This window comes from Massilia sp. UYP11 (assembly GCF_050434805.1).
Classification (GTDB): domain Bacteria; phylum Pseudomonadota; class Gammaproteobacteria; order Burkholderiales; family Burkholderiaceae_D; genus Telluria.
The window spans coordinates 1-41,752 of record NZ_JBNDJE010000028.1 but is presented as its reverse complement, the minus strand read 5'-3'; the positions used below and the strand labels follow the sequence as shown (position 1 = coordinate 41,752).

Genomic DNA, 41,752 nt, shown 5'->3' with positions numbered 1-41,752 from the left:
AAGATGAAGCTAAAAGGGCTGAGTCCTGTTCAATACAGAACCCAGCCCTCGGCACTTCACTGAGACCAACCGTCCAACTTTACGGGGTCAGTTCATTGCGGTCCCGTCGAAAGAGGCGCCGCGCTTCGCCGGCGACAGGGCAGCGAAGCGGCGGCGAAAACGAAAAATCAGGCGGCCTTGTTCAGCGCCGGGTAGTCGGTATAGCCGACCGCGCCCGGATGGTAGAAGGTCTCGGTATTCGGTTCGTTGAGCGGCGCCTTCAGTTGCAGGCGCTTGGGCAGGTCCGGGTTGGCGATGAACAGCTGGCCCCACGCCACCGCGTCGGCGGTGCCGCTGGCGACCAGTTCCTCGGCCTTTTCGCGGGTGAGCTGCTGGTTGGCGATCCAGACGCCGCCGAACTGCTTCTTGATCATCGGGCCCAGCGCGTCCGGTCCTTGCCCTTCGCGGGTGAAGATGAAGGCGATCTTGCGCTTGCCCAGCTCGCGCGCCACGTAGCCGAAGGTCTCCGCCGGCGTCGAATCGCCCATGTCGTGCGAATCGCGCGCCGGGGCCAGGTGCATGCCGACGCGGTCGGCGCCCCAGACCTCGATGCAGGCGTCGGTCACTTCCAGCATCAGGCGCGCGCGGTTCTCGATCGGGCCGCCATAGGCGTCGGTACGCTTGTTGGTGGAATCCTGCAGGAACTGGTCGAGCAGGTAGCCGTTGGCGCCATGGACTTCGACGCCGTCGAAGCCGGCCTTCTTGGCGTTTTCGGCGCCCTTGCGGTAGGCGGCGACGATGCCGGCGATTTCATCGAGTTCGAGCGCGCGCGGGGTGGCGTAGGGGCGCTTCGGACGCAGCAGGCTCACGTGGCCATCCGGCTGGATCGCCGACGGCGCGACCGGCAGTTCGCCATCCAGGAAGGACGGATCGGAGATGCGGCCGACGTGCCACAACTGCAAGAAGATGCGGCCACCGGCCTTGTGCACGGCCTCGGTGACGATCTTCCAGCCTTCGACCTGTTCGTCGGACCAGATGCCGGGCGTATCGGCATAGCCCACGCCCATCGGGGTCACCGACGTCGCTTCGGACAGGATCAGCCCGGCCGAAGCGCGCTGCACATAGTATTCGGCCATCAGCGCGTTCGGCACGCGTGCGCCGCCATCGGCGCGCGAGCGGGTCAGCGGCGCCATGACGATGCGGTTCGGCCATTCGAGGGCGCCCACTTTGATCGGGTCAAACATTGTAGTCATCGGGTAGTCCTAAAGTCCGTCGTTCAGTTGTGCGAGAAAGGCCTGGATCGCCTCCTCGTTCCGTTGGATGAAAATCCATTGGCCGACGCGACGCGTGCTCACGAGGCCGGCGCGCTGCAGCGTGGCCAGGTGGGCCGACACCGTCGATTGCGACAGGCCGGCTTTCTTGTCGATCAGCTTGCAGCACACTCCCATCTCGAGCGGGTGTTCCTGCTCGATGAAGTGCTGCCGCGGCTCCTTGAGCCACTGCAGGATCTGGCGCCGCACCGGGTTGGCCAGGGCCTTGTGGATCGCGTCGATGTCCATGGGCTTTCCTTTTATCGGATTTTTTCGATCCGAATATCGTCATCTTACGATATTCAAGAAATGTTTGCTGGCGCTGTTCCGAATCGTCCAGTCCAGGGCGGCCGCGGTGGCTTACTCGCGGCCGAAGGTCGTGTTCGGGCGGGTGAGGTAGTACCACTCGGTATTGGCGGCGGCGTTCGCGGCCGGGAACAGGATGCGGCCGCCGAACTCGGCCACCACCGGCGTGCCGTCGGCGCGGTGGCCGATCAGTTCACCTTCGCTCACCGGGTCGAAGCTCTTCCAAGGGCGCACGAAGCGGTCGTCGGCGTGCAGCTTGTCGTGCACCACGACCATCGACAGCGCTTCCATTTCCTCGAAGGCGACCGGCTCCGGATCGGGCGCGGCGATCAGCCCCAGGTGGGCCAAGGTATTCATGATGGCGCGGTAGGCGACGTCGGGCGCGGCCGGATCGTCGTGCTGGCCGCATTCGAGGGTCAGCGCGTAGCCGCCGGTACTGCGCATGTACTCGGTGGTGCCGACGCCGTAGCGCAGCACGGTTTCCAGCTCGTCGGCGCTGCGGCTGCGCCGCTGCACGCCATCGCCATAGGTGGCCAGCCAGCCGTCGACGAAGCGGCGCACGCCCAGGCGGCGCGCCCAGGCGCGCTCCTTGGCGGCGTGGCGGAACGGCTGCAGCGCGCCGTCGTTGTCGAGCGGCCCGACCATCACGAACGGCTCGCCGGTGGCGGCGAAGGAATGCAGGTCGAGCAGCACGTCGTGCTGGCCGAGCAGGGGGCACAGCCAGTTGGCCACCTGGTCCTCGAAGTCCAGCGGCGTCTCTTTCGGGAACAGGTCGCGGTTCAGGTTGCGCTCGCCGTTGCGGGTGTTCTGGGCATAGGCCAGCGGATTGACGATCGGGACGAAGGTGACGCTGCCCGCCGCGATGTGCAGGACGCCGCTGTCGATTTCTTCCATGACCCGCTGGATCGCCTTGGTGCCGCACACTTCGTTGCCATGGGTCGCGCCCATGATGATGACGCGTGGGCCGGCTGCGAGGCCGGTGTAGTTGATGGATTTGAATTGAAAGTTGCGGGCGGAAGTCATAGGTAGCGTGGCTGGGAAAGAAAAGGTGGCGGTATTCTATCGGTAAACGTGGGCACGGTGAGAATGGCGAGGCTGCCGGCGGGGCACAGGCTCTCCGTTCCTGCCGCTCGCCTTGCCCGAACGGCGGGCGAAACCAGACAGACGTCGACAGCCCAGTCCCTTGATGGCCTTAAATTGACTTTTGCCAAGTCTCCTTATCGGTCGTTCGCCACAATGACATCTTGCTCCTGCGTTCGCTCGGAAAGGTCCCGGTTCACCATCGGCTAGGCAGGAATTTCATAGGGCGTCTACGTCAGAGCGGGTTATGTCAGTCGATCTCGAAAGCTTTTGTCACCATCTTCGCCTTCACGCTTTGCCACCATTCGGACAAGGAAAATGTGGAGAATATGTCCGACGTGCTCTTCAGGCAGCCGGGGCAGACATCAAACCTCCGTACGTTGGTTCGGCTAAGGATTACGGCCCGGTGTTGCTCCGGTTGGGGTTCCATCCTGTCGCGGTGACAAATCCTGACGGTTTCGGTTTCAGGCGTGGCGACATCATGGTCATGCAGCCGTGCGTTGGCTGGCGACCATTTGGGCATATCGCTGGATTCGACGGTCGAAACTGGATATCAGACCATATCCAAAGAGATTTCTGGGCTGGTCCCGGATACAGAAAGCAAAGGCCTGCATATGCCGTGTATCGCTACTAAAAAACTTTTTGCAGCCATCGCTGTCGCGGTGGCGAGCCTCACCGCCAGCGCAGCCGAGTATGCTCATCCACCGAAATATCTTGTCGAGCCAGTGTTCGGTCTGAAAGTAGAATTTGCAGATGGAAAATTGGAGCCATTACCGGAACAGATCCGCGCCGCGTGCGTGCAGATGGCGGACAACGAGACCTGGACCGGACGCCAGTGGATATTCGGCGCCGTCAAGAGCGGTGAGGCGACTTATTATCTGGTTAGCGGCTACTTCGAGCGACGGCATCCAGGCCCTGGCGAGCTGCGATATCATCAACCGGATCAAGGCGGCATCTATGTCGTAAAAGGAAAGGATTGTGGCGGCGATCCGGCGCGCGAGGTGTTCGAAGTCAGGGATTTCGAGCAGATTCCCAAGCCGGTACTGGAACGGCTTGCTCGTGATGCAAAGGCCAGGCTTGTTTGCGCGATTGGAGGCGAGAGTCGCTTGCGGGCCGAGTTCAAGAAACAACGCGTCACGTCCGATCGATTGACTCCCGAACTGGCCGTCGCTTTCAAGCCATATTTCTGAACGTGGGGTCGCAATATCCCTTACTTCTACCTGCGCCTCTTCCAAATCATTGGTGCGACAGTTGTCCAGCGGTCGGCAAGACTCAGCCCTGCGCCTCGATGACCCCGAACCCTGCCGGCGCGTCGCCCAGGTAGGCCAGCACCGCATGCGCCTGGATATTGGCGTCGTACTGGGCGTTGGCGGCGATGGCGGCGCGCAGCCCCGGCACGATGTCCGGCGTATGCGGCTGGCGGTAAGCCTTGATCAACAGGTGTACCAGGTCGGCGGGCGCATCGGCGCGGCGCAGGCGCGATTCGATGATGGACAGCAGCGCGCGCTGCATGCGCGGGGTGGGATTGCGGATCTCGCCGAACACATAGGGCGTGTTGGCGATCGCGGCGCAGACGATGCTTTCCATCCGGTCGGCCTTGTAGTCGGACGGGATGTCGAAATACGCCTTGTTCCAGCGGGTGTGCGGATAGGCGTGGCCGGGCGGGAAGCGGTCGGCGTTTTCCAGGCCCATGGCCCGGCTTGCGCGCGACCACAGGTCGCCGAGGGTGTCCAGCAGTGCCATTACGAGATGTCTTGCGCTTGTGTCATCCCGCGAGTGTAGCGCATGGCCGGGAACCTCGCATAGGGGGGGCAGCAGGGCGGTTGGGGGCGCCCTGCCGCCGTTCGTTCAGGCAAACCTGCCGGCCCTGAAATCCTCCACCGCCTGCTGCAGCTCGGCCTGGGTATTCATCACGAACGGACCATACTGCGCGATCGGTTCGTTCAGCGGCCGTCCGGCCAGCACCAGCAGGCGGGTCTTTGCAGCCGCCTTGATGCGCACGCCGTCGGCGCCGGGCGCATTGTCGAGGATCGCCATGCGCGCCTGGCCGACCCCTTTGCCCTCGATCACCGCCTCGCCGCGGAACACGTAGACGAAGGCGTTGTGCCCGGCCGGAATCGGCTGCTCGAACGTCACGCCGGCCGGGATCTCCAGGTCGAGGTACAGCGGCTCGGTATGCGCACGCTGCACGGCCCCGGTCACGCCGTGGGTGGCGCCGGCGATCACCTGCACCGTCACGCCGTCGTCCAGCGACAAGCGCGGCACCTCCTCGAGCGGGATGTCGCGGTACCAGGGTTCGACCATCTTGTCGCTGGCCGGCAGGTTCAGCCACAGCTGGAAGCCTTCCATCAGGCCCTCGTTCTGCTCCGGCATCTCGGAGTGGATCACGCCGCGGCCGGCCGTCATCCACTGCACGCCCCCATCGGTGATCATGCCTTCATTGCCGGCGCTGTCGCGGTGGCGCATGCGCCCGGCCAGCATGTAGGTGATGGTCTCGAAGCCGCGGTGCGGGTGTTCCGGGAAGCCGGCGATATAGTCGCCCGGCTTGTCGCTGCCGAAGGCGTCGAGCATCAGGAACGGGTCGAGGCGGCGCTGCAGGGGACCGGTCAGCACGCGGTTGATCTTCACGCCCGCGCCGTCCATCACGAACTGGCCGTTGATGATGCGCTCGACGCCGCGCGTTTTCTGGATGGGGGTGGTGGCAACTGCGGTGTTCATGCTGTTCTCCTGTGGGTTGCGCCGCCTGGCGGGCGACAGATTACGCCAAAGCCACTTCGATGGCCGCGTTGGCCGCGGCCTGGCCCTGGGCCACGGCCTCCGGTCCCATTGCCATGCCCGACGAATAGATGAAGGTGTGGTCGTTCAGGCCGAGGAAGTTCAGCAGCGCGCGCATCTGCGGCACCTGCGGGTCGGCGCTTTCGTCGTACACGCCGCCGCGGGCCGCGGCCACGTACACCTTCTTGTTCTTGAGCAGGCCTTCCGGACCGGTCTCGGTATAGCGGAAGGTCACGCCGGCGCGGGCGATCGCGTCGAACCAGCTTTTCAGTTGCACCGGCATCGCGAAGTTGTACATCGGGGCGCCGAGCACGATCACGTCGGCCGCCTGCGCTTCCAGGATCAGCGCATCGTCCTGCGCCACGCGCGCCGCCTGTTCCGGGCTGCGCTGCTCAGGCGGGGTGAAGAGGGCGCCAACGGCGGCGCCGTCCAGCAGCGGATGCGGCTGGGCGCCGAAGTCGCGCCGCACGACGGTCGCGCCCGGGTTGGCGGCGGTCAGCCTGTCGACGATCTGCTGGGTGACGCGGGTCGATTCCGATGCGTCGCCGCGAACGCTGGTGGTGATGTGCAGGATGTTCATGGTAAGCCCCTTCGTGTTGGTGGAGAGTTTCGATGGGGACACTTTAGCAATTCCAAAATCAATCTGGAAGCCAGTAGAATGGATAACATTATTCTGCTGATGGGACAATCATGGACGTGGAACCGAATGACTTGCTGCTGTTCGCGCGGATCGTCGAGTCGGGCAGCTTTACCCGCGCCGCCGAGCGCGTCCACCTGCCCAAGTCGACCGTCTCGCGGCGCCTGGCGCTCCTCGAGACGACGCTGGGCGAACGCCTGCTGCAGCGCACGACCCGCAAGCTGGTGGTCACCGAATTCGGCGCCAGCCTGTACGAGCATGCGCGCCGCCTGGCCGACGAAGTCGACGCCGCCGGCGCGCTGGCCCAGCACCGCCAGGGCGAACCAAGCGGCAAGCTGCGCATCTCGGCGCCGGGCGACTTCGCCAACAGCGGCCTCTATGAAGTGATCGCGCGCTTCCTGGAGCGCTATCCCGCGGTCCGGCTCGAGATGGACCTGACGCCACGCCGGGTCGACCTGGTGGCGGAGAACTTCGACATCGCGATCCGCATGGGGGATCTTCCGGACGATGCGACCCTGAGCGCGCGTCCGATCACCCTCGAGCAGCCCGGCCTGTACGCTTCGCCCAGCTATCTGGCGCGGCGCGGCATTCCCGAGCATCCCGACGATCTCGACGCGCACGACGTGTTGTGCATCCTGAGCCGCACGGGCGGCGCCGCGCCGTGGACCTTGATGCGCGGGAAGGTGCGCTGGGAGCGTGCGCTGAACGCGCGGCTGACGGCCAATTCGCCCGACCTGCTGGCGCGCATCGCCTCGCGCGGCGCGGGCATCGCGCTCAGTTCCTCGATGTTCGCCCAGCCCTATATGCAGACGGGCGAGCTGGTGCGGGTGCTGCCGGAGTGGGATATGCCCGGCGCGAACGGCTGGGCGGTATTCCCGAGCCGTAAGCTCATGCCGGCCAAGACCCGGGCCTTTCTGGAGATGATCGAATCGGCGTGCACCGAGAAGGGCCACAGCCCGCATGCCGCGGTGGCCGCGTTCAAGGCGCGCGCCGCGCTGAAGGATGGCGTTAGCGAGGCTGGCTGACCGGGTGTTCGCCCATCGGTTCGCCCAGGCGCACCTTGCCCTCGGGCGCCCAGGCCGGGTTGAAGGCGATGGCGCCGCGCTGGAACAGCATCACCACGGTCGAGCCGAGCAGGAAGCGGCCCATTTCCTCGCCTTTTTTCAGGGTCACCTGGCCCGGCTCGTAGTGCCACTCGCAGATGCGCGGCATGCGCGGCGGATTGACCACGCCATGCCAGACGGTGGCCATGCTGCCGACGATGGTCGCCCCGACCAGGGTCATCACGAACGGCCCGAATTCGTCGTGCTCGAACACGCACACCACGCGCTCGTTGCGCGCGAACAGGCCCGGCACGCCGCGCGCCGTGGTCGGATTCACCGAGAACAGCTTGCCCGGCACATAGATCATGCGCGTCAGCCGTCCATCGCACGGCATGTGGATGCGGTGGTAGTCCTTGGGGCTCAGGTACAGGTTGGCGAAGTGGCCGTGCTGGAAATGCGCGGCCAGCGCCGCGTCGCCGCCGACCAGTTCGCTCGTGGTGAACTTGTGGCCCTTGGCCTGGAAGATCTGGTGGTCGTCGATGTCGCCGAGCTGGCTGATGGCGCCGTCCACCGGGCATACATAGTCGCTGTCCGCCAGCGGACGCACGCCGTCGCGCAGCGGACGGGTGAAGAATTCGTTGAAGCTGGGGTAGCTGGCGATGTCCGGGTTGGCCGCTTCGCTCATGTCGACGCCGTACTTGCCCACGAACCAACGGATCAGGCCGGTCGTCATCGACCCGCCCTTGTGGCCGGCGACGCGGCCGGCTAAGTTGGTCATCGCCTGCTTCGGCATGACGTATTGCGGCAAGACTTTTATGCGGGACACGGGCGATCGCCTTTCTTCGAAAAGTGCGCATTATAGCGGCCTTACCACAGCGGGCGTGCTACAGCGAAAGTGCCGAATGGAAACGACATTTCCATGTCAAGGCATGCCCGAGTGTACTCCAGGTGGTAGCGCAGTGGCGAACGCTGGGTGACATGCTTTTAAATGGAACTCAAGGTTGCTAGGATAAGGAAATTCACAGTTCTTTATGTTAGAAGAATAAACTACCATTTACATGTTTACATATTGCCAATGAAGGGCATATATTTCCTCCATACATACCCAATAACGAGGAGATATCCCTGTGAGAACGCCGAGCCGATCCCGCCGTCCCGCTTCCCTCCTGATGCTGGCGGCCTTTGCCGGCCCCACGTGCGCACAGCAGGAAGAACCCGCCGTACCGGTCTCTCGAGTGGAAGTCAAGGGCAGCAGCGCCAGCTACGACCCGCGCCGCGACGACACGGCGACCCGCACCGTGATCGGGCGCGAGGAACTGGGCCGGTATGGCGACCGCTCGGTGCTCGACGTCCTCAAGCGGGTGCCGGGCGTGACGGTCGACACCAACCAGGCACGGGGCGGCACGATCCGGATGCGCGGACTAGGAGCGGGTTACACGCAAATCCTGATCAACGGCGAGCGCCCACCGGGCGGTTTCGACTTCGATTCCCTGTCGCCCGACGTCATCGAACGCATCGAGGTGCTGCGCGCCGCCACCGCCGACCTGTCGACCCAGTCGGTGGCCGGCACCGTCAACATCGTGCTGCGTCGCGTGGCGAAGGAACGCGAGCGCCAGCTCAAGCTGGGGATGCTGCAGTCGTCGCAGTTCAGGGGCCCGAATGCGGCGTTGCAGCTGAGCGAACGCGGCGAGGGTTTCGCGTGGTCGCTCGCCGGCGACGCGACAGCGGAACGCTACGACCGCGCCTGGAGCATCTTCGAAGAGACGGTCGCGCCAGGCGGCGCGGTCGACCTGATGCGCATGACGAGCGCGCCGGAAGAGGGCCGCATGCGCAGGATGAACCTGACCCCGCGTTTCGAGTGGACGCTGGCGGATGGCGACACGATCAGTGTCGAGACCTTCATCAACGTCAATCGCTTCCGCAATCGCACCCATTTGTCGATCGCGACCGATATCGGCCTGCCTCCCCCGGTCCCCGACCAGCACACGCGGATGCGGGCCGACGCCGAAGACCTGCGCACCGACCTGAAATGGACCACCGAACTCGATTCCGGCGCGACCCTGGAAACCAAACTGGGGTTCAGCGGCGAGAATGCCGACAACACGATCTTGCGCCAGGGCGCCGATCGCCTTGGCGTGCCCGTGACCGACGGCCGGGTCGATTCCGGCTGGCGCGATCGCGGCGCCAATTCGACCGGCAAGTACATGCGCAAGCTGGAGAATGGCCACGCCATCGCGGCTGGCTGGGACGGCGGGATCGGCTGGCGCGACGAGATGCGGCGCGAGCGCGACGCGATCCGCGTCTTTCCGCCCGACCTGCCGCTCGACGAAACGTTCGAGGCGCGCGTGGCGCGCATGGCGGTGTACGTCCAGGATGAGTGGAACATCACGCCGCAGTGGTCGATGTACCTGGGCATGCGTTGGGAGGGCATCCGTATCCGCGCCTCGGGCGACTCCTTCGCATCGACCCGCAGCAGCTCCAACGTCTGGAGCCCGATCCTGCAGACCTTGTGGAAGATCCCGGAACGCAAAGGCGATCAGCTGCGCTTTGCGGTGACCCGCACCTACAAGGCGCCGGACCTGTGGAACCTGCTGCCGCGCCGCCAGGTTTGGGAAAACAACAGCGCTACCGAGGCCGATTTCCAGGGCAATCCGGCGCTCAAGCCCGAACTGGCCTGGGGCGTGGATGCCGGTTACGAACACTATTGGGCCGAGAACGCGATGGTCACGCTGCGCACATCGCTGCGCCGCATCGAGGACTACACCAGCAACCGCATCTACTTCGACGGCTACCGCTGGATCTTTACGCCGGTGAACGACGGCCGCGCCGAGGTCCGCACGCTTGAACTGGAAACCAGGTTCCCCCTTGCGTCGCTGTTCGCGCAAGCGCCGGCGATCGATGTGCGCGCTGGCGTGAGCCGTCATTGGGCGCGCGTGAAATCAGTCCCGGGCCCCGACAACCGGCTGGAGCGGCAGACGCCGTTGTCGGCCAACGTCGGTCTGGACTACAAGGCGGGAGCGTTGGCGCTGGGCGGCAGCGCCGCCTTCACGCGTAACGGGCAGGTGACGGTGACGGCCAACCGCGGTTACTACTCGGAAGCGCGCACCGACCTCGAAGCCTATGCGGCGTGGCGCTTCGACCCGAAACGGCAGGTTCGGTTGTCGATATCGAACCTCGCGCACGAGGACTCGGGCTTCGAAGTGACCTACGCCGATCCGGTCGCCGGCGTCGAGAAGCGCCGCTTCCATTATCCGGGCGCGGTGCGCATCCAGGCGAACTATGAGCTGAAATTCTGACTGCGGTTGAACTGTCGAACCCGACTCAGACCAGCCGCACCGCCACCGCGCCCAGCGCCGCCAGGGCGGCGCCGCAGATCCGGGCGCGGGTGGCGCGCTCGCGCAGCACGAACACCGCGATCGCGGTGGCGAACACGATCGAGGTTTCGCGCAGGGCGGCGACCACCGCGACGGGGGCCCGGGTCATCGCCCACAGCGCCATGCCGGCACGGCTCAGGCCTTCACGCCGGCATATTGATGGCTGCGGAAGTAGCGCCAAGCCACGAACAAGGCCACCGCCTGCATCGCCGCGCACACGAAGAAGCTGCTGCCGACGCGCCAGTCGCCAGGGGGCAGGTGACTGACCGCGCCCAGGATGGCGGTGCCGAGCAGCGGCGTGAAGATCACCCCCAGGCTGCCGATCGACTGCAGGGAGCCCATCAGCTCGCCCTGCTGCTCGGGCGGCGACGATTTCGATACGATGCCCTGCAGCGCCGGATTGGTGGCGTAGGCCAGCACGTTGGCCAGGATGAAGACGTACAACATCCAGCCCTGGGTGGCCAGGCCGTAGGCGAGGAAGGTCAGCATGCCGGAGGCGAGGGCCAGCAGCGCCAGTCGCACCTCGCCGAAGCGCCGGATCAGGATGCCGAGCAGCCCGGCCTGGACCACGACCGAACCGAGGCCGACGCAGAACAGGGCGACGCCGTTGTCGCGCGGGGTCCAGTCGAAGCGGAAGGTGGTGTACAGCACCCAGGTCGACTGCAGCATCATCTGGGCGAAGGTCGACAAGGTGATGACGACCACCAGGCCGCGGATGTCCTCGCGCCGCGCCAGGCGCAGCAGGGCCGTGAGGGGATTCAGGCGCGCCAGCTTGAACGGCTCGCGGCGCTCGGCCGGGAGCGACTCGGGCACCAGGAAGAAACCGTAGACGAAATTGGCGGCCGACAGCGCGGCCGCGACGTAGAACGGCAGGTGCAGGTCGGCGTCGCCGAGGACGCCGCCCAGCATCGGGCCGCAGATGAAACCCAGGCCGAATGCCGCGCCGATCTTGCCGAACGCCTTGGCGCGGTTCTCGCGGGTCGAGATGTCGGACGCGTAGGCCGCGGCGACCGACATGCTGGCCGAGGACATGCCGCCGATGATGCGGCCCACGAACAGCCAGGCCAGGCTGGGCGCCCAGGCGGTGATCAGGAAGTTCAGGCACATGCCGGCCATCGAGTACAGCAGCACCGGACGGCGGCCGATGCGGTCGCTGAGCGCGCCGAGCGCCGGCATGAACAGGAATTGCACGATCCCGAAGGTCGCCGCCAGCACCCCGTACCACAAGGCCCGCTTGTCCGGCCCATCGACGAACTGGTCGAGCAGCAGCGGCAGGACCGGGACGATCAGGCCGATGCCGAGCATGTCGATGAAGATGCAGACGAGGACGAAATTGAGCCGAGCGACGGGTTGCGGTAAGGCGGTCGAACTGGTCATAGACACCTCGGTCAATACGGGTGGCTTATCTTAACATTGCAATAAAGTGGTTGAGTAGGTAGCCTGGCTTGGCCCATCTATCGCGTCGAAATAGAAAGCCTGCGTCCGAGCTGGCAGCGTAACTCGTCAACCGGCCTTCAAGAGGAAAACCTTGGCGCCTTATTCTAGAAATTTCCTATAGTCAATCCCGGCCTTTTTTTTGATTAGCACCACATCTAATTCGACACGCAACTCGAATTCTCGGATCGTGGTGTTCATGTTAAAAAAATCTCGCTTGACTTTATTCTCATCAATTCGTTACCATCGTGTGAAGTTAGCAAGCTCACAAATCAGTACTTTCAGCCAGAGCAGACCTGTGCCAATCCGTCCTTGGTGGCTGTTCGGAGAGACATTATGAAGAGCTCTATCTTTCTTCCCATCTTTACGCTCGTGGTACTTGCTGGCTGTGCAAGCAAGTCTGAATCGTTTGTTCGTAATGAACCGTTATGTCAATCGGGTACAAAGCCCGTCGTGCTCATTCTGGCGCCTGGAAATATTCAGAAAGCGTGCCGCGACAAGATTGATGGCACTGGAGTCGATCTTCCTTTTCCGAACCAGAATGTGCCTCGGGCACGCCAAGTGTTTTCTTCTGAGGATTCAGACATTCCTGCCACGTTTGTAGGGGTATCAATTTCGGGCGGAGGCAGTCGTGCAGCGGTGTTCGGGATGGCAGTCCTGGAACGGCTTGATCAGCTGGGAATTCTGAAACATGTTTCTGCTATTTCTACGACGTCGGGCGGGGGGCTAGCCGGCGCATATTATGCCTTGAAAGGGAGCGACATAAATTGGAGTCATGCACATGATTTGATGGCTGCTGATTATTTAGCCCCGTGGCTCAAGCGTAACATTGGCTTTGGTAGCTTGGTTTCAACATCGGTAACCAACAAGAATCGTAGTGATGTTATGGCAGAGGTATTTGATACACACGTTTTTGGCGGCCGTACCTATGGGGATCTTGGTACGTTCATCCCTGGCAGCGCACCAATTTGGCTCGCAAACGCGACGGAACTTGGATTTTCAAAGCGTTTTACTTTTGGAGTGGCTGACTTTAATCAGATTAACTCCGATCTTAAGAAGGTTCCAATTTCACGAGCAGTAATGACTTCGGCTGCATTCCCAGGAGTATTTAATACTCTTGCATTAAAAAACTACTTTTCCAGTTCGGTCGCACCTGGATTTCAGCTCGAGGGCGGTGTGCGCTACACACACCTGATCGATGGAGGACCTACCGACAACCTCGGAATTGAATCCCTGCTCAAACTAGCGGGAACACATAGGGCGTTCCGAGCGAGTGATTTGAACAGAGACGAAAAAATCGAACGCCAGGGTGACTGCTTGCTAATCGTGGTCGACGCTTACGCACGAGGAGTGCCAACCCGCTATTTGAGTAAATCAGATTTGCGCGGGGTCACCGGACACTTAGTAGATCTGAATTTCTTCGATGCAATCAATGCCATGCTCGGAGTGCGGCGGAATGACTTGCTCGGCTATCTTGGTCTGGACGACGGCGGATCATTTGGGCTCAGGGGGAACCAGTTTGTCTATTTCGATGCTCCGGTCCTAAGTCAGAAAATTCAAGCCGCACGTCGAGTTCAGCCGCAGGCCGCGATTCACCCAAATTACTATGCCGTTGATCTCCCATCCAAAATTGCGGCAGCGGAAGAGATCCCTAGATACCAAATGCGCTGCGCGGTGTGGCATATCAACCTGGGAGGGCTTGAGGCACTACCAGTGTTCGAACAGCCCATTACCGCGGAAGAATTGCCGAAGAGAATAAAGCCGGATGATACGCTGGCATTTCAGCGTGGTCTGCACGATGCCCTGGTTTCTCAAATCGGTACGAGTTTTCGCTTGGAAGGCCCCAAAAAATGTTCAGCCGACTTTCTGCGCTCGGCATTGCACAAGGCTGCGGATGCATTGGTGCTGGAAGATTATGCTTCAAGGCATTCTGTGTGTTCATGGATGCAGATGCATGGACTGGACGTCAGCGACAAATGCGGTAGATATGTGACTCCGCACTTATGGACTTCTCAACTGACCAGCACCGTGGAATTCGTCGGGCCTCGGACTTCACTCGGACTTGAAACCAACGAGGTTAATTGCCGCTGACTGGGTATAAGTCACCAAGCGATTGAGCGGCGAAAGCGGCCGACGGCTTCCCTTAAGGGCCCTTCGAAAAACCGTCGCGAGCGGCAGCAGTTTCGGTCGCGAAGCGCAGCTGTACTAGAGTACAGCGAGCATCGCAGACCGAAAATGCAACGCGCAGCAGGTTTTTCGACGTGCCCCTAAGCGAGATAATTCACGCCGATGCGTTCCATTCGGCTGAAAAATCCTTTCTAAATGCGAGTATTTTAGCGAGCCTCTGGCGCCCTAAATCGCGCCCTGCCGTGGTCTGCATCATGTCCGGCAGCTTGCACAGCTTGACCATGATGTGGTCCAGCGCGTAACGGCGGTCATCGTAGTCGCGCTCTACGCCCAGCGGATCGCTGGGATGGGCCAATCCGCTTTCCATGCGTCCGGCGATATAGAACATCCGGGCCAGACCCACCAGGCCGAGGCCGTCCATGCGGTCGGCATCTTGCACGATCTTCGCTTCGATGGTCTCGGCGGGAATCGCCGCCGAAAAGCTGTGGGCCTCGATCGCGTGCGCCACGGCATCCAGTTTTTCGGGCGGGAAGCCGAGCTGGGCCAGCTGGTGGCGCGCCAGCCGCGCCGAGCGGCGGGACGCCTGGTCGCGTTCGGGGTCGTTCTTCGGCAGGTTGACCAGGTCGTGCAGGTAGGAGGCGGCCAGCACCACCAGGCGGTCGGCATCGGGATGGTGTTCCAGTAGCGCCTGCGCGGTGCGCCACACGCGGTCGAGATGGGCGCCGTCGTGGGCGCCGTCGGTGTCGGCGCTGCTGGCGGCCATCGCGGCCAGCCTGGTGCGCCAGCCGGCGAGATCGGTATTGCTCGTTGCGGTCATGTGGCTAGGTTCCAGTGTGATAGGCGGCACGGCGCGCTGCGACAGCGCGTCGGCTCGGGCATTCTTGTGGCGCGGAATCCAGCGCAGCCGCGCCTGCGGCAGCCGGGCCAGCAGGGCCAGCGCCTCGCTGCGCAGCAGGCCCAGGGCCGCCGCGTTGGCGCCATCGGGGGCGTGCACGTCGTCGATCACGACCTGGCTGTCGCCCAGCACCAGCAGGTCGGTCGCGCCATGGTCGATGGCCGCGCGCAGCACGGCGTTCAGGGCGCGGTATTCGGCTTCGCTGCTGTTGCCATGGCCGCCGTCGACGGACAGTTCGCAGCGCTGGCCGGCCGGTCCTTCGAGCACGGCGCCCAGGCCGCAGCGGCCCGGGTTCGGCCGCGCCGAGCCGTCGAACCAGGCGCGCCAGGCGCTGGCGTCGAGCCCGGCGCCGCGGGTGCGCGCGGCGACGACGCTGGCCTGGCGCCGCGCGGCCTGCAATTCGGCGTGCCGGCGCTGGGCCTGGCGCGCGGACAGCAGGCTGGCCAGGCCGGCGCTGCCGGCGCTGAGCAGCAGGATCCGTTCCAGCGCGTCAGCCTCCGGCATGCCGGTGTGCGCCGCCAGGCGCCGGGCGGCGGACAGCTCGGCCTTGAAGGCGGCGGCTTGCAGGGTGGCGGGATCGATCATGGCGAGAGCATAACCGATTCGCGATTGTTGACAGGTGTTAAGACTTTTGAAACACTCATCCTGTTGAACTCAACCACAGGAGAAGGTATGCGTCAGAATCGCCGTACTGTCAGTCTGTCCCTGTTCGCCGTGCTCGCCGGCGCCGGCCTGGCGCCGCTGCAGGCCATCGCGCAAGCCACTCAAGCCACCCGGGCCGCGGGCGTCGACAAGGCATCCGCCAAGCGCGCTCAGGGTGTCAAACGCTACACGATCGAGCAGTTCATGGCGACCACCTCGCTCACCGGCGCCTCGTTCAGCAAGGACGAGAAGCAGATCCTGTTCAGCAGTAACGAATCCGGCATCTTCAACGCCTACACGGTGCCGGTCGGCGGCGGCAAGCCGCGCGCGCTGACCGCGTCGAAGACCGACACCACCTACGCGGTCGGCTACTTCTACAACGACGACCGCATCCTGTTCACGCGCGACGGCGGCGGCGACGAGCAGAACCACCTGTACGTGCGCGAACTCGACGGCAAAGAGCGCGACCTCACGCCCGGCGACAAGCTGAAAGCATCGTTCGCCGGCTGGAAGCCGGACGGCAGCGGCTTTTATGTGGTCACCAACGAGCGCGATCCGAAGTTCTTCGATCTGTACCTGTATGACGCCGCCACCTATGCGCGCACGATGGTGTACAAGAACGACAGTGGCATGAACGTGTCAAGCATCAGCCGCGACGGCAACTGGCTGGCGTTCAACAAGCCCGCCACCACGTCCGACAGCGATGTCTACGTTTACAACCTGCAGACGCGCGCGATGAAGCACGTCACGCCGCACACGGAGCCGGCCAGTCACGCGGCCGAGACCTTCGACCCGGCATCGAAGCGCCTGCTGTTCACCACCAATGCCCAGGGCGAGTTCGCGCGCATCAAGGCCTATGACCTGGCCAGCGGCGCGACAAGCGATGTCGAGAAAGCCGACTGGGATCTGCTGGGCACCGGCTATTCGCGCAACGGCCGCCACCGCGTGAGCATGGTCAACCGCGACGGCAGCATCGAAGTGCGCCTGTACGACGATGCAGGCAACCCGGTGGTCTTGCCCAGGCTGCCGGGCGGCGAGATGCGCCAGGTGACCTTTTCCGACAGCGGCAACCTGATGGCGTTCTACCTCAACGGCGACCGCTCGCCCAGCAACCTGTACGTGCACGATTTCAGGAACGGCAAGACGTCACAGCTGACGCGCAGCCTGAACCCGGAAATCGACCCGAACGACCTGGTCGAGGCCCGGGTGGTGCGCTTCAAGTCCTTCGACGGCATGGTGATCCCGTCGATCTACTACCGGCCGAAGGGCGCGTCGCCGGGCGCGAAAGTGCCGGCAGTGGTGCTCGTGCACGGCGGGCCGGGCGGCCAGACCATGCGCGGCTACAGCGCCCAGATCCAGTACCTGGTCAACCACGGCTATGCGGTCCTGGGCATCAACAACCGCGGCAGCTCGGGCTACGGCAAGACCTTCTTCCGCGCCGACGACCGCAAGCACGGCATGGAGCCGCTGTGGGACTGCGTCGAGGCCAAGACCTGGCTGGCCAGCCAGGGCGATATCGATCCGGAGCGCATCGGCATCATGGGCGGCAGCTACGGCGGCTACATGACCCTGGCGGCGCTGGCCTTCCGGCCCGAGGCGTTCAAGGTCGGCATCGACATCTTCGGCGTCAGCAACTGGGTGCGCACGCTGGAAAGCATTCCGCCGTACTGGGAAGCGCAGCGCAAGGCGCTGTACGACGAGATCGGCGACCCGGTCAAGGACAAGGCGTTCCTGGTCGCGACCTCGCCGCTATTTCACGCCCATCACATCCGCAAGCCGCTGATGGTGATCCAGGGCGCCAACGATCCGCGTGTGATCAAGGCCGAGAGCGACGAAATCGTCGAGGCGGTGCGCAAGAACCAGGTGGAAGTCGAGTACGTCGTGTTCGACGACGAGGGCCACGGCTTCTCCAAGAAAAAGAATGCAGCCGTGGCGAACGCGAAGATCCTCGCCTTCCTGGACAAGCACCTGAAGTCCTGAGTCCTGAGTGCTATCCCGGCCGCGCCGCGGTTCAGTAGCGGTAAGGATCGTTCGGGCGGCGATCGTGGCGGTTGCGCACCCCGTCGCCATCGCGGTCGCGGTCATGGCGGTCGCGGATGCCGTCGCGATCGCGGTCGCGTCCGTGGCGGCGCTCATGCTTGTGGTAGTGGCGGTCGTGGTCGCGGTCCCAGCGGTCATGGCCGCGCACATGGTGTTTCGGTGGACCGTAATGGCGCGAGGGGCCGCGGTCCCAGCGCGACGGCTCCATCACCCAGCGTCCGCTCCGATGGTGCCAGCTCGGTGGAGCGTACACATAGCCGGGACGCGCCGAAATGTAGTGGCCCGGCACCCAGTGGTGGCGATGCGATCGCCATTCCCAGAAGCCGGGCGCCCAGACGTAGCCGCGGCGCGGGGCGGGAACGACTTCATAGATGGGCGCGGGCGGCGCGGAGCCGATCACGATCGAGATATGGGGCTGGGCGTGCGAGGCCAATGGGGTGAAGGCTGCGGCGCCGATGGCGATCAGGGCTGCAATCAACAGAGGGGATTTCATGTTCGTCTCCAGATCCTTGAGCGGATGCGATGGAATATAGCAATCCGGAAAACGAAACGTGGCGTTTGAAGCAAGTTCTTACAACTGAAACAGATCGGCCGAAAGCGCACGGAAAAAAATGCGCGACAAGCGGCGCCCGGTCGCCGCGCGCCGCGTCATGGCGGCACGCCGGCGACGCAGACGGATCACATGCGGCTCCCGACGGTGACGGTGTCCGCGGCCAGCAGTTGCGCTTTCTCGACGGCGTCCAGGCGCTTTGCGCTGACCGTGACGACCGCCATCTTGTCGCCGCTGGCGATGGCGGCGTCGCCGATGCTGTAGCCGTTGGCATGGGCATCGGGAACCTTGGCCAGGTAGCCCGCCGGGACGGCGACCAGGGCGGCGGCGATGAAGATGGCTTCCATGTGCTTGAGGACGTTCATTTTGCGGCTCCTTCGAGGGTGGTTGGTGTGTCGATGTGTCCACTGTAGGCCAGGCGCCGCGCCGTCTCCAGCGGGATGCGACGAGCCGCAAGAAACGGGGCGTGAGCTGCGTTCGAGCGCGCATGAACGTTGCCGCCGCCCGGCGTTTTCATGCTCCCCCAGCTAGCACAGCGCGAGGGGCGCAGGGGCGCCGCAACCACCGGATGACAGGCATGTTCATTTCGCTCATCGGCCAGCTGGCGGCCGCGCGCACGGCGCGGCGCCGCTCCCGCAACCTGCGCGCCGGCGCACGTGCCTCCAGCGCCAGCGGCGGCTGGTCCCTTTCGTTCGGCCCGGCCTGGCTGTGGGCGGTGCTGTTCGTCGTCCTTGGCGGGGCCGTGGCGCTGGCGCTGCATGCGCGCGCGCTGCCGGACGGCGCGGCCGAGACGCCCGGCGCGGTGGCGCTGGGCGCCCTGCAGCCGATCGCGCCGGGGCTCGACTTCGTGGTCCCGCGCGCGAGCGGCGTCTCGCTCACCCAGCACGGCGGCCTGGCCCTGCTGGTGGCGAGCGGCATGCGCGCCGGCCCGGCGCTGCGGGTCGACCTGTGCACGCAGATGCTCGACCCGGGGCGGCCGCGCATGCTGCCGCTGCGCATCGGCTACCCCTTCGACGAGGCGGCGCAAATCGCGAGCGCCGGCAGCGCGCCGCCGCGCAGCGTGCTGCTGGCGCGGCCCGGTTCCGGCATGCCGCGCATCGACGTGACGGGCAATGCCGGCGCCGCCGGCGCCGGGCTGGCGGTCGCCTGGAACGCCGCCACCGCCACGGCGGCCTGGACCGGCGACGCCAGCGGCGGCAACGTCACGCGCGCGCGCCAGGGCGAGGCCTTGCTGGGAACGAGCGGCTGGCTGCTGTGGGGCGCCGGGCCGGAAAGCGAGGCGCTGCGCTTCACGCGCCAAGCCAGCGCCGCCTGCCCGCAGGCGGGCGAGCTGGTGCTGCATCATTACCAGCAAGGCGCCACCGGCGGCGCGGCCCTGGTCCAGGCCTTCCCGGCCCAGGGTGCGCCCGTGCAGCTGCGCCTGGCGCCGGGCGCGTGGCAGGTGCCGCTGCGCCCCGGGCCCGGCATGGAAGACCAGGCGCTGTTCGAGGCGCTGCGCGCGCGCGGCCTGCTGCGCGTGGGGGCCGACGGCCTGGTCGAGCTGGCGCCGCGCGACCTGGCGGCCTGGCGCGAGGCCGGCCAGGAGGCGCGCGCGCCGTTGCCGGGTTGGGAAGGGCAGGTGCTGGACGCCGGCGACGGGCGCCTGCTGGAGCGCCTGCACCACCGCGCCGACGGCGCCTACGTGCGCGAACAGGTGCGCATCTTTAACAGCGAGCGGCGGCTGGTGGCCTGGCGCACCCGTCCGGGCGCCGACGCGGTCTGGCATGCGCTGGTCGGCGGCGCGCCGGCGCCGCGCGTGGCCGGCCTGCCGGTGGCCGCGATGCGCCTGTTCGCGCGCCTGCCGGAAGGCTGGGAGCCGTGGCAACGGGTCGGCGGCTGGGAGGGCGGCCGTGAGGGCGGCCGTGAGGGTGGCCATGAGGGAGCGCTGGTGACCTTGCACACGCCGGCCGCCGGCCAGCCGGTCGAGCTGCTGGTGGCGGGCCGGGTGCGCAGCGTGACCGGCGCGCGGGTGCTGGTCCAGGGGGCCTGCGACGGGCGTGCCTGCCCTGATCGCGAGGCGGTGCAGCATCTGGTGCTGGCGCCGCTGGCCGGGGCGGCCGCGATCGCGGTGCGGGTCGAGCCGCTCGACCTGGCGGCGATGTCGGGCGGCGCCGACGCCGCCTATCGGCACCTGGCCATGGTCGATGGCCGCCTGGCCTGGCAGGCGCTGCCGGCCGGCGGCAGCGCCGGGGGCGCACGGCCTGCCGCCGTGCCGGTACGCCTGCGCGACCGCCATGGCGAATCGTTGTGGGCCGACGGCGCGCCGTCCGAAGCGGCGCTGCAGGCCGGCCTGGCGCCGCTCTTGGGCGTGCACCGCCAGCACGACGGCAGCGTGGCCGGCATGCTGGCGCGCCTTGGCGGCGCCAGCCACGAGGCGCAGCTGAGCCTCGACCTGGGTCTGCAGGCCAGGGCCCAGCAGCTCCTCGACTGCATCGGCCAGCGCGGTGGCCGCTGGGACGGCCAAGCCTGCGTCGGCGGCATTGACGCCCAGCCGGAACGGCGCGCCGGCCTGGTCCTGCTGGACGCCGGCAGCGGCGACATCCTGGCCGCGGCCTCCAGCGGCGCCGGCCAGGCCGATCCCGGCCGCTGGGGCGAGCTGCGCGACTTCGACCGCGCCGATCCGGCGCGCAGTCCGCTGCGCAGTGCCGCCTTCCAGCACGACGGCGGCGCGCACCGCGCGCCCGGCTCGACCTTCAAGGTGATCACCGCCCTCGGCCTGGAGGATGCGGCGCGCGGCGACGCCCGCCTGGACGGCTTGCTGCAGGGCTTGCCCCTGGCGGAGGTGGACCGGCTGGCGCACGAGGGCGGCTACGGCTTTCGCACCCAGGCGCCCAGCTACCCGTTCGATGGCAACCGCGCCCGCATCACCAATTTCCGCGACCAGGTCACCAGCACGCGCGCCCAGGACGGTCGCCTGGGCCTGGCGCAGGCGATGGCGCACAGCGTCAATACCTGGTTCGCCTGGGGCGCCGAACTGAGCGACCGCACGCTGATGGGACAGCCAGACGGCGGCATGCCGGGGGCGCGCGAGCTGGAGCCGGGCGCGCTGGATGCGGTGCGGCCGGTGGCGGCGATGGCGGCGCGGCTCGGCTTCGGCCGGCCGCTGCGGCTCGACGGCGGCCTGTTGCCGCTGGACTACCGCTGGAGCGAGTGGGATGCGCTGCAGGCCAGCGCCTCCCGCCTCGACCCGGTCCAGAGCCGCCATGAACTGCGCCAGATGGCGATCGGGCTGCGCATGCAGACCACGCCGCTGCAGATGGCGCTGGTGGCGGCGGCGGTCGGGGAGGGCCGCACGGTGGCGCCGCGCCTGCTGATGTCGCTCGACGGCCGCGCGGCGCGGGTGGCGCCGGGCGAGCCGCTGGGCGTACGCCTGGACCGCGTGCGCGCCGGGATGAAGGGTGTGATCGACGGCGGCACCGCGGCCGGGGCGTTTCGCGCCGCCGGCCTCGACCTGCTCCGTCCCGGCCTGTATGGCAAGACCGGCACGGCGCCGGCCGGGCAGGACGGCCTGGCGACGGTCTGGTTCATGGGCTGGCTCGAGCCGGGCAGCCTGCCGGGCCAGACCGGGCGGCTCGCCTTCGCCGCTTTCGTGAGCCATTCGGCGGCCACCGGCGGCGGCCACGCGGCCCCGGTCGTGGCAGCCTTGTTGCAATCGATGCAAGCGTCGGTGACAGGGCAGTCGTTGGAAAAGAGGTACAAATAAGGCTCTCCTGCGCGCCTCAAGACCGTGGTTGTATGGCATCATCTATTTCAATCCGCAACAATTGCGGGGTGAAACAGAGGATGGGCAAGGTATGCGTTTGCCGGGAACCCGGTATCAGGAACACGGTTGGGAGCAGGTCCGCAAGCTGCTGGGACATTGTTCCCTGCAGGCGTGCGCCCGGCTCGGGCCGGCCTCCTTGCTTGACCCCGATCCGGAACAGTCGCTTGCCGCCTATGTCGACGCGGTCGCCAGCGCCCTCCATGCGGCCGGCGCGCGCGCCGACATGTACGGCAACAGCGATGGCAACAGCTATGGCGACACCTGCGGCGAACTCGCGCTGATCCTGGTCTACGAACTGCAGGCGCGCCCGTCGGACTGGGTGACCCTGTGCACGGCGGTGGCCGCCGAGCATGCGCGTAGCGGCGCGTTCTGGAACCTGGCCGGCGGCGAGGCGCAGTTACGCAAGAAATTCAACGACCTGTACGCGGTCTTGCGCGACAAGGTCGACAGCGACAACTACCAGATCGCGTGCGGCCGCCCGTGCAGTCCCAACCGCATGTACGCCTACCGCATGTTGGACACCGCCTGGCATGAGGTCGCGCGCCTGTTCGCGGCCTGGCGCGAGCATGCGCCGCAAGTCGGCGCCATCCTGGGCCGCGAGGTGGCGGCGATGCCGATCGAGGCGCGCCAGCTGCGCACGGGCGGCGACTGCAAGCCCGAATGGATCATGCGCTGGAGCGAAAGCCTGGAGCTGCATACTGGCGCGCCGGGCCCGCTGCACACCAGGTCCAAGCGCTTCGCCGCCCTCAAGAACAATCCCGGGAAGATCGGCGCCATGCTGCGCGAGATCGGCGAATACGAACTGCTGTCAGCCAACCGCGACCAGGACTGGCTGCACGACGCGCGCGAGGCCGACGCCTGGCTGGACGACTACTGGCGCGTGCTGGATGAATCGGAACAGGGCGCCACGCCCGGTCCCGACCTGATCCTCGAAGCGCGCCAGGACGCGCTGGACGTCATCGACGGCGCCGAACCCGAGGCGGCAATCGATGACGACCCGGTCGAGGCGCAGGAGACCGCGCGCCTGGCCCTGGTCGCCGAGCAGGTTTCACTCCCCCCCAACTATCTTGTACTGGCGGCGCTGGCCGAGGACCGCGCCAGCTGGGCGGCGCGCCGGATGGCGCAGGACACGCTGCCGGTGCGGCTGGCGGTGTATCTCAAGCTGCTCGGCCCATTCGACGACAGCTATCCGTCCGAATGGCTGGATCCGCACAGCGGCGAGCTGCCGACGATGCAGCAGCTGGCCGGACTGGACGGGATCTCGCTGCCGACCCTGCGCAAGCGGCGCGACGCCGCGATTGCGCGCCTGAACGAGATGGCGGGAATGGAGGAGGAAAGACGATGGGCATGACGGAACTGGATCGCAAGCTGCAGGCCGGCGCATGGCTGGCGCGCCGGGTCGAGGGCGACCGCCTGGTGCTGGCCGACGCGGTGCTGGCGCAGGCGCTCGATGGCAGCCGTCCCTTGACGGCGGGCGAACGCGCCGCGCTGCAGGCCTCGCCGCTGACCTTGCGCCGCCTGCGCCACCTGGCGCAGAGCCGGCGCGCGCAGGTGCAGGCGTCGCGCGGCGGCTGGCGCGGCAGCGAGGGCCTGTTGCGCGCCGCCGACAGCGGCGATGGCCTGGACCTGCTGCGCACCGACGACGGCATGTGGCGCCTGCACTTCGTCGACGCCGCAGGCAGGCTGGCCGTGGTCGTCCAGCTCGACCCGGAAGCGCCGGATGCGGCCGGGATCATGGCGGCGCGGCCGGCGATCCAGGTGCGCGATGGCAGCGGCGCGCTGGTACTGGAAGGACAACTCGATGCCGACGGCGAGTGCGAAGGGCCGTGGCCGTTCGCGGTTGCGCCCGCGGCGCATTTTCAGCAACATGGAGCGCGCTTCGAGGTCATTCCTCGGGCGACGCCGATCACGTAGTGGTGTTCCGACACACCCGGAAGGACGATGATGCTAGGTTCGCTGTTCAAGAGTACATTGCAGAACACGCTGCGGCCGCTGCGGCAACCTGAATTCGACGCGACGCGCCTGGGCAGCGTGGCGATCGCGCTGCCGGCGCCGAATGGCCTCACCGTCCCGCCGGGCTGCGCCGCGGTGCTGGTCGACCGGGGCGGGCGCAGCCGGCGCCAGGCGGCCGGCAGCCGCATCGCCGCCATCGACGGCGAAATCGCATGGTGCGTCCATTCCGGGCCATACACGTGCGAGCTGACGCCGTTCGCGGGCGCGCCCGAGATCGGCCTGCGGGTGCACTTCGCGATCGACGCCAGCGACCCGCGCGCCACGCACCAGCGCTTCGACCTGTTCCTGGCCAGCGAGGCCGGCTCCATGGTCGAGCTGAGCGGATTCGTCGCGCTGGCGCAGAACGCGCTGCAGCGCGAGCTGGCCCAGGGCAACCTGGAGCTGCCTCCGTGCACGACCCTGGAAGAGTGGAACGCCTTCCGCAGCGGTTTCAACCAATTGATGTATACGCGTTTCGGCGTGACGGTCGACGATTGCGTGCCGGTCGACCTGGGCGCGGTGCGTGCCGCCAGTGACTACGCGGCCACGCTCGACGCGCGCCTGGCCGCGCGGCTCGATGCCGTCCATCCGTCCGCCGCGGCCCGGGACGAGGCGTCGGCCCCTGTGGCGCCGCAGGAAGCCTTCGTTCCCGCCTGCGAGGATGCGCGCGCGCTGCGCCGCCTGTTCCTCGAGCTGCCCTGCCTGATGTGCGCGGTGCGCATGGCGGTGATGCCGGCCGACCAGGGACGCTTCCGCCAGCACCAGGAATTGCTGCGCCGGCTCGACCTGGTCAGCCTGTCGGTCGGCACCATGCCGGCGCTCGCACTGGCGGCCCCCGGCCAGCCGCTGGCGCAGGAAGAGCAGCTGCGGCGCGCGCGCCACAGCCGCCGCGCCGCCGCCGCGCTGGACGAGGCATGGGCGCTGCTGGCGCGCCTGAAGGTGGCCGGCGAGGGCCCGCTCGACGCCTTGTTCGACGAAGCCGACCGCATCGTGGCCAATCTCGAGACCGAGGCCGGCGCGCGGCGCGCGCTCACGGCGCGCGAAGCGGAGCTGGAGGAGGCATGAGCATCGGCACAGACGGCAAGGGCACAACGAACGACACGAACGCGGGCGCGAACGCCGGCACCAGCACGATCCAGTGCCGCAGCGTCGCCGCCGGCGGCGCCATGCTGACGATCACCGCCACGCGCCGCCCGCGCGTCGGGCGCGCCGACGTCAAGTGCGGCGTGCCGGGCGCGCCGGAGGTGGCCGGACGCATGCAGCAGGTGGTGCGCCTGGCGCGCCACACCGAGCCGCGCTTCGACGACCGCGACCAGGTGGTGCTGAGCCTGGACCGGGCGCCGGATGAAGGGGACCGCGACTGGGAACTGGCGGCGGTGCTGGCCGACCGCATCGTGCGCGGGGTCTTTGCCCCGAGGCGCGAGGTGGTGGCCAACGGCTGGTCCGACGCCTGGCACCTGGGCCGGATCGACGGCCGCCGGCTGGCCGGCGCCCCGGAAGGCGTGCTGCTGGGCGGCGCTGACGCCCTGGCGCACCTGGGCGCCCTGAACGGCCAGCCCGACCCCGCCGCCGGGATCTCGAGCGCGCGCGCCTGGTTCCCGATGCACAGCGGCGGCGAACACGATGGCCTGGGCTGGGTCGAGGTCAGCGTGCGGCCGCTGGCCATGGCCGGCCGCGAAGAAGACGATCCTGTCAGCGTGCCGGACGTGGATGCGGTGCGCCAGGCGCAGGTGGCGGCGGTGCTGGCCGGGTCGCGCCACTTCGATGGCCGCGGCCAGGGCCAGTGGCGCACCACGGTGCGTTTCGGCGAGCCGCGCTTCTCGGGCGACTCTTACCAGCTGGCGCTGGTGATGGCCGACCGCATGGCGCGCGGCCGTGAATTCCTGGCGCGTGGCCGGGTGATCGCGACGGGCAGTTCGAGCGCCTGGCATGCGGGACGGGTCGAGGCGGTCGAGGCGCTGGCGCCGAAATGCGCGCTGATCGCGCGCGAAGCCGGCCCGGGCGACCGCATCCTGCTGCCGAAGGAGTGGGAGGCGGCGCTCCCGCAGGGGTTGCGCGACGCCTTGCGTGCGCGCGGCGCCAGCCTGGCCTGCGTCGAGCGAATCGGCATCATCTGAAAAGGCAACGAAGGGGCAAGAGAGTGATTTGACCGGATCGCGCCCTGCGTACGGGAGCGACCCGTGCCGCAGGCTTGGCCCTGCTAGAATCCAGTGGCTTAACGGCAGGTTCGTGGTTGGCAGTGACGACAGGTACAGGACAGAACGGAGTCGGATATGTTGCAGATGTTCGCAGTAAAAAGCGCCGCTTGCCCGCGCTGCGAGTGCAAAAACGCGCCGGACGCGCGCTATTGCGCCGGCTGCGGCGTGATCCTGGGCGCGCCGCGCAACAAGCCGGTGCTGCTCGAGAACCGCTGGACCCCCGGTCCCGACGAACTGGCCGTGTTCTTCGGCGTGCGCGAGCTGTCGGGCCTGTTCGTCAAGACGCTGCGCGTGCCGGCCACGGCGCGCGGCTTCATCCTGCAAGGCGATAAGGCCACCGAAGTGCCGCAGGGCGAATACGAGATCGAAGGCTTCTTCACCCGCCTGAACCACCTGCTGCGCGACCAGCACGCCGAGATCCTCGTCACCCGCACCGGCGCGCTGGCGGTGCCGTTCGAGTTCGACGCCATCCCGACCTGCGAACATCTCGACGTCGCCCTGCGTTTTTCGGTCAGCGTCAGGATCGAGAACGTGCCGGCCTTCGCCCGCCACTTCATGACCATGCCGGGCACGATCGGCGCCGGCGAATTGCGTGAACTGCTGGCGCATCCGGTGCGCCAGCTCGCGCTCGAATTCATCGGTGCGCGCTCGATTCGCGAGCTGGCGGCCAACGGGCAACTGCGCGAACAGCTCGACCAGCGCCTGCAGGGCGGCCTTGCGACGCTCCTGGCCGGCTACGGGCTGGCGGTGACGGCGGTCGAGACCTTCGAGCTGCGCCACGACAAGTACGACGCCAACCGGGCCCGCATCGGCAGCCTGTGGCTGGCGGCCGACGAACGACACGTGCAGCTGGCGCACAGCCGCCACCTAAACGAGCTGTACACGGCCGAGGAATGGCAGCGCATCAAGCGCAGCGAAGAAGAAGGGCGGCTGCGGCTGCGGCGCGCCGAGCTGCGCCAGGATGACGCCATCGCGCGCGCCGAACTCTCCCTGCAGGGCGCCGACCGCGCGCATGGCGTGCGGGCGCGCCAGATCGAGCTGTATGGCCGCATCCTCGAAGCAGAGTCGCGCCAGCAGGCGCTGGCCAATGGCGCGGCCGAGGTGTTGGCCGAACTCGACCACGAGATGGCGCACAAGCACGCCCAGCGCGCCGACGAGGCGGCCGAATGGCGGCACCTGCGGGCGCTGGCCGGCGTGCGCATGCGCGCCGAGATCGCGGGCGCCCAGCAAGAGGCCACCCAGGCGCGCCAGCTGGCCCAGCAGCGCTTTTCCCAGCAACTGCTGCAGCAGCAGATCCGCAACAAGATCGAGCAGGCGCGCCAGATCGAGGATGCCGCGCGCCAGCGCGCCGAGCTGGTGCGGCTGCGCGAGAGCGAACAGGACGCCGCGCGGCGCCTGCGCGACATCGACGAGGCCGGGCACGAAGCCGCCTTCCAGTCTTTGAAGCTGGCCAACGAGGCGCGCCGGCGCGAGGCCGAACGGGCGCAGGAATGGGAAGACGAACAGGCGCGCCAGCGCATCGGGAGCGTGCGCCGCGGCGCCGGCCGGGCCGACGCCCAGGCCCAGCACGACAAGCTGCTGCGCACGATCGAGGCCGACGCCACCCACGCGCGCCGGATGCAGGACGTCACCCTGGAGGCCGACGAACGGCGCGCCGGCATCGTGGAAAACGCGCGCGCGGCGGACCGCACCCACGAGCTCGCACTGGCGCGGCTGTCGATGGCGCGGGCCGAAGCGCTGGGCGCGATGGACGATACCGCCAAGCTGGCCCTGGCCGAGGCGCCGAATGCGACCGTACTGGCCGACTACCTCAAGACGCGCGTGCATGCGTCGATGGAGGGCGAGCAGCTGACGGCGCTGGCCGGCGTGGCCGGCGCCGGCAAGGTCGACGCGGCGCTGGCCGACGCCCGGGTGGCGGCCGAACAGGCGCGGCGCGAGCTCGAGGTCGACAAGGACCGGCGCCACCAGCTCGACCTGCTGGCCATGCAGAACGACGTGAACAAGGCGGCGCTGGCCGCCCAGGCAACGCTCGCCTCCGGCATGGCGGCCCAGGCGGCGGCGGTGCGCCAGTGCGTGCACGGCCATCCGGCCGGGCGTGACGACCGCTTCTGCGCCGCTTGCGGAGCGACGCTACCCGCGTGATGCAATAGCAATGCAGACTGCCATCGACAAGATCCGCGAACTACGCGCGCTGCACGAAGACGGCCTGTTGAGCCGTCACGAGTTCGACCTGCGCAAGAACGCGATTCTTGATGCGGCCTATACCCCGCCCCATACCCCGGTCCATATCCCGGCCCACACTCCGGCCCACACTCCGGCCGAACGCGCCGCCCGGCCCGCCGGCAGGCAGAAGCCGGCCACGCAGCCCGGGCCGGAACCCGACGCGCCGCCAGCGCGCCCCGGCACCGAGATCGGCCTGATGGCGGGCCAGGAAATCGGCCCGCAAACCCGCCGCTACCGGCTCGAACGCCTGATCGCCCAGGGCGGCATGGGCCAGGTGTGGCAGGCGACCGACCTCGCCACCCACGCCGAACTGGGCCACAGCGCCCAGGTCGCGCTCAAGATCCTGCCCCCGCACCTGACCCAGGCCGCGAGCCACGCCAAGCTCCTGATCCAGGAAGCCACGCGCGCGCGGCGCCTGGCGCACGAGCACATCGTGCGCGTCTACGAATGGGCGCAGGACCCGGCCACCTCCAGTTACTTCATCATCATGGAATACCTGGAGGGCGAGGACCTGGACGCCGTGCTGGCGCGCGAGGCGCAGCAAGGGCGGCGCCTCCCGCTCGACCATGTGCTGGCGCTGCTGGGCCCCGTGGCCGACGCCCTCGACCATGCCTGGGACAAGCACCGCCTGGTCCACCGCGACATCAAGCCGGGCAATGTGTTCGTCACGCGCAAGGGCGAGGTGAAGCTGCTCGACTTCGGCATCGCCGCGCGCGCGCGCGCCAGCGGCGCCATGTCGCCGCTCGATGCGCCGGCGACGTCCGGCACCGCCGGCTACCGCGCGCCCGAGGCGGCGCTCGAGGGCCGGGCGCCGGAGCAGACGCTCGACGTGTACGCGGTGGCGGTGATGATCCACCAGCTCCTGACCGGCGTACTGCCCGGCGCGCCGGGCGGACAGGTGCCCGAGACGCTCGGCGCGCGCCAGTGGGAGGTGCTGCGCGCGGGCTTTGCCGCCGACCCGGCGCAGCGTCCCGCCACCGTGCATGCGCTGCTGGACGCGATCCGCGCCGCGGCCGGTCCGTCGGCCGAGGAGCTGGCGGCGCAGGAGGCGGCGCGCCGGGCCGAACAAGAGAAGGAAACGCGCGCACTGGCGGCGCTCCGCAAGGCAGAGGCCGAAGCCGCGGCGGTGGCCCAGGCCCGGCTGGACGAGCAGCGCCGCATGGAGCTACGCGAGCAGCAGCGGCGCGATCGGGCGGCGGCCGAAGAGGCGCGCCTGGCGCGCAAGGAATCGCTGCGCCAGCAGTTGCTGGCCAGGCGCGACGAAGAAGTGGCGAAGGCGCAGGCGGCCAGGGAAGAAGCCGCCCGCAAGGCGGCCCAGGCCAGGGCCGCCGCCGTCAATATCGCGCAGCAGAACAAAGCGCGCGAGGAAGAATCGGCGCGCGCCGCAGGGCAGGCAGGTGTTGGCCAGGCGGGCGTCCCGGTCGCGCCGGCGCCATCGATGCCGGCGCTGGACACTGGCGCCATCCTGCGCGACCCGTTCATTGACGGCAGCGGCGGCAACGGCCCGGCCATGGTCCTGATCGAGGCCGGCCGTTTCGAAATGGGCTCGCCCGAGCACGAACGCCGCATCGCGATGGCGGCCGGCTCGCAAAAGAACTGGATCGCGCGCGAGACGCCGCAGCACTGGGTCGGCATCGAGCGCCCGTTCGCCATGGGCCGCTATCCGGTCACCGTCGGCGAGTGGCGCGCCTTCGTGCGCGCCAGCGGCTGGGCGCAGCACGGCGAGGTGAACTGGGAATCGCCCGGTTTCGCGCAAACCGACATGCATCCGGTGGTCGGCGTCACCTGGTTCGACGCGCAGCAGTACGTGGCCTGGCTGAGCGAAGCCACCGGCAAGCGCTACCGCCTGCCGAGCGAAGCCGAGTGGGAGTACGCCTGCCGCGCCGGCACCAAGACCGCGTTCAACGTCGGCGACACGATCTCGACCCTGCAAGCCAATTTCGACGGCAGCTTCACCTACAACGGCGGCCCGCGCGGCGAGTTCCGGCACGGCACCACGCCGGCGGACCTGTTCGCGCCGAACGCCTGGGGCCTGCACGACATGCACGGCAACGTCTGGGAGTGGGTGCAGGACGTGGTGCACGACAGCTACGAAGGCGCCCCGGTCGACGGCAGCGCCTGGGAACTGGGCGGCGACCAGGTGCGGCGCATCCTGCGCGGCGGTTCCTGGCTGTATAACCCGCGCTACCTGCGCTCGGCGCTGCGCAACGGTTTTTCGGCCGTGCTGTCGAACGATATCGTGGGTTTGCGGGTGGTGCGCGAATTGTAGCCTGGGTGTACAGTCGAGCATCGCCTTCTCGACCGGGAGTCCGCCATGAGCATCGCACACCTCTTCAAATCGCACGACAAGGACCTGGGCGGCGGCTTCACCGTGCGCCGCATCCTGCCGGCCGCGGCGCGGCAGTCGGTGGGGCCGTTCCTGTTCTTCGACCACATGGGGCCGGTGGAGGCCGAGCCCGGCACGCGCCATGACGTGCGCCCGCATCCGCACATTGGCCTGGCCACGGTGACCTATCTGTTCGAGGGCGCGATCATGCACCGCGACAGCCTGGGCACCGAGCAGCGCATCGAGCCGGGCGCGATCAACTGGATGACGGCCGGCAGCGGCATCGTGCACTCCGAGCGCACGCCCGAAGACCTGCTCGAACGCAAGCGCCGCACGCACGGCCTGCAACTCTGGGCCGCGCTGCCGCGCGAGCACGAGGAAGCGCCGGCCGCCTTCAGCCATACGCCGGCCGACCGGATCCCCGAGGTCCAACTGAACGGGGTCAGGGTGCGGATACTGGTCGGCACGGCGCTCGGCCAGACCTCGCCGGTGCCGACCTTCGCCGACACGCTCTACCTCGACGTGCACCTCGAGGCGGGCGCCGCCATCGAGCTCGACCGGCTGCCGGACGAAGCCGCGCTGTACGCTCCGTTCGGCGTGATCGAGGTCGACGGCCAACCGGTGGTCGCCGACGCGATGGCCATGCTCGAGCCGGGCGCGGCGGTGCGGGTGAGCTCGGCCGAGGGCGCGCGCTTCGTCGTGATCGGCGGCGCGCCGCTCGACGGCAAGCGCTTCATCTTCTGGAATTTCGTCTCGACCAGCCGCGAGCGCATCGAGCAGGCGGCGCACGACTGGGAGGCGGGGCGCTTCGTGGCGGTGCCGGGAGAAACGGAACGCATACCGCTGCCGCCGCTGCCGCCGGCCTGGCGCCGCGACTGACCTCGCGCGCGGCGCCTGCGCCGCAAACGCGCGCGGGAGCGCCGCGGGCAGGCGTAAGCTGGCGTCATCGACGTGGGCTTGTTGTGGAGGTGACGCCATGAAGATACCCGAACACCTGCGGGCGCCGGCGATCGTGTTCGCCCTGCAGGCGGCGCTGCTGGCCGGCACGGCGCTGGTCTTCCTGATCCTGATACCGCCGCACGGTTGAGCCCGCGCCCGCGAGGGCCGGTTCAGACGCCGAGTGCGGCGGCGAGCGCGTGGCTGCGACGTTCGTCGCCGCCGCGCTGGGCGCCGTGCGTCTCGGGATAGGCCTGCGCCACGAAGCGCGCCGCGACACCCGGGCCGGTCCCCTGGGGGCGGCCCAGCCGCGCCAGCGCCGTCAGCGGGGTGTCGCGGCCGCTGTCGCGGTCGCGCTGCCAGAAGCCGCCATCGCGGTGGAACAGCAGCGGCAGCGCGGCGGCGCGCGGCATGCTGGCCGCTCCCTGACCCTGGCTCGACAGCGGCAGGCAGTCCGGCGCCATCAGGTAAAAGCATTCGGCGCGTGCACCAAGGTCCAGCCGGTGCAGCACCACCGCGTGCGCCATCAGGGCCGTCACCTCGAGCGTGACGATGCCCTTGATGCTGGCCGTCAGTTCGATCCGCATGCCGGGCCGCAGTTGCACCGGCATGTGCTTGCCGGGCCAGACGCCGTCCAGCAGCAGGCCGTAGCGCGACACGTCCTCGATCTCGAAGCCATGGCGGCTGCGGCGGATGACGGCGTGCCGTCCCGACAGGCGGCGCGTCAGGCCGTCAAGTTGCGCAGCGGTGTCGCCGTGGTGGGCCAGCAGCAGGTCTGCCTCGGGATCGCTGCGCTCGAAGCGGCCCAGCACGCACTCGTCGAGCGCGAACAGGCGCACGTGGCGCTGAGTGGCCGAGTCGGCTTCGGCGTGCACCAGGCAGGCCCTGGCGCCGGGGCAGGGATGCAGCGCCGCCTCGAGCGGCATGTCGATCTCGATCAGGTCTTCGTCCCAGGCGATGGTCGACATGCCGAGGTCGATCTTGCCGCCGCCGCCGTCCAGGCTGAGCTGGGCGATCGAGGCATTGCGCGCGCTGACGTCGATGTCGATCCGTCCGCCGCCCGGCGCATGCACGCGGGCGATGCCGGCGTCGTCGGCGGTCACGCGCACGTTCTTGTGGGTGGCGAGGAAGGTCTGGTGGATCTCGCCCAGGCTGGCGTCCTGGCGCGGCACCAGGATGACGGGCGAGCAGGTCCAGGTGCGATTCGATTCCGGCGCCTGGCGATGATGGCTGTGCAGCTCGATCTCGATGCGGTACTGGCCGTGCTCCAGGCCGCGCGAGGAAAATTCGAGGAACAGGGGGCGCCAGTCGCCGCGCGACGTGCGCTGGAACGCATCGCTTGCGCCGCCGTGCAGGCGCAGGGCCGAGCGCACCAGCATGCGCACCTCGGGCGCGCAATCCATCGGCATGCCGCGCAGCTCGAGGCGGATCGCCTGGCGGCCGCCGGCGGCGCGCGGGTCGAAACCGCTGATGTGCAGCTGCGGGCGTTGCAGATCGGTCCGGCGCGGCGTCGGCGCCGACCCGATGTCGCCAGGCCCACGGCTACGCAGGGCGGTGATGGCGTCGAAACTGGACGGCAGGCCGGCCGCTGGCGCAACGGTTGCCGGCACGGGGGCGGGCTGTGCTTCGACCTCGGGCTGTGCATGCCCGTGCGCACACGTGGCGTCGCCGGGCAGGACCCAGACGGTGCAGTGCGGATGCGCGGGATTGCGGCAGCGGTTCATGTCAGGGCGACAAGTTAAATGGTCGAAATCAATATTGCAAGCTTACGCTGTTTTTGAACCGCATGGCGCACCGAGCTCATTGACTAATAGCATTATTTTCTAGAAGCGTTATTTTCTAGAAGCATTATTTCAACTGTCGGGTTCAGATTGCGCGAATGTCAAGTGCGATCCGCGTCCACCGGCAAGACGGTTTCGTCCGCATGGCGGGCCAGCGGCCGCACGACCAGCGCGGTCAGGTTGTCGGGCTGCAGTCCGGCCGGCGGATCGTTTTCCAGCATGCCGAACAGGCGCTCGACCAGGGTCACCGCATCCGGCTCACCATGCATCAAGCCGGTCCAGCCGGCGACGAAACCGTCCGGCTGCGCGCACGACCAGAACCCGTCGGTGGCCAGCAGGTAGGCGGCGCCGGGCCGCAGCGGCAGCGCGCGGCGGTCGGCCAGGTGGGCGAGCCAGCAGGGCAGGTTATCCGGGGTCAGCGCGAACAATGGATCGGACAGGCGCGTCGGGTCGGCGAAGGCATTGCCGAGGATGACAGCCTGGGCGATCTGCGGCGCGTGGCGGCCATGCACCTGGCGCCACCAGTCGGCTTCGCCGAGGCGGCCGGCGAGGGCGGCCGCGGTGGCCGGCACGTGGTCGACGGTGAGGGGCGTGGCGAGCATCGCATCGAGTTCGTACAGGCGCGAGTCGCCCACGTGGTACAGCAGCGGCGCGCCGCCCGCGCGCAGTTCGAGCAGGGTGAGCGTGGTGCCGGGCCGCCCGGCGCCGCTGGCGCCCTGCGCAAAGCGCGCCTGCAGGCTGGCGTGGATGGCGTCCAGCCGGTCGCCCAGTTCTTGCGGCGTAGCGCAGGCCGGCATCGCCAGCAGGGCCGCCGCCAGCGCCTCGGCCGCCTCGCGGCCATGGCCATGGCCGCCCATGCCGTCCAGCACCGCCAGCCGGCCATGCCCGGCCGGCCAGCCATCCACGGTAAGACGGCAGGGCTGCTGGTCTTGCAGGCGGCAGGCGCGGCCGTCGAAATCGATCACGACGAAATTGTCCTGGTTTTCGGCGCGGGTCGACGGGCCGCAACCGACCCGGCTCGCGACCGCGACGTCGAAGCAGGGAGCGAAACGGAAATCGGCGAGCGTGACGGGCATTGGCGCAATGGTCGAGATGGAACCGTCACTTTACACGTTTGCGGGAGCGATGAAGGACACGATTAGATCGGGTGTTTCTTGCCGCCCGTTAGCAGAACCAGGGCGTTGAGCACCACGCAGGCGCCGGCGGCGGCGAACGCGGCGCGCACGCCCCAGGCGTCGGCGACCAGTCCCCACACCACGCTGCCGGCCGCATAGCCGCCGGACATCACGAACAGGTAGATCGACAGGGTGCGCGCCCGCACCTCGGCCGGAAAGGACAGCTGGGCCGCCGCGTTGAGCGTGGAAACGGTAGTGGACCACGCCATGCCGCCGCACACGATCAGGGGCGCCAGCAGGGCCAGCGAGCGGGTGTGCGGCATGATCAGCAGCATGGCGCCGTAGACCAGCAGCGCGCCGGCCAGCAGGCCCGTGCGGTCGACCCGGGCCCGCACCTGCGGCAGGAAGAAGGCCGCGGCCACGGCGCCGCCGCCCAGGCAGCCCATCAGGGTGCCATACATGCCGGCGCGCATGTGCAGCACGTCGCGCACGAAGACCGGCAGCAGGCTGGCGAAGGCGATGGTAGCGAAGAAGACCGAACACACATTGCCCAGGATGCGGCGATAGCGCGGGCAGCCGAAGGCCGTGGCGAAGCCCAGGCGCAGGCGCGCGCCGAACCCTTCGCGCGCGGCTGGCTGGGGTGCGCCCTCGCGCCACCAGTGCCAGTAGACCGCCAGCAGGCCGATGAACGACACGGCGTTGGCCAGGAACAGGGCGCCCGGCCCGATCCAGCCGAACAGCAGGCCGCCCAGCGCCGGGCCGAGGATGGCGGACAGGTTATAGGACAGGTTGTTGAGTGTGGCCGCGGCTTCGACCTCGTCGGGCTCGACCAGACTGGACAGCGCCGCCTGCCAGGCCGGCCAGATGAAGGCGGTGCCGATGCCCAGGCAAAAGGTAATCACCAGCACCGGGCCGCTGGATACATTGCCGCGCCAGACCAGCAGGGCCATCGCGCCCGCGCACACGGCATTGAACAGATTGCAGAAGAACAGGAACTTGGGCCGGTGCACGGCGTCGGCCAGCACCCCGGCCAGCAGCGCGAACAGGAATACCGGCACGTAGGTGGCGGTCTGCACCAGCGACGTGATCGAGGCCGACTGCGACAGCGAGGCCACCAGCCATGCCGCGGCGAAGGTCTGGATCCAGGTGCCGAGGTTCGACACCAGGTTGGCGAGCCAGATGCGGCGGTAGCGGGCGTGGCGCAGCGGCTGCGTCAGCGGCACCTTGCGACGCCTGGGGGCCGTGCCGGCGGCGGGAGAGAACAAGGCGAGGAAGCTGGCTTTCGGCATGGTCGAACCATGGTAGGACGCGCCCGGTCTGCTCGTCAATACAATTGCATTAGAGAAAATCAATGCTGTGTTATGTTTACGTTCAACGCAACACTGTCAAGACACGCCATGGACGTCAAGCCGCTGGTTGACACCGATATCGCGTTGCTCGTGCCGGCGATCGCAGCCCAGTTGCGCGAGCTGGCGCTGGAATTCATCGTGCACGAATCGACGCGCGAGGGCGCCGCGACCTTCCTGGCCGAGAACGACGAAATGGGCGTGCGCACATTCCTGGCGCTGGGCCATGTGTACCACGTGGCGCTGGACGATGGACAGCTCGCGGGCTTCATCGCGATCCGCGACAACAACCACTTGTTCCACCTGTTCGTCGGCAAGCGCTGGCAGGGGCGGGGACTGGCGCGGCGCTTGTGGAACATGGCGCGGGCGGCGGCCATCGCGCGCGGCGGCGACGGCAACTTCACGGTCAATTCGTCGAATTACGCGGTGCCGGCGTACGAGGCGTTCGGCTTCGTGCGGGTAGCGCCGACCCAGTGCGTCAAGGGCCTGTACTTCAATCCGATGCGGCTGGGGTGGGCGGACGGCGTCCAGCGTTGATCGCCGGCCCGGTTCACCGCCGGGAAGTGGCGCCAAAGGTGTGTCCGCGACGCCATGGCATGCTGTACAGTGGCGGTCCGGGCCCGGGGCCCGGCCCGCCTGCGGCATTTTTCGACTGCCGGCCGGGCTTGAACACGCTATTTCATGACCATCGAGTTGATACTGGCCGCGGCCAGGAGTTTTCTGTTCGTCCTGGTGACGATGCTGCCAATCCTGAATCCGGCCGCCACCGCACCGATTTTCCTGAGCATGACCGAGGGCGCGTCGCCCGCGACCCGCGCGCTGCTGGCGCGCCGCATCGCGCGCAATATGTTCTGGCTGATGACGGGGTCGATGCTGATCGGCTCGTATGTGCTCGACTTCTTCGGCATCTCGCTTCCCATCGTGCGGGTCGGCGGCGGGTTGATCCTCGCTTCGGTGGCCTGGCGCCTGCTGGGAGCGACGCCTTCCTCGCTGGACAGCCGCACCGCGCTGGCCGACGCCTACACCCCGGACCACGCGCACCGCCAGGCCTTTTATCCGTTGACCTTTCCGATCAGCTGCGGCCCGGCGTCGATTGCGGTGGCGATCACGGTGGGCGTGACGCTGCACGACGTGCAGATCGTGTTTTCGCTGGCGCGCATGGGCGGCGCCTTGGTGGCGCTGGGGGTCATCGGCGTGCTGCTGTATCTCGCGTTCCGCTACGGCGAACATTTGCTGCGGCTGATCGGCGAGGCCGGCACCGCGGTGTTCCTGCGCCTGACAGCCTTCATCCTGCTGTGCCTCGGCGTGCAGATCGTCTGGGACGGCCTGCGCGAACTGCTGTTCGAGGTGATGTCGGTTCCCGTGCACCTGGCCGCGGTGCAGGTCATCGCCGGCGCCCGATAGAATTGGTGAGCTTGCCCACTGGCTCGCTCGCTATACTGCTGGTCGATGACCAGCACTTACTTATCGTTCCCGCCAGCCGCCGGCACGCGCAATGATCGTCTTGCCGGCATTGGCGTCACGCTGGTGTTCCACCTGGCCCTGATCCTGGCCTGGCAGATGGCGGGCAAGCTGCCTTTGACGCCGCAGGAAGGGAGCGAGGAGGCGATGCAGTGGCTGACGCTGCCCACGCCGGCGCCGCGCGCTGAGCCGGCTGCGTCCGGGCCGGTGAAGGAAACGCGGCCCGCATCGGTTGCGGCTCCAGCGCCGGCAGCTCGTGCCACTCCAGCGCCGGCCTCGCCGCTGCAGGCCGCGCCAGCGGCCGCGCCAGCGCCGATGGTGGTGGATGAGCGGCCCGCCGCCCCGCCAGGCGCCGCGGACATCCTCGCCAATGCGCGGCGCAGCGTCGGCGAGATCGACCGCGCCCTGCGCAAGGAAAACAAGCCCCTGATCGTCTTGCCGCCGGATAGCCCGCAGATCCGCATGCGCGAAGGGATGGAACACGCGCGCGCCATGGCGGCGCCGCGCCTGTGGGAAGCGCCCAAGGTCGAGGAACTGGTGAACAACACCGGCGACGGCGCGCGCCGCACGCGCGTGATCACCGGCAGGCGCACCTATTGCATCACCAACCGGGCGCCGACCACCAATGTCGAGATGATCGAGATGCACGGCCGGCAGCGCTTTACCAGCTGCCCCAGCGACGAAGAGCCGCCCAAACAGCAGGTGTGGCGCACCGCGCGCGATTAGCTATCTCATTCACAGCTGAGAGTATGCCAACGTTCTTTGGCCAGTTCTTTGGCGTGATGTCGATTGTCGTTTGCTTTTCGCTGACGCCATACGTTGCCGGCAACGCGAAGTCCCACGTCCAACCATGGCGGTTCTTTACCGCGGCATCGGCAACGATCCTGATCGGCCACGGATTCAAGGTGATCAACGATCCGATCAATGCGTCTTTGGAAGGGCTGGAAAAGGCAGTCCCTGCTGTTGGAGACGATGTGCGCGATGTTAGCGTGGCACTTTCGAGCTATTGAGACTGCTTCCGCAGGTCGGAGGCGGACGCTTGAAGAACTCCATGCTCAGGTTCTCAGTCGGTCGTCACCCGTCTACTTTCGATGCGGCGCACTGCCTCGGTGGCCAGAGTGCGTAAAGTTTGCATATCATTCTCAGTGAAGCTACGCGGCTCTGTACCAAGAACGCAAAAGGCTCCCAAGACGTGGCCGCGCGACGTCATCAGTGGCACACCGGCATAGCAACGCAAGCCGTCTTCGGTGACGAGCGGATTGTTTTTGACACGTTCGTGGGTATGTGTGTCCTGCACTACGAACTCCGCGCGATCGCGCACCGGGAACCGACAAAACGCCCATTCTACAGGTGTGCCTTGAGCGCTAGCAATCCACCCCTCAAGGCCGTGATGCGCCGCGATATATTGCGCTTCATCGAGCACAATATTGACCATGCCAACGGGGATCTCGAGCTGGATGCTCGCTTCACGCGTCAAGTCGGACAAGATGTCGCTCACTTCTGGCGCGAACAAGTCCAGTTCGGAGATTTCTTTAAGTCTGGCAATGTCGAGCACCGGGTCATGTTCTGGACTTGGGGCGTGAGGATCGATCATGGAGAATCCTTGGTTACTTAAGATTTATTAGAGAGAGCGTACGGTAGGACTTGAGGCGCACGAGCATCGAACTGGCCGTTATCGAGGGTATCCCTTTGTCTTCTCTCAGTTTTAGCAAGGCGCGCTCAAACTGATCGAGCGACAACGGCGACGTTACCCCGACGGTACGGCAAACCTCCACCCATAACTGCCGAGATTCTTCTGGACCCATGAACCGGCTCAGGGACACCAATAAATCGTGTTCGGTCGGCAGCGCCAAGTTGTAGCGCTTTACGACGGGCGATGTTTCCATTATGTGGACCTTATAAGAAATAATGCGGCGCTGTTGTGGCACGCGACCGAGCGGCAGAAATCACCAACGCTTGCTCCCGCTCACGCCAAGCGCGGCATGGAGCGGTTCGGTTTGGAAGACATCGATGATGGATTGGCAGGCCGCCCGTTGCCGGCAGTGTCGAGCGTGAACGTAGCAATTGCCAGCCCCAGGTTGTCTGCTTGGTCGCGCAGTGTATGCGACGCCGTGCTGATCTGGTGTACCAACGCAGCATTCTGCTCGGTGACGTCAGCCATGCCGGTTAGCGCCACCAAGGTTTTCGCGATGTGGTCTTCCTGGCCCGCGCTCGAGCTACTGATCTCCGAAATAATTGTGGCCACCTGCTCGACGCTTGCAACAATCTGCTTCATTGTCTCGCCGGCCTTGCTAACCTGAACCGTTCCGACGCTGACCCGTGCGACAGAATCGCCAATGAGCTTCTTGATTTCCTGGGCGGCGGTTGCCGAGCGTTGCGCAAGACCGCGCACTTCGGCAGCAACGACTGCGAATCCTCGTCCTTGTTCGCCCGCACGCGCTGCTTCGACGGCTGCGTTCAGCGCAAGGATATTGGTCTGGAATGCGATGCTGTCGATCACACCGATAATGTCAGAAACTTTTTTAGAAGAATCGTTGATGGAGTCCATCGTTTCGACGACTCCTGCAACAACTTCGCCTCCGTGCACCGCTACCTGGGATGCGGCGATGGCCATCTCATTCGCACGACGGGCATGATCGGTATTCTGCTTGACCGTCAATGCCAGATTGTTCATTGCCTCGACGGTGTCAAATAATACGTCGGCCTGTTCTGCCGAGCGCGTTAACAGATCGCCATTGCCTGCTGCAATCTCGGACGCCGCTGTCTCGACCGTGACAATACCTTGCGCAACGTTACCAATGGTTGTGTGCATCGTACCGATGGCCCGTTGCAAAGCCTGCCCGGTCGCGCTATGTACCGAGACCTTGGAAGGACGCAGATCGAACTTGCCGGTAGTCGGATCAGCCAGCGTGTCAACCGTGGCCTGCAACTCAAACCCCCGCAATGCTTCAGTGCGCAAAATCCTGCACAGGTAACATAGCACGGCAGACTCGGCAACCACATAGCCGGCATGGACAAAAATAGTAAGTACATTTGGCTGCGTGAGGCAACGAACACCGTACCCAAGCTCCTGCAAGTAATTGAAGCTAAAGTGATGCAAGGCAATCACCGCTGCGGCGGCCAAGATCACCATATAGTCGCGATAGCAAAGCAAGAATGCCAGGAGCACGAAAACGCCGAAATGCGTTTCAGATGCTCCGTCTGCTTGATGAATGTGCAAAGCGGTAAAGACCATCAGGGATACTGCCATGGCCAATCGGGTTTGGAGCGCCCCAGGCATCAGCACAACCAGGAGGCTCGGTATGACAGCTGCAGGTAGACCCACCGTGAGGGACCAGCGCAAGGTATCGTGGATGCCCGACAGGGCTAGACTCATGACAAACAACGCCCATACGATGCCCAGCATAAGGCGGTCTGCTTGTCGATAGCTACTGGCGAGATACAAAGATGACCGGTTCATGTGAATTCCTACGTCGGCACCCCTGGCAGGAGACAGATGCCGGTGTTGATAGTCGATTGCTGGAAGAATTGAGCGGGCAAAAGGAAAGGTGACCGAAGCCAGAGTCTGCCGTGCCGGTCAATGCCGTGGGAGACGAGTGTACACGAGTGACTGCGTAAAAGTTCCTTATGGAAATTGCTTGCGTCGTGTTTATGCCACGATGGAATTTTGTCAAGTTTCTCTAAAGATGGCATTTCGATACACGTCGCCTGCCGAGACACCATGAAGTCTTTAAGGAATGGCTGGCGCGATTCCATGGCGTGGCGTCGCGCCGGCTACCCAACTACCTGGGCTGGCATTGGGCGCTCGATGGCGGCGGGTACCATCTGTGGAGCAATTGCTGCGCATCGCATTCGGGGTCATCAATGGGCACAGCGCCTTTGCCAGTGCCGAGCAAGCGCTCCTTCGATCGCGTCTTATCCAGCCAGGTGACCATGTCGCCTGCAATGTAACGCGTGATGGAAGCTCATGCGGCGGGCGCAGTGCATGGAGCCGGAGAGGAGGGTACGCCCACCCGAGGCGGAGCCCCTTTCTTCGCGCTGACACGATCCGCCGTTACTGGCGCAATGGCTTCGCGCGATATATCATCTGTGGCAACTTATTGATAGTGGCAGCGTCCGCTTTGGGGGCAGAAGCCGACGTTTCGGCCTTTGCCCAACTCGAAAGTACAGACCGTGAATGAAGATCGGATATTTCGTACACGCGAGACTTTGTTATCGAGAGTGCCGGGGATTGTTCAGCCCTTCAGTAGAGGATTCAACGAGCAAGAGGGTTGGTAGATACAGTTTGAACCGCCCCGGCTTTCGTGGAGGCCGGTTAGTGTGAGTCAGGCCGGGATAGCCTGACTGCTCAACTGCTTGTAATAGTTTGCCTCAGCTTCG

General features: G+C 66.8%; 34 protein-coding genes and 2 pseudogenes. 18 read left to right on the top strand and 18 right to left on the bottom strand.

Translation table 11 applies throughout. The annotated features are described in order from the left end of the window. Positions 1 to 167: 167 nt before the first annotated feature. From ABIB38_RS22625 to ABIB38_RS22615, 3 genes are all read right to left on the bottom strand, one after another. A complete protein-coding gene (locus tag ABIB38_RS22625) occupies positions 168 to 1,232 on the bottom strand; it encodes an alkene reductase (RefSeq protein ID WP_429206943.1) in 1,065 nt (354 codons plus the stop codon). 9 nt (positions 1,233 to 1,241) lie between these two features. After that, a complete protein-coding gene (locus tag ABIB38_RS22620; protein ID WP_429206942.1) occupies positions 1,242 to 1,538 on the bottom strand; it encodes an ArsR/SmtB family transcription factor in 297 nt (98 codons plus the stop codon). A gap of 111 nt (positions 1,539 to 1,649) precedes the next feature. Continuing rightward, positions 1,650 to 2,618, bottom strand: a complete 969-nt coding sequence (locus ABIB38_RS22615; protein ID WP_429206941.1) for a succinylglutamate desuccinylase/aspartoacylase family protein — start codon at positions 2,616 to 2,618, stop codon at positions 1,650 to 1,652. Positions 2,619 to 3,190: 572 nt separating this feature from the next. Between ABIB38_RS22615 and ABIB38_RS22610 the strand changes: the two genes are divergently transcribed. Further along, positions 3,191 to 3,865 carry a hypothetical protein gene (locus ABIB38_RS22610; protein WP_429206940.1) on the top strand — a complete coding sequence of 225 codons (675 nt, stop codon included), beginning with the start codon at positions 3,191 to 3,193 and terminating at the stop codon, positions 3,863 to 3,865. Positions 3,866 to 3,947: 82 nt separating this feature from the next. Here the strand turns inward: ABIB38_RS22610 and ABIB38_RS22605 are convergent, their stop codons facing one another. From ABIB38_RS22605 to ABIB38_RS22595, 3 genes are all read right to left on the bottom strand, one after another. Continuing rightward, on the bottom strand, positions 3,948 to 4,418 hold the full coding sequence (locus ABIB38_RS22605) for a hypothetical protein (RefSeq protein WP_005670010.1): 471 nt from the start codon (positions 4,416 to 4,418) through the stop codon (positions 3,948 to 3,950). Positions 4,419 to 4,523: 105 nt separating this feature from the next. Continuing rightward, positions 4,524 to 5,393: a pirin family protein gene (locus ABIB38_RS22600; protein WP_429206939.1), complete on the bottom strand. Its 870-nt coding sequence runs from the start codon at positions 5,391 to 5,393 to the stop codon at positions 4,524 to 4,526. Between the two features lie 40 nt (positions 5,394 to 5,433). Beyond that, positions 5,434 to 6,030, bottom strand: a complete 597-nt coding sequence (locus tag ABIB38_RS22595; RefSeq protein WP_429206938.1) for an FMN-dependent NADH-azoreductase — start codon at positions 6,028 to 6,030, stop codon at positions 5,434 to 5,436. A 110-nt stretch (positions 6,031 to 6,140) separates the two neighbouring features. Here ABIB38_RS22595 and ABIB38_RS22590 point away from each other — a divergent pair, with 110 nt between their 5' ends. Beyond that, positions 6,141 to 7,112, top strand: a complete 972-nt coding sequence (locus tag ABIB38_RS22590) for a LysR family transcriptional regulator (protein ID WP_429206937.1) — start codon at positions 6,141 to 6,143, stop codon at positions 7,110 to 7,112. Here ABIB38_RS22590 and asd read toward each other — a convergent pair. Further along, positions 7,096 to 7,908 carry an archaetidylserine decarboxylase gene (gene asd, locus ABIB38_RS22585; RefSeq protein WP_429206936.1) on the bottom strand — a complete coding sequence of 271 codons (813 nt, stop codon included), beginning with the start codon at positions 7,906 to 7,908 and terminating at the stop codon, positions 7,096 to 7,098. The genes ABIB38_RS22590 and asd overlap by 17 nt on opposite strands. A gap of 349 nt (positions 7,909 to 8,257) precedes the next feature. On the opposite strand from asd, the gene ABIB38_RS22580 reads away from it, so the two are divergent. After that, on the top strand, positions 8,258 to 10,426 hold the full coding sequence (locus tag ABIB38_RS22580; protein ID WP_429206935.1) for a TonB-dependent receptor plug domain-containing protein: 2,169 nt from the start codon (positions 8,258 to 8,260) through the stop codon (positions 10,424 to 10,426). A 25-nt stretch (positions 10,427 to 10,451) separates the two neighbouring features. On the opposite strand, the gene ABIB38_RS22575 is transcribed toward ABIB38_RS22580, so the two are convergent. Both ABIB38_RS22575 and ABIB38_RS22570 read right to left on the bottom strand, forming a co-directional pair. Further along, a complete protein-coding gene (locus ABIB38_RS22575; protein ID WP_429206934.1) occupies positions 10,452 to 10,613 on the bottom strand; it encodes an EamA family transporter in 162 nt (53 codons plus the stop codon). A gap of 26 nt (positions 10,614 to 10,639) precedes the next feature. Then, the gene (locus tag ABIB38_RS22570) at positions 10,640 to 11,881 is read right to left on the bottom strand and encodes an MFS transporter (protein WP_429206933.1); all 1,242 of its coding nucleotides are present in this window, start codon (positions 11,879 to 11,881) and stop codon (positions 10,640 to 10,642) included. Positions 11,882 to 12,274: 393 nt separating this feature from the next. On the opposite strand from ABIB38_RS22570, the gene ABIB38_RS22565 reads away from it, so the two are divergent. Further along, positions 12,275 to 14,029 carry a patatin-like phospholipase family protein gene (locus ABIB38_RS22565; protein WP_429206932.1) on the top strand — a complete coding sequence of 585 codons (1,755 nt, stop codon included), beginning with the start codon at positions 12,275 to 12,277 and terminating at the stop codon, positions 14,027 to 14,029. 190 nt (positions 14,030 to 14,219) lie between these two features. On the opposite strand, the gene ABIB38_RS22560 is transcribed toward ABIB38_RS22565, so the two are convergent. Both ABIB38_RS22560 and ABIB38_RS22555 read right to left on the bottom strand, forming a co-directional pair. Continuing rightward, positions 14,220 to 14,882, bottom strand: a complete 663-nt coding sequence (locus ABIB38_RS22560; protein WP_429206944.1) for an HD domain-containing protein — start codon at positions 14,880 to 14,882, stop codon at positions 14,220 to 14,222. A 42-nt stretch (positions 14,883 to 14,924) separates the two neighbouring features. After that, positions 14,925 to 15,464, bottom strand: a pseudogene (locus ABIB38_RS22555) (ribonuclease HI family protein); the annotation flags it as partial. Between the two features lie 168 nt (positions 15,465 to 15,632). On the opposite strand from ABIB38_RS22555, the gene ABIB38_RS22550 reads away from it, so the two are divergent. Then, a complete protein-coding gene (locus ABIB38_RS22550; protein ID WP_429206931.1) occupies positions 15,633 to 17,582 on the top strand; it encodes a S9 family peptidase in 1,950 nt (649 codons plus the stop codon). A 31-nt stretch (positions 17,583 to 17,613) separates the two neighbouring features. Here ABIB38_RS22550 and ABIB38_RS22545 read toward each other — a convergent pair whose 3' ends face one another. Beyond that, positions 17,614 to 18,135 carry a YXWGXW repeat-containing protein gene (locus ABIB38_RS22545; protein ID WP_429206930.1) on the bottom strand — a complete coding sequence of 174 codons (522 nt, stop codon included), beginning with the start codon at positions 18,133 to 18,135 and terminating at the stop codon, positions 17,614 to 17,616. Positions 18,136 to 18,320: 185 nt separating this feature from the next. Beyond that, on the bottom strand, positions 18,321 to 18,557 hold the full coding sequence (locus ABIB38_RS22540) for a hypothetical protein (RefSeq protein WP_429206929.1): 237 nt from the start codon (positions 18,555 to 18,557) through the stop codon (positions 18,321 to 18,323). 212 nt (positions 18,558 to 18,769) lie between these two features. On the opposite strand from ABIB38_RS22540, the gene ABIB38_RS22535 reads away from it, so the two are divergent. From ABIB38_RS22535 to ABIB38_RS22500, 8 genes are all read left to right on the top strand, one after another. Next, on the top strand, positions 18,770 to 21,934 hold the full coding sequence (locus ABIB38_RS22535; protein WP_429206928.1) for a penicillin-binding transpeptidase domain-containing protein: 3,165 nt from the start codon (positions 18,770 to 18,772) through the stop codon (positions 21,932 to 21,934). A gap of 91 nt (positions 21,935 to 22,025) precedes the next feature. Continuing rightward, positions 22,026 to 23,345 carry a hypothetical protein gene (locus ABIB38_RS22530; protein WP_429206927.1) on the top strand — a complete coding sequence of 440 codons (1,320 nt, stop codon included), beginning with the start codon at positions 22,026 to 22,028 and terminating at the stop codon, positions 23,343 to 23,345. Further along, entirely contained in the window at positions 23,342 to 23,908 is a 567-nt protein-coding gene (locus ABIB38_RS22525) for a hypothetical protein (RefSeq protein ID WP_429206926.1), read from the top strand. The genes ABIB38_RS22530 and ABIB38_RS22525 overlap by 4 nt, the downstream gene beginning before the upstream one ends. A 27-nt stretch (positions 23,909 to 23,935) precedes the next feature. Further along, complete coding sequence (locus tag ABIB38_RS22520) at positions 23,936 to 25,051, top strand: hypothetical protein (RefSeq protein WP_429206925.1); 1,116 nt, start codon at positions 23,936 to 23,938, stop codon at positions 25,049 to 25,051. Continuing rightward, positions 25,048 to 26,103, top strand: coding sequence for a hypothetical protein (locus ABIB38_RS22515; protein WP_429206924.1), 1,056 nt, complete (start codon positions 25,048 to 25,050; stop codon positions 26,101 to 26,103). The genes ABIB38_RS22520 and ABIB38_RS22515 overlap by 4 nt, the downstream gene beginning before the upstream one ends. A gap of 165 nt (positions 26,104 to 26,268) precedes the next feature. Continuing rightward, entirely contained in the window at positions 26,269 to 28,326 is a 2,058-nt protein-coding gene (locus ABIB38_RS22510) for a hypothetical protein (protein WP_429206923.1), read from the top strand. Between the two features lie 10 nt (positions 28,327 to 28,336). Continuing rightward, positions 28,337 to 30,676, top strand: a complete 2,340-nt coding sequence (locus tag ABIB38_RS22505; RefSeq protein ID WP_429206922.1) for a bifunctional serine/threonine-protein kinase/formylglycine-generating enzyme family protein — start codon at positions 28,337 to 28,339, stop codon at positions 30,674 to 30,676. Positions 30,677 to 30,721: 45 nt separating this feature from the next. Next, entirely contained in the window at positions 30,722 to 31,612 is an 891-nt protein-coding gene (locus ABIB38_RS22500; protein WP_429206921.1) for a pirin family protein, read from the top strand. A 230-nt stretch (positions 31,613 to 31,842) separates the two neighbouring features. Here the strand turns inward: ABIB38_RS22500 and ABIB38_RS22495 are convergent, their stop codons facing one another. The 3 genes from ABIB38_RS22495 to ABIB38_RS22485 form a co-directional block, all read right to left on the bottom strand. Next, the gene (locus tag ABIB38_RS22495) at positions 31,843 to 33,393 is read right to left on the bottom strand and encodes an FHA domain-containing protein (RefSeq protein ID WP_429206920.1); all 1,551 of its coding nucleotides are present in this window, start codon (positions 33,391 to 33,393) and stop codon (positions 31,843 to 31,845) included. Positions 33,394 to 33,551: 158 nt separating this feature from the next. Next, the gene (locus tag ABIB38_RS22490; RefSeq protein ID WP_429206919.1) at positions 33,552 to 34,526 is read right to left on the bottom strand and encodes a PP2C family protein-serine/threonine phosphatase; all 975 of its coding nucleotides are present in this window, start codon (positions 34,524 to 34,526) and stop codon (positions 33,552 to 33,554) included. Positions 34,527 to 34,588: 62 nt separating this feature from the next. Beyond that, the gene (locus ABIB38_RS22485) at positions 34,589 to 35,893 is read right to left on the bottom strand and encodes an MFS transporter (RefSeq protein ID WP_429206918.1); all 1,305 of its coding nucleotides are present in this window, start codon (positions 35,891 to 35,893) and stop codon (positions 34,589 to 34,591) included. A 69-nt stretch (positions 35,894 to 35,962) separates the two neighbouring features. Here ABIB38_RS22485 and ABIB38_RS22480 point away from each other — a divergent pair, with 69 nt between their 5' ends. The 4 genes from ABIB38_RS22480 (at position 35,963) to ABIB38_RS22465 (ending at position 38,382) form a co-directional block, all read left to right on the top strand. Further along, complete coding sequence (locus ABIB38_RS22480) at positions 35,963 to 36,448, top strand: GNAT family N-acetyltransferase (protein WP_429206917.1); 486 nt, start codon at positions 35,963 to 35,965, stop codon at positions 36,446 to 36,448. 144 nt (positions 36,449 to 36,592) lie between these two features. Further along, a complete protein-coding gene (locus ABIB38_RS22475; protein ID WP_429206916.1) occupies positions 36,593 to 37,315 on the top strand; it encodes a MarC family protein in 723 nt (240 codons plus the stop codon). 45 nt (positions 37,316 to 37,360) lie between these two features. Further along, positions 37,361 to 38,098: a hypothetical protein gene (locus ABIB38_RS22470; RefSeq protein WP_429206915.1), complete on the top strand. Its 738-nt coding sequence runs from the start codon at positions 37,361 to 37,363 to the stop codon at positions 38,096 to 38,098. 23 nt (positions 38,099 to 38,121) lie between these two features. After that, on the top strand, positions 38,122 to 38,382 hold the full coding sequence (locus tag ABIB38_RS22465; RefSeq protein ID WP_429206914.1) for a hypothetical protein: 261 nt from the start codon (positions 38,122 to 38,124) through the stop codon (positions 38,380 to 38,382). A gap of 53 nt (positions 38,383 to 38,435) precedes the next feature. Here the strand turns inward: ABIB38_RS22465 and ABIB38_RS22460 are convergent, their stop codons facing one another. Together ABIB38_RS22460 and ABIB38_RS22455 are read right to left on the bottom strand one after the other, a co-directional pair. Further along, positions 38,436 to 38,966 (bottom strand): GAF domain-containing protein, encoded by a 531-nt coding sequence (locus ABIB38_RS22460; RefSeq protein ID WP_429206913.1) that lies wholly within the window; start codon positions 38,964 to 38,966, stop codon positions 38,436 to 38,438. A gap of 372 nt (positions 38,967 to 39,338) precedes the next feature. Continuing rightward, positions 39,339 to 40,778, bottom strand: a complete 1,440-nt coding sequence (locus ABIB38_RS22455; protein WP_429206912.1) for a methyl-accepting chemotaxis protein — start codon at positions 40,776 to 40,778, stop codon at positions 39,339 to 39,341. Positions 40,779 to 41,089: 311 nt separating this feature from the next. Between ABIB38_RS22455 and ABIB38_RS22450 the strand changes: the two are divergent. Beyond that, positions 41,090 to 41,238, top strand: a pseudogene (locus ABIB38_RS22450) (IS1595 family transposase); the annotation flags it as partial. Between the last annotated feature and the right edge of the window lie 514 nt (positions 41,239 to 41,752).

Excerpts from the sequence above, each read along its gene's own strand:
- ABIB38_RS22575 (WP_429206934.1), bottom strand. The coding sequence starts at position 10,613 with ATGACCCGGGCCCCCGTCGCGGTGGTCGCCGCCCTGCGCGAAACCTCG.
- ABIB38_RS22520 (WP_429206925.1), top strand. The coding sequence starts at position 23,936 with ATGATGCTAGGTTCGCTGTTCAAGAGTACATTGCAGAACACGCTGCGG.
- ABIB38_RS22470 (WP_429206915.1), top strand. The coding sequence starts at position 37,361 with ATGACCAGCACTTACTTATCGTTCCCGCCAGCCGCCGGCACGCGCAAT.
- ABIB38_RS22570 (WP_429206933.1), bottom strand. The coding sequence starts at position 11,881 with ATGACCAGTTCGACCGCCTTACCGCAACCCGTCGCTCGGCTCAATTTC.
- ABIB38_RS22545 (WP_429206930.1), bottom strand. The coding sequence starts at position 18,135 with ATGAAATCCCCTCTGTTGATTGCAGCCCTGATCGCCATCGGCGCCGCA.
- ABIB38_RS22620 (WP_429206942.1), bottom strand. The coding sequence starts at position 1,538 with ATGGACATCGACGCGATCCACAAGGCCCTGGCCAACCCGGTGCGGCGC.
- ABIB38_RS22505 (WP_429206922.1), top strand. The coding sequence starts at position 28,337 with ATGCAGACTGCCATCGACAAGATCCGCGAACTACGCGCGCTGCACGAA.
- asd (WP_429206936.1), bottom strand. The coding sequence starts at position 7,908 with ATGACCAACTTAGCCGGCCGCGTCGCCGGCCACAAGGGCGGGTCGATG.
- ABIB38_RS22500 (WP_429206921.1), top strand. The coding sequence starts at position 30,722 with ATGAGCATCGCACACCTCTTCAAATCGCACGACAAGGACCTGGGCGGC.
- ABIB38_RS22495 (WP_429206920.1), bottom strand. The coding sequence starts at position 33,393 with ATGAACCGCTGCCGCAATCCCGCGCATCCGCACTGCACCGTCTGGGTC.
- ABIB38_RS22490 (WP_429206919.1), bottom strand. The coding sequence starts at position 34,526 with ATGCCCGTCACGCTCGCCGATTTCCGTTTCGCTCCCTGCTTCGACGTC.
- ABIB38_RS22465 (WP_429206914.1), top strand. The coding sequence starts at position 38,122 with ATGCCAACGTTCTTTGGCCAGTTCTTTGGCGTGATGTCGATTGTCGTT.
- ABIB38_RS22515 (WP_429206924.1), top strand. The coding sequence starts at position 25,048 with ATGAGCATCGGCACAGACGGCAAGGGCACAACGAACGACACGAACGCG.
- ABIB38_RS22530 (WP_429206927.1), top strand. The coding sequence starts at position 22,026 with ATGCGTTTGCCGGGAACCCGGTATCAGGAACACGGTTGGGAGCAGGTC.
- ABIB38_RS22565 (WP_429206932.1), top strand. The coding sequence starts at position 12,275 with ATGAAGAGCTCTATCTTTCTTCCCATCTTTACGCTCGTGGTACTTGCT.
- ABIB38_RS22460 (WP_429206913.1), bottom strand. The coding sequence starts at position 38,966 with ATGATCGATCCTCACGCCCCAAGTCCAGAACATGACCCGGTGCTCGAC.
- ABIB38_RS22550 (WP_429206931.1), top strand. The coding sequence starts at position 15,633 with ATGCGTCAGAATCGCCGTACTGTCAGTCTGTCCCTGTTCGCCGTGCTC.
- ABIB38_RS22525 (WP_429206926.1), top strand. The coding sequence starts at position 23,342 with ATGACGGAACTGGATCGCAAGCTGCAGGCCGGCGCATGGCTGGCGCGC.
- ABIB38_RS22595 (WP_429206938.1), bottom strand. The coding sequence starts at position 6,030 with ATGAACATCCTGCACATCACCACCAGCGTTCGCGGCGACGCATCGGAA.
- ABIB38_RS22455 (WP_429206912.1), bottom strand. The coding sequence starts at position 40,778 with ATGCTGGGCATCGTATGGGCGTTGTTTGTCATGAGTCTAGCCCTGTCG.
- ABIB38_RS22510 (WP_429206923.1), top strand. The coding sequence starts at position 26,269 with ATGTTCGCAGTAAAAAGCGCCGCTTGCCCGCGCTGCGAGTGCAAAAAC.
- ABIB38_RS22615 (WP_429206941.1), bottom strand. The coding sequence starts at position 2,618 with ATGACTTCCGCCCGCAACTTTCAATTCAAATCCATCAACTACACCGGC.
- ABIB38_RS22475 (WP_429206916.1), top strand. The coding sequence starts at position 36,593 with ATGACCATCGAGTTGATACTGGCCGCGGCCAGGAGTTTTCTGTTCGTC.
- ABIB38_RS22625 (WP_429206943.1), bottom strand. The coding sequence starts at position 1,232 with ATGACTACAATGTTTGACCCGATCAAAGTGGGCGCCCTCGAATGGCCG.
- ABIB38_RS22605 (WP_005670010.1), bottom strand. The coding sequence starts at position 4,418 with ATGGCACTGCTGGACACCCTCGGCGACCTGTGGTCGCGCGCAAGCCGG.
- ABIB38_RS22535 (WP_429206928.1), top strand. The coding sequence starts at position 18,770 with ATGTTCATTTCGCTCATCGGCCAGCTGGCGGCCGCGCGCACGGCGCGG.
- ABIB38_RS22540 (WP_429206929.1), bottom strand. The coding sequence starts at position 18,557 with ATGAACGTCCTCAAGCACATGGAAGCCATCTTCATCGCCGCCGCCCTG.
- ABIB38_RS22480 (WP_429206917.1), top strand. The coding sequence starts at position 35,963 with ATGGACGTCAAGCCGCTGGTTGACACCGATATCGCGTTGCTCGTGCCG.
- ABIB38_RS22560 (WP_429206944.1), bottom strand. The coding sequence starts at position 14,882 with ATGACCGCAACGAGCAATACCGATCTCGCCGGCTGGCGCACCAGGCTG.
- ABIB38_RS22600 (WP_429206939.1), bottom strand. The coding sequence starts at position 5,393 with ATGAACACCGCAGTTGCCACCACCCCCATCCAGAAAACGCGCGGCGTC.
- ABIB38_RS22590 (WP_429206937.1), top strand. The coding sequence starts at position 6,141 with ATGGACGTGGAACCGAATGACTTGCTGCTGTTCGCGCGGATCGTCGAG.